Genomic DNA, 41,485 nt, shown 5'->3' with positions numbered 1-41,485 from the left:
AACTATGGCACTGCCATAGGAATGCTTTTGCGTTGGGTGATTGTTCACAGGAACTAAGCCGAACAGAAAGAGGGATGGCACCAAGTGAGGAACGAACCTGGTGCAAAGACCGATTTCGTTTTGAGGTTAGTTATCGTGGGAGGAGTGAAACGACGGAATGAACCGAGCGCAGCGAGAACGCTCAAGCTTATGAGTTCATGGGTAAAACTAGTCAAAGATCAAGAAAAATCTTTTTATATACGGTTATTTACGAACCGATCTGAAAAACGCAATTTTCTCTCGTACGGTATCATCTTTATCCATCAGTTAGTGTCCACTTACTGATTTTTTTTATTTTGTTAGTTATCCACAAGGCACCCCAAACCTGTGCCTTGTATTATCAAATCATTCACACTATCTTATATTCCGCGACGCTAGGCACAGCAAGGTTGTTGTATCAAAGCAGTCTACAGTGTGAGTATTTTTTACACTGACTCGTTTCTGGTTATAGAAACGAAAAACCCCACCAAAAGGTGGGGCTTAAAATCGAAGCCAATCTAGAGTAGCGCCAACTACTCGAAAGTGACTACTTGTATCTTGTCGATACCTAACAAGAGAGACTATAGAACAGCAGTCACCCGATTGGCAAACACATTATTGAACCTCAAAGGTGACTATTATGCTTTTTGAAAGCTCCAAATCCTTATGTAGCAAGGTATTAAAGTCTGTCATTACGACATTGAAATTAAATCCAAATTTATGTGTCAAGGGATTGATCTACATAATAGATTTATTCAAAGACTGAACCTAACCAGAAAGGCAGCCAAGCTGCCTTTAATTTATTCAATCAATCTTATGCCGCTGTAGCCTTGTTGAAGTTTGATCGGATAGTTCGCAACACTGTAGATGGTTTGCGAATGCTGTTAACCATTACTTGAACGCTTGGTTTCGCCTCTTCTAACGTTAAACCCAAACCACTCACAACAACCTCATACTGATCACAAAGGTTTTCGATTTGCGGCTCTGTCAGCTCAGTCCATTTGGTGCGAACCATATCAGCATAAGTATGTACACAACGCGCTTCCTCGGAACTTTCAAAGACTTCATTCAGTGGAGTATCTTCACTTGATGCACTCTCAGATACCAAAGGGAACTCAGTATCAGGGAAGTATTGGCGCTCTAATGACTGCAACTCTGGATCAACAGGACAACCCACATGACAAAGTATCCTGATGGCCGTCAGTTTAATCGCGGTGGCATTAGTCAGCATATTGCCGGTGACTTCATCGATGCAGCGCCCAACAAATTCATCGCTGTCACGGCGAATATTCAATGTTGATAAATCGGCCAGCTTATCCACGTTGCCATATTGCGCTAGCAAACATTGACCAACTACGCCAAGAGCATTCAAGAACACACCATGCGAAGAGATATAACCGGCACGAAACTCATCGGCAGAATCTTCCCAATTGCGGAATGCGTGCCACAGTAACGGCTTGGCACACGCTTGCCAAAACTCTCGGGCGATGTCGCGCTGTTCATCGGTTAACTTGGCATTGGCTTTAACACCAATCAATCGAGCAGTAGCATCTTTAAGGATTTTGACAGGAAATAGGTAATCACTGTTTTTACCAATAACGTTACGCTCAAAGTCCACCAAGTCTACAAACACGGCAAGTTCCTTTGCCATTTCAACCACAAGCTTTGGTAAGTCGTCTCGCTGGTTGTACGTGTCGCTAATACTGGTACTTGGCTTCACTGTGTGGCCGTTAATGTCGGAGAAGGCTTGTTGACGCTCTTCTAAAGTCATATCTACAAACAGCATCAAGGGGATATTGTCGGCTCTAAAATTAACATCGTGATTAATGGCATCGATGATCGCCGTCGTTCGGTGTTGTCCATCAAAAAGTAAGATTTCGCTATCCATATTCACTTTGAGCAAGCCAACATTGGCGTGCTCGGACTCGATGAACTCTGGACGTTCGTTGATTACACCACTGAGTGACGTCAACACATAACTATCGTAGTTATCTCGAATGTACTGCGAAATTTTCTTAGCGCGTATTGGGTTAACGTCACGTTGAGAGCGAGCCAATACGTTGCCCGTATCGAATGCCACAAGGCGCTTCAACACACCAAACGGTGCATTGATGGTAAAAAACTCACGTCCAGCTTGGATGCCACGTACAGCAGGGATTTCAAAACAGTATTCAGACATAACAAATTTCCTTTTCGATAATAAAATGAGGGGATTAATTAAAGTTGGCCACGTTCACTTTGTTTGACCGTCGTAAGCGCTTGTTCTGCCGCACTATCGAGTGAAATATCACCATATCGATACGCTTTGATAACGCGGTTAAGCTTCTGGTTATCGCAGATACAAAAAGCTAAGTTCACGTTACTCTTGGCTTTGAGTACGCTGTTTATCTCTGCAATTGCTTGAGAGCTATGCATTTTGGGTTCAATCATGGTGCTCACCTTTAAAGCTGGCCGTGCCAAGCTTCTTTCTTGGCTTTAATGGTTCGATACGACTCATTGCACAGCCAATCTCCCCACATGGAATAGGTTTCAACGAAGTACAAAGGCTTACCGTCCACATTGGAGTAGTTCAAACAATAGTAGATATGCACTTGATGCTTACTTGACCAATTGTGAACGTTGCATTTCTTGCCATTATCATCGTCATAGAAATCAAAACGACGCTTAGGTGTGATAACCGCTTGCTTCTTAAAGTCACGACCTGTTAGCTCTGACAGCGCTACAAAATAAATCGGTGCTTTCATGGTTATTCTCCTTTTGAGCGCTGAATGCGACGGTGGTGTTTTAATTTGACTGGCCTAGGCATTAAGCCAAGCTTTCGCAGTTCGCAGGCTTTTTCCATAATCGTGTGAATGGTTCTGCCTAATGCGAAACTCACTTGTTCCGGTCCATCCAGTTCGTAACGTTCAATCAGGTAACTTTGATCTATCGTCTTCCAAGGCAACCCATGATTGGGGTGATAGTCTGGGTGATACTGCATTCGGCCATAAGCGTCGTAAGTCACTGGAATAATTTTGTTTTTCATATCATTCCCTTACGACGCTAGACGAATATCGAAGTTGAAGCCTGTGCAGTAAAAAGCCTCACCACGCTTTTGAAAGCGCAAACCAGGGAACACTGAACCGTAAGAGGCATACACAATCACTTCCTCCGCGTTTTCACGTAGACGCCACTCACCTAGCTCAATGTGACCATCTAGCTCTAACAAAAACTCGTAAATGTCGTGACGCTGAAAGACTCGCTGACCAATATCAGGGCACTGAGCTTTAATCGCCTCTTGTAGTCCTTGATCTTTCAACTCTGCTACATCACTCAACTGCTCTGGACTCTTACCACGACTGAACATCTTCAAGTGGTTTAAACGCTCCGTCATTTCTAGGCGTTGTGGTGAGACGATTGGCGCATTCGATGCAACTGCACCTTTTACTGACTGACGCATTGCCTTCACTTGCTTGTGAAGCACCACTGAACCTGCGGTGTTGTTTGATAGATGTGTCATGCTTAATCCCTCGCTTCTAAGTTGAAGTTGATGGTGGTATCAATCAAAGTGGCACTGAGCGCTTTAGCAATCTCGCCACACTCTTGTTTGATTGCAGAAACAGAAAGTTGCGATGGCAGGAAGTTCTTAACGTGTTTTTCATTGCCAGACACATCTATGGCCATCAACATAAAACCGGCTTCACGTTGCTCAATCGGCGTCTCCCATGAGCCAAAATGTTCACCACGTAACACCACACTGACCACCTTTGACGGGTCAAGATGATTCGATAAACGCTCCAGTAAACACCAAGAGCTATCATTTTTTGGTGAGCTTTCGTGCTCCAACGTCGAAACGTTGGTCGCTGAGTGAGATTTAGAGAGAGTTAGGGTTGAGTTTTGTCGCGTCATAAGATTTTCCTTGCTGTTTGAGTATCACTTTTATGGAGCCGCTTGGCTGTCCGGCCTCTCTCCATCGCTGCGCTTTGACAAGGGGCGAGTAGCCCTTAGCAACTTGTTGCTCTAGGGATATCGCGTGCACTTCCCTTGCAAACAAGGCGTGGTGAGAGACGGTTAAACAGCTTGCGAGCCCATCAAATGATGCGAGTCGAAAAGGATTATCGACGCCGACAAAGTCACCCTTACTCGAACTTAATTGAAGGCAGTGAAATGCTTTTGCGTTGGGTGATTGTTCACAGGAACTAAGCCGAACAGAAAGAGGGATGGCACCAAGTGAGGAACGAATCTGGTGCAAAGACCATTTTCGTTTTGAGGCTAGTTATCGTGGGAGGAACGCAGTGACGGAATGAACCGAGCGACAGCGAGAACGCCCAATGTTTTGTGTAAATAGACTTTGTCTGTAAGAATACAAAATAGAGAAAACTAGAAATGAAAAAGTGATGAGTAAGACTTCAGAAAAACGCCACTACCATGAAGTAAACGGCATAGAACGGGTAGAATATCCCTGTAAATGTGGTCAAGGTTTCTATCGATACGATCCAGACGGAGAACGCTCAACTCATAACCAATTGCCACATCGATGCACCAAATGTAATGAGCTAGTATTCTTTAGCATCCCCTACCCTGCACTGAGGTATAAGGGACGCATATTTGTAGATTGGGAAACAGTGAGAGGGCTTAGCTAAACCTATTCACGAAACTTCAACTGCTCGCCAACAGTACCTAAGTTAAAGAGCCCTACTTGCTCAGAAAGTTTGTTTACTTGTTCGATATCGATACCGTCTAAAGCGCTTTCATCAGGCCAATCGAACGCTCCTAGTACAGTAAAATGCTTTTCTAATTCTTTATATCCAGCATTGTTTAGTGAGCGCTCAAGCTCTAATGATTCTTTTTCAGTACATGCCTGATGCTTCAAGTTATAGATATACAGCACAACATCAATCTTCTGCTGTTTAGTGAGCGAATCGAACCACTCATTGCGAGGAAATAAAGCTTGGGTTTGTTCCTCCTGCTCTATGCACTGCTCTTTTTGGGCAATCCAATCATTAGCCGCTTTTCCGGTCGTATCGGACGCGCAGCCGGATAAGGCCAACCCCATAATCAATAGAAAACTATAACGATGCATTTGCTACACACTTCCAAAATTTCTGTTCTTCACCAACCGTAACCCATGTCATTTGGTCAGCGATTTCATATATTTTCTTTCGCGTAATCTTAATTGCTGGCAAATAATAGTCGTTAAGCAAAAAACGCCCGAAGGACGTCTTTGGTTAAAAGATACAGCTATCTTCTAGATTAAAACTCAATGCTTCAAAAAAGGTAGCGAAACTATAAAGCTCATCCCACGACACACTATCAACAATAACAAACGTCTTGTTATCAAGGTTGAACGCTATCCTAGTCGTTGATTCTTCACTATACGCGAAGTACTTCCTTAACGACTCTTCTTCCCAAAATTCCAAATTCGCATCGATAATGCCATCCAAAAAATATGGTTCATTTTTTTGTTCACTCCCATATAAGTTAAAGCCATTACATGAGAAGCCGTTTGTTTCCTTTAGGATCGAAAGGTAATCACTATCTAGCTTCAGATTGAACAGCTTTTCAACTTTTCTTTTGCATTGTTCAACATCTGCGTCATTTGCAGAGGGAACGAAAAAACCAACACCGAACATCTGATGTTCTTTTTCATTTTGGAGCTTCAGCACCTCCAACATATTTCTATTTACCATTGTGATCACTACTGGGGAGCGTGGGCGCGAAGCCACAAAATACAACATCCACACAATTCATTTAGCTTAATTTTTGACGTTCAAAAAGGATCTGTACGTAAAGCTCAGTTTCGGATGCCATCAGATGTCGCAAATTGCATGCTCGCACCTATTAGGTTAAGTCGTAGGGCTATGCTCAGTATATTGAGCTCAATCTAGCTCAAAGAACCACAGTATAAATTGATTAAAGTCATTCCATTTATGCAGAAAATGTCCCTCTTTAAATGCAGAAAAAACATCACCAGCTTCAAGAAAAATAACACTTTGGTCTTTTTTATTATAAAAGTAGGTGCCATTTGAAAGATCATTCAACGGAATGTAGTCTTCTGACAATTCGTAAGTATTTCTAACTGAAGAAAGAAGATCAAGATAGTCAGAATTAATGACAAACCAGCAAATTTGATATATTTCTTGCTTCTTACTATAAAAAGTAGCCCCATCCTCTGCATGTAAATAAAACTGAGCGATATCACTATCCAAATCCAAGCCAACTGAACTCAAAGCTTGCTCATAAGACGCAGTGACATCTTCAAACCATTGTTCTTTATCTTTTAAGTAATTGATTACTTTTGAATCTAACATAGCCTATCTCTTTTTCATCTCGTTGTTTGCTCGTTCTATCCAGTAAGCTTCTCTGTCTAAGTCAAAGCTACCTCTATCTACGGGATTTATTGGGTGTTTGTTCGGAAGGTACGGATGCAAACTGTTAGTACCATAATACTGTTGGTGTGTTTTAGCTGACAGTTCAAAAAGGGAGCCTTTCGAGTTTTGTTTAGAATGGTGCAAGTTTATCTGAGAATATTTACCATCTTTGATTACAAATGGTGAACGCCCCTCAGATGCTAATTCTAAATTGGTTTTTACTCCATTCCTAGTGTTAACACCCAACCCCCAATCTATCTCTTGCTGATAAACATTTTGTTTAATCCCTGACGGAGCATTAAATTCGTAACTCTTAAAAAAGTCACTTTTTTCAAATAACTTATCTGCATACTTACCCGGAATAGCAACAACAGCCATTGATGCAGCTCCAGCCAACGTAGGGTTAGTAATAAATGCTTTCCCCTCTTTAGCTAAAGACTCAATATCATTAGCAAGCATCGATGCAGGATCGATATTGGTCGGTTTTATAGCATCGAGTTCAGGGTTCGCTAGCACCTCATCAAGATCAAACGTTGGTACTTCCGTTTTGCGCTCTGCGAGCATACGCTCTCGATTTCGCTCCCAACGAGCATAATCTTCTTTTGTGTAAGTCAGTTCTGCCTTGCGTGCTAAGTGCTGTCGTTCAGCTATCTCCTTTATTGTGTCTCCAAGCGTTCGTGTTTTGGGGCTAACCTCATCATCGAGAAGAGGCTTATAACCTCCACCGCTACTCGTTGTTATCTTCTTCTTTTCAATATCATCGTCATCCATAGATGAGCACTTCTCCTATAAGGTCAAGTGCTTATCATATAACCGCATTTTTATACTGGTTACTCCTTGAAGCGCAAACCATCACTTTCACTATAAAAAAGAACGTATTAACGCAAATAACAAACAAAAAGACGCCCCCACACAAGGACGTATTTCTACTCACCAAGCCTATGGATACATTCACTCAATACCATCCTCAATAAAACAATTTGCTATCGGTCGAACTGTTATTTCAGATAATTTTCCAGTTTTAATATACGCCAAAAGCAAGACCAGACCTCACCGCTCACCATTAGAGTATAGAGATATCGATATCCCTATACTCTAATGCGAAACAGTTATCTTGCGAGATAAACGCTTCTCGCAAAGTTACTTTGGGCACATGGCTTTCTCTATTGGAATTTATAGTATTAGTTATATTTGCGATAAGTTTTTTCTTATCGTCAGGGAAATCGCACCCTAGCGTAATACTACAGATTCGAGCGTTAATTTTGGTACGGTCGGCATTCGGGTACTCAAAGCTCTCGAAGTTGATTTTTTCTTTAACATTAGTGAATATTCTAACTTCATCTTCGTAAGCCCAGTCATTGTTTTTAGTTAGAAGGTACTGATTAAAAGGAACTAAATCTTTTTCTAAGTTTCTTTTAGATTCATCTACATAGCTCACTTTTTCTATGCCAACGCCGCAAGGAAATTCCCCGCCAAACCAATATTCGACCATTATGCCTTGATGCTCTTGGGCGTAATGAGACCACATCAACATAGAATTATTGTTGCTTGAGAGCGAGCAGATGCGATAGTTGGTATCTATGAGGCTATTCGAATCAAGCTTACTTAGTGTTGGTAGTTCAATAGGGTCATTTAACTGTTTTTTTGACGCTAAATAGAAGTATTGGTTTGTAAGTGCATCAATGCTATTGATGTTAAAAGGAGAATACTTAAAAAGTCGGCCTGATTTTGCTGTAAAGGTGTGCCATTTGAACTGGTTGACTAAGTCAGCATTAAACCAGTGTCGCAATTCGATATACTCTTCTTCTGCTATTTCTACGTCAGGCAATCTTTCCGCACAGCTAATGTAATTACCAATGATAATGTGATTGTAGTCTTTTGATGAGCGCATCAGCTCTATCGCAAGCTTGTAGTATCCGAAAGCATGACGAAGTTCTTTTTTGCGTTCATGACAGACGCCAATACAATTATACGATGACATGGTTGGTTGACTAGCAGCATGAAACTTAGTGACATTTTCTATGACGAAATCAAATTCATTGCACTCTATGCCTAAGTGATATAGACGTAGGAAGTCGTCACTACTCATATCTCCATTAGATAACTTGACTTTCATCTCTGCTAGCTGTGTATCGTAGTATGCATCGTTCCACTTGGTTGTTAATGACTCTAACTCACTACTCAAATGCTCATAGGTTTGGTGTTTGATTAGGTTGGGGGAGTCAAACGCTTCAATCACTTCTTGATGTATTCCCCATCTCTCAATCGTATCATTGAAGTGTGTTTCTTTTTGGAATAGTCGCTCTAACTCATCTATTTTATGTTTACATCTAACAGCTTGATATAGAATTTTAGATTCATCACGCAAGGTATCTGCCTTGTTATTAATAAACTCCAAAATTTGCTTGTTCACTGGTTGCTTTAGGTATGACAACGCTAGCAAGTAATACAGGCATACGTTTATATCGAGTCGGTTATGTAGATCGTCAGTAGGGGCTTCTTCATAATAAGTAACGACGTCTTTATATTCACCCGCCAGAAAGGCTTTTTGTATTAGAACCCTTCTAGTTGGGTTAGCTTCGCCTTTCTCTGATTCTTTAACATAAGCTTGGTAAATTGCTTTGTGGTCGTCACCCAAGAACTGATCGACCTGCCAGTAACTAAGCTTGCTTAGCGCAAACTCTTTACTGATTAAGTTGCGATTGAAACACGCCTCAATGATTTCAACGCTTACTCTCTCCATTGATTCTATTAGGGCTAAGCAATCCTCAACTTCATCAAGATAGAAAAGTGCAAAAACAAGCATATCTCTCCTGCAAGTAACTTTGCTGTCTTGAGTTAAAGATTTGATAAACTGCCAGTCTTGAAGATTAAAGTTTGAGAAGTGTTTTGTGCGGTAGAACAGGTTATCGATTGTGCGGCCCAGTTTCTCAAACTCATTGTTTTCATAATCGAGTTTTAAAGATGTGATGCATGAATTCGTATCACCATCCGTGATAAAAAGCCCCCAATGAGCGTGAGCGTTATTTGGATTTAGTTTTATAGCATATCGATAGAAGCATGCAGGAATGTGCTGTTCATTGAATGAGCTGTAAATCTTATTGGCGGTATCCCCAAGGTAGCAGTAGACGGACGACTCATCACTGTGTCGTGAAGTTACTTCGGCAATAACATCATCTAAGCATTCTTGCTTTAGATATTGGATAAAGTAATAAAAACCTAGATACCATTCATTCTCATCGGACTGCCAGCAGTTATCGAGAAAAGTTAGCTTCGAAAATTCTTGGTTTTTAATCCAACTGATTATCTTTTTATCATCAATGTTACTCATGTCATCTATTCTTTAAATCGCTTGTAATATCAAGATTATGAAGAACTAACGGGGTCAGGTCTTGCCTTTTGTTAAATTTACAAAGTCACTCACACGTTTCTGTCCAAATTCGAACTAGCAATGTCTGCACTTGCTCATAAACTCAAATCCTTAGCTTTGAGAACGTCATAGACCTTTCGAATAGTATTAACCGCACGACCAGTTTCCGCGCTCGCTTTCCGAAGCGATAGCCCGTTCTCATGAGCCCTGACCACATCGGGGTAATCTTCCAGTAAAGTATCTGCTTTTTTGCTTGGCCGACCCAAGTGCTGATCATTGAGTAACTGAGAACGACGCTGACCGCCTCGAACCTTTCTCTGGTGATGGCGGTACGTAACAGAGCATTCGTGACCATTCACCTTGCGTTTACCAAGGTTGCGAATATCTTCGTTTAGTAAGTGTGGAGGAATACTTAATTGGTCACTGTATTCAGTTAGAGAGCCTAGTTTATGTTGTTGTGGTTGCATCAACTTCAACAAACGCTTTTCTAGGCTTCCGAAGTGATGAAAGAACCCAAGCGCTTCAATATTCTGTATGCGACCAAACTTCTCTAAATCACGGCAGATCTCCGGCGTTCGCTCTTCTATGCTTCGAGTTGTCATTCCGACTTTGATCAGCGGGTAACAAACCCCATCTTGCTCCAATCTGATCCGCAATACATACAGATGTTGTTGCAGAATAGTCGCTAGGCGAAGTCGGAAAAATTTAGCGGTTTGAGTGTCATGAGCTACATCATGTGCGATCAACTGCTTTTCCTTCGCTACAAATAGCGCCTCTTGGAGCTCTGAATAATCAGGCATGGACAAGTATCGCCCCGCGCTAGAATTGAGAGTAAGCAACTGTTTAGCACTCTTTGAGAGTCTTGGTCTGTCGTCCCCTTCTTGAAACTCAACGAGTCCTGAAACGACCAGTTCATCGAACACAGCTCTTTGCTTCGACGATAACCAAGTTCGACTAAAAGAACGCCATCGAGATAGCTTTTCAAGCAAAGTAATCTCGGTCTTTGAAAGACCCATATCCACATCAAACAAAGGTAAGGCTGTCATCTGCAATATTGCTTTAGCATCAGCGCAAGTTTGGCCGTCATGAGCAAAATGATGTTCCTTTTGTGACCCTTTCTTGGCAATCAAGCCTTGTCCACAGAACGGACAACTTAACGGGACGCGGCCAGCACTCACTTCGTGAATACTCACTAGATCGCCTTGTTCATTTACACCGTGACTTAAAAACATAGTTCACCCGTATCACGAAAGTATCTTTAATACATACTAGCCTCACCTCCCACTAATAACAACATACTTTCTTGATACAGCCTCAAAAGTATAAATCACTCTTTGAGCTTTTAAATATTGAGTCAATATTGACTCAACCATCTTTCTTGAGTTAGTATTAACTTAAACCAAGGAGCTAACTATGAAGATTTCATATTTACACCCGCAAACACAAAAGCGCACATCCATCACTATCAACGATAGAATCCTTCGCCTTTGGGCGATTACAGAAGATATCGACGTTACCACTGATGACTTTCTTTACAGTGACAATGTCATTGCTTATCTAAAGGGCTACATCTCAGACACTCACAACGATTACCTTGAGGGCAGCAATAACTTCCCAACCTTTGTTAGCTATTTTGAAAATACCGTTTTTATAGACGTTGAGCTTCTTTTGCTTAATAAAAAGTCCTAAGGGATTGGAGAGTAGAAAAGCGATCATTTTGAGAATTACCGCTAGAGTTGAAGTCTAGTGTCCTAGAAACAACAAAGTACAACAATCTAAATTTAGGCCAAATTTGACCTATAGCTAATTTGCACGTATATTGACCATTAAGTGAGGTATCCTCACTAATACCTGCAATGACAGAGAGCCTCGAAAGAGGTGTAAGGAAAAACCTAACATGCGTACAGAGACAGTAAGCTTTTTGAAAAAACACGCTGCTGATCTTCCTTTAGATGATGCAATGACCATCACACAAAACGGCAAGCCGATTTATGTTGTGGAGTCATATGAAGAGCGCCAAAGACGCGATCAGGCTATTGCTTTGATGAAGCTGGTCAGTTTTGGACGTGAAGATATGACTGCTGGACGAACAACCAGTTCAGACAAATTTAAGGAGAGATTGGCGGCTCGAAAATCCAAATAAGAGGGACTTAATGAGCACCAATATTGTATACACCGAAGCATTTGAAAATATGACAGACGACCAAATCAACTACCTATCACTCTGGAGTGAAGAGGATGTAGTGGTCGAGAGGATTGAAACCCTTGTAGAGAAGTTTGAGAGTAACATTACTAACAATCCAGAAATGTACCCTCCTTGCCACGAGTTAACGACTCTTGGCGTATACAATATTCGCCAATTCAGCTTTGATGGTTTCAAGTTGCTCTATGAATATCATGAGCATATTGACACCGCCGCAGCTCTCGCGTTGGTACGAGATAGGCAAGACCTACAATCTATGTTGGTTGATTATTGCTTAATCCACAAATAACATTCAGAAAACAAAAGGCCGCTCGATAGCGGCTTTTTTATCAACTAGCCGGAAAAACGCCCTTTAGAGTGGCTTATCGCTCATTCTTGGTGAAAATTCAGATTGTGACGTTTTTGGACAGAAATCAGCTTCGGAAAATCAGCACATTACAAAAGTCCAATCACTCCAACACTTTATAAACAGTCGTCCGACTGCACCCAAGCTCCTTGCTGATCGCATGCTTGTTCATTCCCAGCTCCCAGAGCTTTTGTATTTGCGTATGTAAGGTCTTATTAGGAAATCGGCCGAGGTGCCTCCCTTCTGCTTTAGCTCTTTCCCTGCCTTCATTACAGCGCTGTAAGATGCGTTTTCTTTCCATTTCTGCGAATGCGGAAATGGTGGTATAAACCACTCGACCGACATCGCTATTGATATCGACATTCCCGAGATCGTGGAAGACCAACCCTGCCCCTTTTTTCGCTAATGCATCCGCAATTTGCAGAGCATCAATGGTATTACGCGCCAAACGGTCCACTTTCATAACGTGAATGGTGTCGCCCTCACGAGAAAATTCGAGCATAGCGTTCAGCTGATCCCGCTCCGCATCTTTTCCGCTAGCATTCTCTTGAAAAATTTTTTCACAACCGATCTGTTTGAGTTGTTCGATCTGGATATCAAGTGACTGATCGCTTGAGCTGACCCTTGCATAACCAATGAGCATGGTTTAGCGCCTTAAATTGTCCATTTAGTTACCATAATTATAATGTACATGCACAGTTTATTTCAACAGGACATAATGAACGGTAATTAAGATCCTTTCTATGGGTGTCCCGAAAGTACACCTTTCTGAACAGTGTTCCATTTCATTCGCTTCAAATGATTCGTATGAATCGAACGATTCGTATATAATAAACAAAAAAGGAGCACACAATGCAATCATTAACCGCAAACACTGCAAAAACTAAATTTGGTGACTTATTGATGAAAGTACAGCGAGAACCTGTACAAATCAGTAAAAATGGTTCACCTGTGGCAGTTGTCATGTCATGTGAAGAATACGAGCAACTTGAAGCCTTGAAGATGGCGATGGTGAAATCACGTTTTGAACAAGCGGAACGAGACATCGTGAATGGAGATTTGGTGGATGGCGAAAGCTTCTTGAGCGAATTAGATTCAGGCAAGTTTGACTAATGACACAATACAAACTTTCTCCCGCAGCACAAACGGACCTAATCGACATTCGCCGTTACACGCTTGAAAACTGGGGAGGCGCACAGTGGAGCAATTATTTTGGAGAGCTAAAACAATCAATGGCGTTGTTAGCGAGCAATGAGTTGATTGGCATTGACATGCCGGAACTAGGAACCGGTTACTGCCGCTTTCCGTTAAAGCATCATGTGATTTATTACATCAGAAAACCTGACCACATTGTTATTGCTGCAGTCTTAGGGCGTAACATGTCACCGGCTAAGCACTTTCAGCGACAGTTATAGCTCTTAAGCCTCTGTGCTTGATGTAATCTCGTAATGTACCTGGGGCTTCATCAATAAGCTTTGCAGTAGGGCGAATCCCAAGTCCCATACCTAGATATTTATCAATTTGATCCCTTTTGGGGTCGAGCTTAAGCTTTTCTGCTTCACCTTTAGGTCTACCAAGAGTAACACCGGCTTTTTTTCTTGCAGCTAAAGCCTCTTTTGCCCTTGGCCATGCATACTTCAAGAACCTGGAGTGTAGAACGTGTAAATGTCAGATGACAAAATAGTTTGATCGATTCTAATAAAGATTGTCCAGATACAATAAAGTTTGATCACTATTGGGCTTTAAAGCCGTAATTAGCTAGACACGAGTTATCTCATTTCTGCCCCATTATCACTTTCGGTTATAACATGCACGTTCGTAGACAACCGGAATTTACCCAAATCATGCTCATGTACCGACAACAAGACTTATGCAGCAAAAATGATTTTCTATATCGGTAAGGTCGCTTCGGGAAAAAGCGAATTACTCCAACTATTTTAAACATTTGTGCTCCGAGATGTGTTACTGCGTAGTTGGAGCAATTTTTAAACTTCAACTTTTCGCTGTACCTCTTTTAGGTTTTTTACCCTTTTTTAAACTAAGTATCTCATATATAGCATTTTATCTCCGGTGACTTATGTCATGAAACTTGAGTAGCCACTAAAGCTATCCTCTTCTAAACTTTATGCATATGAGAAAAAGAGGTGCTGGAAGGTGAATAAAACAAACGTATTGGTATGGGTAACATTAATTGTTTGGTTATTGATGGTTGCTTGCTTTTTTTATTATATTGAAAAAGAAAGCTTTATACCTGTTATCCATGAATTTCATCTGGAGGACTCAAGTGAATTATAAATACTCACAAAAGTTCAATGTTATGGAAGCTTTAATTGCGCTAGCAATAGGCATAACTCTCAGTTTTTTCTTTTCATTTAAAACTCAAAACTCCCTTCTAGAGGCCACAGAAAGCTCAATCGTTGCCCATTCCGCAAGCCTTGTCCACATGAGAAGCTATATACATTTAACTCAGAGAGAAGATGGTGACCACAAGATTAATAAACTACTTTCTGAAATACAAAAGCTAACCTCTGAGTTAAACACTTTAAAAGAAGCTAGCAACGACATTAACGTTAGATTTCCTCAAATGATTTGGGTAGGCCCCCCCCTCCCTTCTGTAGTTGAGGAGTACGTAAAAACTGCGGATAAACAGTTGGTATTGCTTGATAAAATGCTTAAAGCAAAACAACAGATAGTACCAGAGGTTTCATTAATCGAATTAGAGAGGCAGGTGTTTTCAGAAGAGATGGATGAAGCAGCGGAACATGTTCATGAACGTTTGATGGATAACATCTTCTTAACCAGTAAAGCAGCCGTCTATACTTTAATACTATTCATTATTTTAATATTCTCTGCCGTTTTTCTTTATCTCAATCATTACATTATAGAGTTGAAGAAGACCAAGCTAGCATTACAGGTAGCTGTAAATAAGGCCGAGGAAGCCAACTTAGCTAAGTCTATGTTTTTAGCAACAATGAGTCATGAGATAAGAACTCCAATGAATGGTGTTATAGGAATGACACAGTTACTCATATCGGATAATAAAGATCCAAGTATTCAGACGCACTTAGATACGCTATTGGAGTCAGGTGAACACCTAATGGTGGTCATAAACGAAATTCTTGATTTTTCAAATCTAGAACAAGGAAGTTTAGTTTTTGTTCAGGAAGAATTTGAACTAAGCAAACTATTGGTCCCTATAAAAAATTCTTTTCAACCACAGGCTTCTGAAAAAAAACTTCAGCTTATATTCGACACCAATAGCTTGCCTGAAGATCTAATTTTAGTCGGTGATAAAACTCGTATACGTCAAGTTATTTACAATTTAGTGGGTAATGCCATCAAGTTCACCTCTGATGGACAGGTTAAGGTTGTTTTAAAATATGAAAGTGATAAAAATGAGCTTTGTATTCAGGTATCTGATACCGGAATTGGCATACCATCCCATCGTTTAAAAGGCATTTTTAATGCGTTCGAACAAGCAGATGTTAGAACGATGCACGATTTTGGAGGTACAGGGTTAGGTTTATCCATCGTGAAAAAAATATGCTTATCAATGGGGGGGGATATTACTGTTACAAGTGAGTTAGGTTCAGGAAGCTGCTTTGTGGCAAAGGTGATAAGCCCAAGAGTAACCACCCTCCGAGATCAAAGAACGCTCTCAGGCGAAAAAGACTTTTCCGGTAAGTCAGTCCTTATCGTTGAGGATAACCGTGTTAATCAGCTTGTTGCTCAACGATTGTGTCAAAAGTTAGGGTTTACTACCTATATTGCATCTAATGGTATAGAAGCTGTTAAAAGGGTGCGCGAATGTTCTTTTGACGTAATCTTGATGGATCATCAAATGCCACAAATGGGGGGCATAGAAGCGACAAAATTAATACGAAATGAGCATGCTTTTCAGGGTATTATTCTTGGATGTACCGCTGATGTTACCAAAGATACAGCCATAGCATTCGTGGACGCTGGTGCCAATGGAGTAATAACAAAGCCCTTACAATTAGACTCTTTAGGGGAGTTAATAGCACGCAGCGTAACGCTGGCTTGTAATGCGAGTCGTGATCATCATGTCGTGTTGGAATAGATGTCAGTCCGACTCATATTGAATCAAAGAGTTGATTCTTTGAGTAAAAGAGATAGCCTCAATGCTAGAATGCGCTATTTTTTACGTCGTCTGTAGAGGGGAAATATCGGAACTGTTGTCTGAAGGGGGGATGCAGCTTAAATAGAATAAGGCAAAACATAGAACCTTGCCTATTAGTATTTATTCATTACTGATTTTCACATGTAGTGTGGGCTTGGCTGGTTCAGAATACATAAAGTAATGAATTGAGGGTTATTTAGACCATCGACCCTAAATGATTTCTGTCCAAAAATGAGCTTAAAAGTGATCAAACTTTAGCTTCAAAAATGGCCAGTTCTACCAGTTTTAAGTGCAAAACCGATCAAACATTATTGTGTCCCGACAGTAATTCAACTAACCTCCGCGAAGATCAGTCATCAACCTCCATTCCATCAATGAGTTCACCTAGTTTACGTTCATGTCATTTCTTTCTACTTGTGACGACATCTTTGATAAAGCACAAGTTAACTATCCCGACACGATTGCAATACTCGTAGACACCATGTTTCTGGTTTGCTACATCTTGGCTATCTGAAGAAACTTGAAGGTAAGCGTATTGTGGCATTGATCAAATCCTCATCTAAATGATGAAGTACTTATAACAAGCCTTGACCTTATTTTTGATATCCATCACCTAGATTGTGATAGTTAGAAAAGAACAAAAAGAAAGAAATGAAACTGTTTCTAATGAGGGTAACTGTGTAAATCTTTGATTTTCCAGTTATCCACATTAGCTATAAAGATCTATATCTTCTATTTAAAACTATAAACACTATGAAAACTATAAGATCTATAGGTGTTGTAAGTCACTGAATAAACAGAACTTAAATGCTCGTCCCGATCACTTTTTAGGTGTATAGATAACACTATTCAGGTGTTAATGATCTTTTTTTAGGTTTTGATGATCATCTACTAGGTAGAAGCCTGACACAATTTAGGTGTTGATGATCGTATTTAAGGTTTATAGATGACATATTTTAGGTAAGTTACAGGCTAAAATAACGAATATCAGGTATCCCCTCCCTTTATTCACTGTAATCTTGATTAGGTATCTTCTAATGCGACACATTTTAGGTCTCACATCATCTAAAACACCTAAAATGTGTCACTTATTACAGCCGGAGACCTGATTTTTGTCAGTAATGGAGTTGTATCACCTAATATGTGTCATCTAGTAATCAGGGTTATCACTAATCTCCGATAAGGTATCGATTTTATCTAGGAGCGAGTCAATCTCGCTTTGATGGCCATTATCAACTTCTGGCTCTCGGTTTAAGTGCCGTTTAGAGAGACTTTCTTCTACCTTCAGAGCATGCTGCTCTTTGCCGACATAGCGGTAAGCAATGGCCAACGCTTCAAGTTCGGCCTCTGTCAGTTTTACCTTGTCTTGTAGGCGTTTTAGCTCTAGCTCTCGAATTGTTTTTAACGCATCGTGTTGGTTCATCTCTTCAATCGTGCCAAGCTTTATCCAGCGGAACAGGAACTTGATACCGGTGATGGTTCGGCCTTTTTTGATTACCTCAAAACCCTTCTCCCCATTTTCTCCTTCCAAGAACAGCAGCTCTTTTCGGATTTGAGGGTGTTCAGTAAGCTCTTTGATGCTCTCACGAATGCAACGTTTCATGAACACACTATTATTTTTGAATGAGCTTTTATCTTTCTTGAGTTTACCGGCCTCATCGAGTAGTCCAAAGACCCCTTTTAACTCGTCAAGCTTCTGTTGATGCATTTCAAAGCCTTTGTCTTTAAATCGGCTGAGCAATTCGTAGAGGCGTTTTGAATATTCTTTTTTTACATCAAAGAAATTGCGAGTGTTAATGAGAGCAAAGCCCTGGTTGTACTCGATGTACTCAGATTTGAGCATATCATTGGGCACCATGGTCAAGGTGCCATTTTTGTATGCTATGTGTTTGAAAAGCGGGCGGTAATCGAATTCAATATCCCTTTTACCGGTCTCTATTTTTATACCGATTTTTCGGCTCGCAAGACGGTTGGCTACTGGGCTTAAATTACTCCCGATATGCTTAGATTCTACACCTAACCACTCAGATAGCTGATGTGACGTGAACTCATAATGAGGGGTACTGCGCTCCCAATCGTTCGCTTTCATATGTGCGATCATCAATGCAAACATATCTGCTTCTCGAGCAGAGAGATCCTGGCGGCTAAATACCAGTTGATGACCTTTCTTTATATGTTTCGGTAAGTTATCACTTACGACTGGGTAAAAGTACTCTTCATCACTCATACCACGATTCCTTCAAATAACACAATCTAGGTAATTATGACATATTTTAGGTGTAGTGGAAGTCTGATTACCTAAATGATGTCATTTATTCGATATGTAATTGATATGAACATCATGATCAAAGATCAAAACCTTGATCGGATACTCTTTTCTGAACCTGTAGCACGTTCAAATCTCGTTATACCTTCTTGCGTTTGAATTTTTTGGGAGGATTGCTAACAAGAAGTTTTAAAGCAGAGGAACTTACTCTCTTTGTCGTTGCTGATGAAAAACGCTAGCGGCATGAAATAAGTGGGAGGGAACCAAGCTTGCTTGGTTGCAAAAAGAGTAAGTGACAACGTGATGTCGTCTGCGGGGGACGTGATTGGTCAATGGTATGAACAATCAATAAACAGGTTTTATGGTGATATGCCTGTCTGTTAGGTTGGTTAAGTCGTTACACAAACCAGAACAGGAAGCGGGTGATAGTAACACCTCGACCTGCAGCCGTGTGACTAGGCCCTGGCCTAACTAATCTGTCACAGAAAGTGCGCACCTGATAAAACATCACGAAGAAGAACCAACATACTCTTTATCTTTGATGGAAAGCAGGGTTGATGTTAACGCTTTAACATGACATCACCCAGCCCCGTCATAGACCCTTTGTGCGCGAAAAATACGGTCGTTATTCTCGCCCCCCTACCCCGATCGTTTTTCATCAACCCCATCAAATTATTTACCCCTTACCTTCGGCTAAAAATTTTTCGTGCTGCGCGGATTTAACCAATGTTACTTGCCCACTTTATTACTCCATGCAGGTGATACAATTTTGAGATGACAAACAACGCAGTTACATTTTTATTATGGGTCGTACGCAAGCTATTTGCTTACTCTTTCATTGCTTTGATGAGTTCGTATCCTGTCGGAGTAGGGATGGAGTTTTGGTCAAAGAACTCGGGCGCAACATTAAACATCGCAGACCGACCCACATCTTTACCCACTGGTTGATAGTGGTCTTGGTTTTTACTTTGGTTTGGGATTATCAAGGTATTGGGATGGCCTTTGTCTGGGGAGGCGTTAGCCACATACTCACCGACGCAATGACTGTATCGGGGTGCCTTTTCCCCATATAGTGACAGACGATTTCATCTATTTGGAGGCCGGTTTAGAACTAGCGATCCTGTTGAATATGCCATCTCTGCTGGCGTAGTGATTATTTGCATGGCTCCTTCTCATATCACGAGCGGGCAGGGATTTGTGCCCTTCTTTTACTATTGGGCTGGCATGTATGAGCAAGGCTTGAACGATGCTTTAGAGTGGAATACCAACCGATTTAGATTGATTTAAATGACCTGCAGAATGTCATTATTCAGGCTGAATACTGACAACGATAGTTGGAAAAAAGGAAAGAATTTTGAATAAAGTGTTGAACAAAGGCTTTACCCTGATTGAGTTACTCATAACAATTTGTGTTCTGAGTGTCTTATTAATATTTGCGGCGCCAAGCTTTTCTAGCTTGTTTGAAAGTAGTCGAATGAATACTGCTCAAGACGAACTGATGGGGTTTGTTATCATGGGAAAAAGTGAAGCGGTGTTTAGGAACGCTCCTATCTACATTCACTTTAGAGAGTTGGCCAATTTAAACTCCGACGAACGCTGCATCGCACTGTCGTTGTCAGATGTTATCACCGACTGCACAACAAACGTAATCTATACGTTGCATGGCCGAGTCTTCGATGGCTTAACGTTAGAGCAAACGTATCCACAAAATGTTATTGAAATTGATCCTGTAAGTGGATGGCCTTCACTTGATCATTCGACATTTGATGGTGAAAGCAATAGTGAACTTCTTAAATTTTTTGCAAAAGGTGACCAAAAGGTTTCTCTAAAAATGCACATTACCGGAAGAGTGAGCTTTTGTGGAATTGATGGAGATTGGTATCGAACTGAGGCTTGCTAAGCTGTCAATATTCAGGCCGAATATTGACAAGTGTAGGGGAACACCGTTTCCTTTTTAACAAGAAAGAGCCTTATTACTTTTCGCCCAAAAGCTATATATTTCTTATTTTTTATTTAAACGAATTCCGTCATATTCTCCATGATTTACGGTTCCTAGAATATCTTTCCACTTCTTTTCTGCTGCAAGAACATCACCATCACCTGTGAACTCAAGAACGGTAAATATAAAATTACCATAACCTTGATCCATCACGTACTCATTTAAATGTTTTGCATCACCTAGCTTTCGAACATGGGTGAGCCAACGACTTAAAATACCACCGTCACTATAAGCAGCACCAACATAGCGAACGGTTCCATCTTGAGAGCGTTGCAAGTATATACCTGGCTGAGATAACTCCGCGTATAACGGTGTATCAGAACGATTAGCAATGGCTTTTACTTCTTTCCATGCATACACCTTACCTGATGTACTTTGTTTGCACATGTCATCCCATACGAACTCTAGATCGCCGCTAGTTCGTTTAGCATTCACTTTATCCTGATTCTTTTTCAATTGGTAGCGACCTAATTGATTCGCAAGTTCTGTGAGTATTTCCGATGTGTCTCCTTTGTAGTTTGACCAGTACTTCATTGCTTTCGTCATGCCGTTCAAACTATTAACGATATCTTTGTTAACGCTAGCGCTATGTAGAATTCGAAATGTAACATCATCGTTTTTTTTCGAAATGTAAAATCCCCAGATATTGTGGACATTGGGTTTCTTTACGAGAATACCCGCCTGTTTCTCATCTGGTTCTATCTTGGATTCCACGAACTCAAACATACTTGAGATTGGATGAGTATTGTACGTTTCGAGCAGGTTGTTTAACAAATGTTCTAGTTTCATTTGGTAGGCTTAATAATGAAGGGGGAGCTTCAATTAGATAAATAATGGATTTATAACTTTCTGATTAAATGAGATATTATCGCAAACTTTGTGAGTCGGTCCTAAAAAAATCTGTGATGGTCTCGATAGCAAATCTAAATGATTTTTTACTTAAAGCGTCCATATCAGTTGGATAACGGACCCGCTAACCAACTTACTAGTGCTACTACAAAAGACTATTTCTCTTCTAGAACCTTAGCGATTGCTGCATCTAACTTATCTTGCATTTCTTTCGACAAGCGCCCGAACTCGTAAGAGAAGTTTTGGCCCTTCACGCGTTTGCGTGCAACCATGCCTTTGCTATCGAATTGGGCGAGGGGAGTGACAGACGATTTCATTTATTTGGTGGTCGGTTTAGAGCCAGTGGCCCAGTGGAATATGCCATTTCTGCTGGCGTAGTGATTGTTTGCATATATCACCGGCGGAAAAGGCTTTGTACCGCTTTTCTGCGATTGGACTGGCATGTGAGCAAGGTTTAATTGACACCTTGGAGCGGAAGCAAAACGATTTGGGTTGATTTATATGGCCTGCAGAATGTCATTATTCAGGCTGAATATTGACAAGTTTAGGAGGAGCAGTTTCCTTCTTTGGATGTGGTCGCTATAACAAGGTTCTGCCCCAAAGCTTGCCAGAGTAGCTGATTTCACAGTTATAGATGTTACATTTTGACTTAATAATCCTAATGCAATTAGTATGAGTCAATATACTTATGTGCAAGTAGGAAAGTAAAGCATGAATAGCGATAAAACTTTTACAATCAGTAAGTTTATAGAATTTAAAAACAGCGAACTGTCCAAAGCTAAATATTACAATGAAAGATTAGACCGATTTATGGAAGCTCTAGAAGGGGTTTCTCATTGGGAAAATGGAGAGTATGACCTACCCGATCTAGAAAAAGCTTGGAATGATACTGCATCTGACAATCCTTACGATGATCATGGAATACAGTCAGTTTAGAGTTGATTTTACTCCACAGATGTTAGTTGGGCTTAGATTTGAAGAGTGTCTATCAAGTAAAATGACTATACGACCTGTGGTGGTCAACAAACTGTGAGAAAACTATAGCTCATATAATTTAGGGTTCACTATTTTTGAAAAATATCAAAGGTTTAAAGGAATGACGAGATTTCTAGTGTTGCTATGCTTATTTTCCTTACCAGTAAGTGCCATAGAGTTTGAACCTCTTGGTAATGGCTTCACTGCATTTTACAAGCAAGATGACCCGTTTGATCAATCCAAGAAACAATATATGTTTTTTACTAAGCGCAGCTTTGTGTTCACTTGTGATGAAATTAGCTTTGGCATAAAAGACTCCCACCATTTTGACTCCTTTTCTTTTAATGCAGAAGTTGCATTAAAAGTGGATAATAACGATGTTTTAAAACAATCAGGTCGGTATTCAACATATCAGTTTGGATCTGACCTCGTTAATGATGACCGCATGTATTCATCGCGCCTAACTACTAGTGTAATTAGGCAGATGAAAGCAGGTAATACTCTAAATGCTTCAGGTAAAGCTCTTAGCGGTTGGGACGCTTACAAAGTGAGTTTGAAAGGGTTTACCAAAGCATACAATGCCGTATGTAAAAATCCTAAAAACACCTCCCCAAATCCAAAGAGGACTATTGAATGTAACGCGATAGACTCGGCACTAATACATCATGGAGTAGATGTCCCACCCGAAAAGAGAGAGCAGGAAATAAAACGGTTAAAGGAAAAGCTAAGACCTTATTTTTATAATGAATTGCTAATGATGAACGAAAGGTGTATGGATTCACTTAAATGATCGCAAGCATTTGCCCGATTGCTAAGCAAAGAAGTTGATTCTCCATTCTATAATTTTTGACAATAAGTTAATTTGCATTACTTGAAGTTATTCGTGCTTGGCTAATTTAAGTAAATAATCTAAACCATTTTTGTCCAAAGACGTGCTGACGACAATCTCGGCAAACACGTCTTTGCCCCTTTTCTTCTTAGAGTAAATAAACATTTATACACTGTTAATATTAGTTTGGCATATCAGAACTAATGACACGATACAGAGCTACGAGACTGACTATTTCCGTGATTCATCCCTGAAACACATACAAAAATCACATAGCTTGTCGATATGGCTTGAGTTGCTTATAAGGAGAGAGCAAGATAAACGCCCCCTGTCTATCTTGCTAGGAGATAAATAATGACGATGGTGGCTGATGTTAGGATTTTCTGCCCTGAGTGCGAAGAGACTATAGAGCAAACTATTACTGTTCCCGAGCCAAACTTTATGGCTGATCGCATGAAGAATAGTGCGGTCGAATTTGATGACAGTTTAGATTGTGAGCATTGTGGAAAGCATATTGAGTACTGGGGTTCGAATAGCTATTACGAACTATACCTAGCTTCAGATGATATTCCTGAAGATAACTTTCACTACGGTCAACCTTCCTACGACTTTGATGAATATGATCAAGATGATTCCATCGAAAGTGATGGTATCAGTGGTATCGTAGCTAGCCGGAAAATCGAACAGTTATTTCATTTCTCAAAAATCGAAAACCTTGAGGCTATTACAAACCAAGGACTTATTCCTAGATCGCAGCTTGAAGAAGGTGATTTTGAGTTCACTGATGTCAACCGAGCTGATGGTTTCTTAGATGCAAACTGTATATCTGTGAGCTTTCCTCAATATCGTATGTTTTTCATTAAGAGAGTCAAAGATCCAGCCCAAAACTGGGTTGTACTTGAATTGTCACCAGAACTACTTTTAGCAAAGGAATCTGCATATTTCGAGCGAAATGCAGCTTCAAGACAAGTCAAAGCAGAGATCATTGAAAACCGAAAGTCAGCAACAGCGTTCGAAAGAATGTTTGATAACATTGAAGAACTTCCATCACGTGAAGAACGTGGAATACCTGAGAGCTATCCGACAGACCCCCAAGCTGAAATTTTAGTGTTCGACAAGATTGGTCTCGAATATATAGTTGCAGCACACTTTGCTAATGAAGATATTTTGTCCATGTACAAAGCCAAACTCAATGGTATTGAGGCTGAAGTTACTCCTCGGTTGTTTGAAAACAGAGAAGATCACGATTGGCTTTAGAAAAAGTTAATAATTGCTGACACAAAACATGTGTCCAGAGGCAAAACTAGTAGAAAAAACAAAAGCGTTAAGAACTCGCTTCAGCATATACTTAGGATCTAACAATGAATGATAGCTTGCCATACAGTTTGCCCATAATTGATGCTATTCGACACGATTATGAGCGTTTTTTATTTGATACTCATAAGTACTCTCATAAAGGCCTGTTTACTGATGGTAAAGAGCTATTTGCAGTTGTTCTTGAGGTAAAAAACAACGAAGTACTGCTAAAGACGCTAAAAGAACAATACCATCGTTTTCATACAGCAGGCATACCTCCTGCCACCATAGTTGGTGAGGTACTTGAAAGCTACCGTCCTATTGAGTCTCGCAGCCAGCTTGAAAAAACCCACATTCATGGCAAACCAATGACAATGGATGAGACGATAAATCAATTTGTTTTACATATTCCACATAAGTACCACCCTTTTCATTTAGATTTCTTGTTTCGTACCAATGAATTTAAACTAACTTTTAAAACAGCGATAACTGAGAGTGAACAGCAAGAAATTCAATTAATTTGCGAGTCTTTAGGGTATCAAGGGTATGACTACATTTTTGAAGTTGACCCTGCAATCCCCGATTTTTCTGGGGAAGTTGAGCACAAGTCGAATACTTACAACAATATGCAGCTTACAGCTAGTGGTTTGATACAAAAGCAATTTCCACGAAGACTATTGGATCGTTACGAAGAAGACGAAGATTTTTGGATTCAAAATCGACATTCTGTTTTTAGTGGCGATGAAACCGAACAGAGGGATCGTTTTTTGCTGCCAAACTTCGAGACAAAGCAAACAAGATGCTTCGTCGATGCATCTGTGTTCCCTAGGCAGAATTTAAGAGTGTATTTAACGTTATATGAACAGGTTGTTATAGCGCTACCGTTAAAAATCGAAGCAGAATACTTCTATCGAATGTTCAAAATTAGCCGATATGAGCTCCAAGAGTTGGTGGCTCGTGGTCGCTTACTCTTTGCTGCCCCTCAAAATCTTGTTAGGTATTCACAAGAGCTACTGCTAGACATTATTGCCGTAAACCCAAATGCTATCGTTTTTTCAAGACGACTTGCTGCCGCTACTATTCAAGGGATTCAGAAGAAATCGGGCATAGTAGGGACTACGTTCTCAAGTGATGAACAATACCATTTCTTACATCAGTGCACACGTATTGATAACCCCGATGTTCAAAGGTTGGCATTAGTGCTATCTGAACAGTGGCAATTTGGTGAGTTCTTGGTAAACAAGGAAGGTGCAACTTCAGCTCATAGGTTAGGAATTTCAAATTTAGCGGTGAAAGGCCTTCAGGATAGGGGGCGAAATCGACTAATCGAACTGACGACAGCAGGCTCTAGCTATGAATATGCTCAAGGGCTTGGAGCACACCATTTCCCATTCGATGACGGCAATTACTCTGAAGTAGTGGCTTGCCAGATCGTTAGCGGACTCTATAACGGTGTAACGGCTAACTCACAACAAGTTCGGGAGTCTGAGCTTAGTATGTTGCTAAGTGAAATATTTGCCATTAATAACGATATGGACGTACTTGAACTTGACTCAGCTTTATCTTCTAGTTTGATTCGTTCTTTACCAAATATTATCAAAGAATATGCAAACATGGATGATAGTGAGTATTTCAACAAATTAAGAGTGCTCAAACAAGAACTCAAAACGATAGAGAGTAACAAGGCTCGCCTTTCAAAGTTAAATATTTCTGGGTTTGCTCCTACGTTGGTTGGTGCGGGTATGGAGGTCGCAAACATAAAAGGCGGAGGTTTAGTTGCACTAGGAGGTTGGCTGTTGAATGCGATAAAGGTCTATGCGGGCGAGTCAGAGTTAAAAAACAATCCTATATTTACTCGCCTTTCGAGCTTTAATCATTTCACAAGCCATGACGCTATCATCGTGCAGCGAGTGAGAGATTCCGTTTCAAAATAAGGCATTTTAGGGTTGGTCATGTCCTATTGGCTTACTTTTACTAATCTTATATTGATTATATGAGGTGAATACTCTAACGCATTTCTGTCCAACTTCGAGCTAGCTGGTGAAGCCAGCTCATGTGGGACGAATGATTGGAAGTTTAAATGAGCGGTAGCCAGCTTTTTTAAGCAGGGTGTACTAAGATGTGGGCTTGATGTATCTCGGTGTTCCACTCTTTCATTTCAGCAAGAAATAGGCCGTGAGCATTAATCGAATTGATAAGCTCTGGTGCACGCTCTAGTTGGATAAGCATCGATAGTGGGGAGACTTGATTGTGTTCTTGGTCAAAACCGTATTCGACTTGTTCCTCTAGCATATAAAGAATCCCAGGCTCCGCTTCACTACCCTCCTCAAACAGTCTTGATTCGATACCCTCTACGTCATAAAGGTGTACGAGTAGGTTATAAAGCTTTTCAGCACCGACGAGTTTAGTATGCTTCGACTGTGAATTAAGTTGATGCAGTTTCATTTCTAGGTTCCCACCTTTTTTTCTTGCTACGCTGAGCATCAGTTTGATGTCTTTTTTGATATTCGATAACGACTTATCGTTGAGCTTTGGCTTAAGGTACTTTATTAGTATGTCATTGCGTGATGTTACTGGAACAAAACGGGAAGATGCGGATACCTGACACAGCAAATGAAGCAGGGCGTGGGTAATAACGTTGTGAAGATTGTGGTAGTAGTCAAAGTCTCGTTTGATTTGCATAGCCAAGGTAGCGTTGTGGGTGGATTTTAAGAATATGGGGGCTCGGTGTTTTAAATCAACCGTAATACTGAGTTCGGAAGTGGTTTCCCATACATATAGTTATTCATAAATTGCTAATATTCGATTTTCCGAAAATGATAATTGTCCAAAAACTTCCCAAATAAGTTGGATATCGGATCCCCACTATCCAACTTACTAGTGATGCTACAAAAGACTATTTCTCTTCTAGAATCTTAGCAATCGCTGCATCCAACTTCTCTTGCATTTCTTTCGACAAGCGCCCGAACTCATAAGAGAAATTACGGCTCTTCACGCGCCTGCGAGCAAACACGCCTTTGCTATCGAATTGGGCGAGAGGAGTGACGGACGATTTCATTTATTTGGTGGTCGGCTTAGGCAGTGGCCCAGTGGAATATGCCATTTCTGCTGGCGTAGTTATTGTTTGCATCGCTCTTTCTTATATCACCGGAGGAAAAGGCTTTCTACCGCTTTTCTACGATTGGACTGGCATTTTAGCAAGGTTTAATTGACACCTTGGCGCGGAAGACAAAACGATTTGGGTTGATTTATATGGCCTGAAGAATGTCAATATTCAGCCTGAATATTAAGAAATATATCCTTCAATTTCTTGCTAGATTTTAGTTTGATTATTTCTTCTGGGATGCTAATCCCGGCACAATTTATATTGTAGAATCGGTTTAACATCGAATAATTTACTGTAAGCGAAAGCAAGATGCGATTTTTCCAAAATGGTCCTGATATTCCTGACTCGTTACTCGAAAAGCGAGACCAAGGACAAGTGGTTTTTCTATGTGGGGCTGGGATTTCAATACCTGCCAATATGCCAGACTTTCCAAAGCTAACAAGGAATGTTATAGATTTTTTTGACCCGCCAGAGCATTCACCGATAGCTCAAGAATTTAAGCCTTGGAGAGATTGGATAGATAACTACTCAAATGCACCGAGAGTATCTTTAGACCAAATATTTCTTATGTTGAATAAGGAGTATGGTCGAAACGAAGTTAATTCTCAGGTAGCTAGGCACTTACAAGTTAATTTTGATAAGAACTTCCATAGCAAGTGGCATGAAATAATCATGCAGCTTTCAGCTGATCAGGAAGGAAACCCTCAAGTAGTTACAACTAACTTTGATTTGCTTCTTGAGCATACTTCTAAAGGGGGTGACTGTCCTATTCATATCCCACCGGCATTTCCTAGTATTGAACATGGAGTACCTATTAAAGGGATTACTTATTTACATGGAAGACTACAAGAACCTGAATCATCTCATCATGCCTACGTTTTAAGTAGCGCAGACTTCGGACGAGCTTATCTTTCTGAAGGTTGGGCTACGAGTTTTATTCAATCACTTTTAACTTCATATACAGTAGTGCTGTTGGGCTATTCTGCTGAAGATCCACCTGTTAAATACCTCCTACAGGGACTGAATCGAGAATCAGGGTATGACAGTTCAGGCCTATATGCCTTTGATCGAGGAACTCAAAGTGAAGTTGATTCAAAATGGGATGACAGAGGTGTCACAGCTATAGCGTTTTCTGAATTTGAACATTTGTGGGAGAGTTTAGAGGCTTGGCGAGATAGGGCTGTTTCTCCTAGAAAGTGGATGAAACAAATACTACAACTCGCGCAAAAACATCCTCAAAACTTGCGTGCCTATGAGCGAGGACAGGTCACGCATCTCGTAAAAACTACTTCTGGAGCGAAATTATTTGCTAATGCTGAAATATTACCTCCTGCGGATTGGTTGTGTGTCTTTGATAGAGGGTGTCGAGTTACTAAGCCGAGCAAAGACTATGGCACTAAAGGAGAAGTATTTAATCCAATAGAAGTATTTGGATTGGATGATGAAAAAACGCAGAGTGATCTAGATAGTACTAGAGACAGTGCGTATGAGCACCTTTTAGAGTGGAGGCGGGGGGACTCAAATCCTCCTTATTCACATAAGTTGGGAAGCAGAGGATACTTATCCGAAAGACTTCCTAACAGGTTAGAGTACATTACTTTCTGGATGGCAAAGTTGCTTAATGAGCCTCTTCTAGCTTGGTGGGCGACGCGGCAAAGTGACCTGCATCCAAGAGTGTTGAATGAACTATCTAATGGTTTGCGAAGAAATACTAACTTACATCCGAAAGCCCGAGAAATATGGGCGCTTATTTTAGAGAGTCACTATCAGCAAGGTAACAAAGAAAGTGATTTCAACTGGTTCTACTTTCGAGACAAACTCAAGATAGAAGGGTGGACAAAGGGCGTTATTCGACAGTTTGAAGAAGTAACCAAACCCTACATATGTATTGAAACTATGTTGGGTTTAAGTGCTTCAAAACCACCTCTTAACGATTGGGATAAGTTAAAGATTTCTGATCTTGCTCGGTTTGAAATCAAGTTTTCCCCGCGCCATGGTGAAAGTGTTTCTATTCCAGATGATGTGCTTTTAGAAGTTATTCATATTCTTAGCAACAACCTCGTAAAGGCTGCGGGTCTTCGCTTAGAGGTTGGCAGTTACGATTTTGAATCTCCTACTTGCTATCCCAAGAGAGAAGTACAAGGAAATGTGAATAGTAAACATGATTTTTTTGTCTGGTTTATTTCTCTTTTTACTCGTTTAAAAGACATAAACCCAAGTGCCGCACGCGCATTAGCAACTCTCTGGCCAAAAGATGAAGAGTATTACTTTTTGAAGCTCAAATTATTTGCGTACAACATGGACTTGTTCAAAGCGGATGAAGCGATCCAATTTATATTTGAGCTTTCGCAAAAGCAGTTATGGCATCCCAATATAAAGAGAGAGCTATTGTTCTTGATACATGATCGATGGCGCGAATTTTCTTCCATTGACAAAGATAAATTATTAACAAGATTGCTAAACGGACCTGATAAAGAAGAGTATTGGGAAGAAAGTGAGTATGAAATTAGAAAGAATGAGCAAGCTTGTCTCTATACAAAGTGGCTGGTTTTGCAAGGTTGTAAACTCTCCCAAGATTTCAATGATAAGTTGGAAGATACAATAAGAACATTACCTGAATGGCGTGAAACATGGGCAATGAATGTTACATCAAAACAATTCATGCAGGTGCGAAGTGTTAGAACAGACGAATCTCCGGAATACTTGAAAGGCATCCCGTTAAACAAAGTTGCTCAAGTTGCTGAAGCATGTTGTAAGAGAGACTTCGACGATCCGGTTAGAAAGAGACCCTTTTCTGGTTTAGTTTACTCTGAGCCTCGTAGGGCTCTTGCATCTCTTTCTTTTGAGGCGAAAAGGCAAAATTATCCTATATCTCTTTGGGAGGAGTTAATTGGTAATTGGCCTAATGATGTACCTAAGAGGCTTCATCATACATTTCTTAATCGATTGTTAAGACTGCCAAAACACGTAGTTTATGAACTAAGAAATACTATAGGGCGTTGGTTTCTAGAGCACTTTCACTCCAGTTTTATTAACAATGAATCGCTCTCATGGAAGTTGTTCGATCACGGGTTAGATGGATTTATATCCGAGGCAGGAGATAATGAACATGAACACAAGGCACAACGCGAGATTGTTAACACTTCTTGCGGACCTATTGCTGATTTGACTAAAGGCCTGTTGACTGTCGTATTCGATAAAGAGCTGAACAAGGATGTGGAAATATCTGATGAATTCAAGGCAAAGTTTGAAACCCTTATCAATATTGACGGTTGTTATAGGGAGCAGGTCATAGCCACCTTATGTTGTAGAATACAGTGGTTTTACGATTATGCCCCTGAGTGGACAAAAGAACATTTATTGCCGAAATTTGATTTTGTAAATAAGGATGCGGAGGCTGCGTGGTACGGGTACGCATTATCTGGCGGTCATCTTGGTGCTTCAGTTACAGTATGTTTAAAGCCGCTTATCCTAGAAGTATTTTATTTTCTCTATGAATGGGGTTGGAATCAAAGAACAACAAACTTTTTTGCTGTCGGTAGACATTAAAGTTTGAAACTGTGACATTAAAGTTTGAAACTGTAACACTAAAGTTGAAAACTTTTTAAACCCGGTTAAACTGATTAAAAGTTAACCGGGTTTTTGTTATGGCAAAATCAAAGTACGTTTTAACTGAAAAACAAATCATCAAGCGGATAAATGAAGGCCGAGGTGCAGGAAGGCTTTCCAACTATAAGCCGTGGCTGTATGTTACTGAGGTTCCTTCAGAAGGCCGATCTCAGAGAGTCTACTCTCACCTAACTGGCCGAATTCATCATGTACTATCGGATCTTGAGTTCGCAGTCTTTCTACTTCTAGACCATAACCCTGCCGTAACAGACATTCGTGAGCAGTTTCCACTCAACAGGGATGACACTCTTAATATTTCCAAGGAAGGTCAGCTTTGGCACCCTTCGCAAGGAGGGATAAACCTTGTCATGTCCTCAGATTTTTTGATTAACACAGCTTCTAAAACCCAGCCTAAGTTTGCTATTCAAGCAAAGTACTCCAAAGATTTAAAAGACCCAAGAACCATTGAAAAGCTTGAAATAGAACGCCGTTATTGGCAGCTCAAAAAAATCCCCTGGTTCCTAGTGACAGATAAAGAGATAGACAAAACAGTCGTATCGAATATTGAGTGGCTATACGGGGTTAAGGGATACTTTGATGAAGTAATAACGGATGAGCTATCGCTTACTTTTGGGCATATCGGTGCTTATTTTGTTCAACACCCAGAAAGAAAAGTCGTTGAACTGTGTAAAGAGTATGACATGGCATACCAGCAAGATCTTGGTCAGTCACTTTATGATATTCGTTTAATGTGTGCAGCAAGGCTTATTACGTTCGATATTCGTTTACCATTTTATAGTTTGAAAGCTAAAGAAATTGCGTTTAGAAGCGGATCTTTGTTCGGGGGGCATCGTAATGTGGCCAGTTAACGAAACTCTAGCGTTTAACGGTAAGGCGTACCGCGTGCTTTTTACTGAGACAAGTTACTTCTATTGGATCGCTATTGATGAGGATAAAGGTTTACCTGAAAGAGTCTATTTTGATGAATGCCGCAACTGGGTCGATGAAGGGCGTATAGAAAAAATTCCTGACCCTTATTCATATCTTCAAGGAGAATCTTGGAGCAAAGAGTCAAATGTATATCAGGAAAGGCACAACGACTTTGATTTGATTAAGCCTATCGTAGATGGCGAAGGAGCGTTTGACAAAAGAGTTCGAGCAAAAAGGTTTAGTCATGCGGTTGCCAGTTCAAATAAAACAAAATCGACCATCTATCGTTTAGTTCGGAGATATTGGCAGCGTGGACAAATAAAAAATGCTCTAATACCAGATTACAAAAACTCAGGCGCTGCCGGAAAGAGAAGAAACTTCACAACAAATAAAGCTGGTAAGTCTAGGGTTTACGGCGTCGGTGATGGCAAACAAGTCACTGAAGAAATCAGAAAACAGTTCCGAATTATTTGTGATAAATATTTGATGAATGATAAAGGGAACTCCGTTGCTTATGCACATAGGAAGTTTTCAAAAGCATATAAATTAAAGAACCCAGATGCTGAAGAGCATGAAATTCCAACACTCCGCCAATTTAGATATTTCTACAAAACCGAGTATAGCAAGGTCACAAAGCTTACCGTTCAAACACCTCAAGGCAATTACAATAAAGATGTTAGGCCACTACATGGAACTGCAACCGAGCAAGCTTTAGGCCCAGGTAGTCGATATGAGATTGATGCCACCATTGCAGATATTTACTTAGTAGATGATGACGATGCAGACAAGGTTATCGGTCGGCCGACGATTTATATGGTCATTGATGTTTTTAGTCGAATGGTTGCTGGTTTTTATATTGGTTTCGATAATCCATCTTTCCCCGTTGCAATGAAAGCCCTGATATGCAGCTTTAGCAGCAAAGTAGAAACCTGCGCAAAATATGGTATCGATATTTCAGAAGAACAGTGGCCATGCATAGGTATTCCTGATGTATTGCTAGCTGATCGCGGTGAATTGATGAGCCACCAAGCAAATTATTTGGTTGATGCTATTGGTGTTCGACTTGAAAGTGCTCCACCTCGAAGAGGCGATGCTAAAGGCATTGTCGAGAGATCATTTGGCACATTACAGGCTAAGTTCAAGCCCTATATGCCAGGTGTCGTAACTGGTAACAAGGTTAAGAAGCACGGTGAAAAAGATTATAGAGTTGAAGCTGCTGTGGCGAGATCTGACTTTGTTGAGATATTGCTCTATTCAATACTTGCTCACAACTTAAATAAACCTTTAGAAAAGTACGATCGTGCTCCTGATATGCCAGAAAACCTTCCCTCGATCCCAATTGAACTTTGGAAGTGGGGGCTTCAACATCGTACTGGACGTATACGAGCCATTGATACGGATCTTGCAAAGGTACTGCTGTTACCGCGTCAAAAAGTCACTGTATCCGAGTTAGGCATAAAGTTATGGGGATTAACCTACACAGGAAAAGAAATTATTCAGATAGGATGGATGCACCGCTCTTCGGAAGTATCTAGACCTAAAAAACTATTTGCAGCTTATGAGCTTGGTTCTGCTAATCACATATATCTTTTTCCTGAAGAAGGAAAAAATACATTTTGGGTTTGTGATCTTTCTAGTCGAAGTAGAGAGTTCCGTGATCTAACTTGGTATCAAGTATGGGAACGTCAAGCGGCTCAAAAACAGAGTTTGGCTGAGGCTAACTATCAATTTGCACCAGTAGAACGGGATTTTGATGATCTTCTTGAAAAGAAACTGAAGAAGGCTAAAAAGAATCGTAAAACCAGTACATTGAGCAACGCGCAAAAGATAAATGAAATTAAAGACAATAAACGGAATGCGCGAGAGAAAGAGAGAAAGGAATTAGCAATACAGCCCGCTAGGGCAAAACAAGAAGAAGTCGCGCTGGTGATACCTATAAAGGGAGAGGAGGAAAGTTATCAACTGCCTGACTTCATACCGGAGCTATTTGATGATGAGGATGATAACTGATGAAAAAATGCCAAGATCATCGTGTAGTTGCCGTCTATCAAAGTGCAACACTCTCAGCTTATCGAGATAACCCGCTGATAGAAGCACTACCACCGATAAATAGTTTCCTGGTCGATTCGATTGCTCTAAAGGGCTCGTTAAGGTGCACCGCAGAAGATATTCATCGAAATGGCATTGAAAGAGCGCATAGTATCTGTCGTGTTATTGATGATTTTTTCCAGCCCCTCAGTCAGCACATACAGTTACATGAACGACTTTCATTGATGATACGGCGTGGCTATGTTGGAAGAAATCCCGAAACAGGTGATTGGGCAAGACATATACAAAATGGTTACGAGCGTGTTTTATCTGGTGATTTGAAGGCGATAAAGTTCACGGAAGTTTGTTCTACAGCCCAAAGCATGACATTGATTGGATGTAGCGGCAATGGCAAAACAACAGCGATCAAGCAGCTTTTGTCGTTATATCCTCAAGTTATTTACCACCCTGACAGAAATCTTGAGCAAGTCGTTTATCTAAAAATTGACTGCTCCCATGATGGATCACTTAAAGAGCTGTGCTTGAACTTTTTTCGTGCGATGGATAGAGCATTAGGAACATCCAACTACGAAAGACAATACTCGATGAGCAAAAGGCCCAGTATTGAAACACTTTTGGCTGCAATGGCCCAAGTTGCAAATACTCACGCAGTAGGTGTTCTTATTATTGATGAAATACAGCATCTTAGCCGTTCTCGCTCTGGTGGATCTGAGAAAATGCTCAATTTTTTTGTGACATTAGTAAATACCATTGGTCTTCCTGTTATTTTGGTCGGAACACCACGAGCTCGCGAGATATTTGAAGCTGATATGAGATCTGCAAGGCGAGGCTCTGGTCTTGGTGCGATTTTTTGGGATCCAATGGAAGAAGGAAGAGAGTGGAAAGCGCTCACGGATAAGTTATGGACTCTTCAATGGCTACAAAAACGTGATGAGGTGCTGTCGGATGACATTCGTTCTCTATGGTATGACCTGAGCCAAGGTGTTCTAGATATTGTGGTTAAGCTATATGTCTTGTGTCAGTTGAGAGCAATCGCGACAAAAGTAGAAAGGATTACGCCTAAATTAATGCAACAGGTTTACGAGGATGAATTAAAACCTGTCCATCCAATGCTAGCAGCCCTGCGTTCTGGTGACGTTGAAGAAATGATTAAATTTTCAGATCTTAAACTAAGCAACACTGATAAAAGGTTGCTTGAGCTGCAAAAACAGGTAGCCACAACTGCTCAGCAGACACCAGAGGAGTTTGCATATCAACAGCTTAGAACCGATGAAGAGCGGCGAGTGTATATGGCCCTAAAAGATGAGTTTGACTCAACGCTTTTAGCTCCTGTAATACGACAGCTATTTGATCAATATCCTGATTTGACATGGATAAGCTTACTGCCACTGGTACATGAACATCTCACTAATCCTGAACAGTTACAATCTAAAAAAGAGGCTAAGCCAAGTAAGGGCAAGAGGGCATCATCAATCAAACAGACTCAGTGGCATACGCTTGATAGTGAGGACTTGGGATTTGTTCACTCTCAATCTGGTTCTGATAAAGAAGTGTACACAGCAATGTCAAAGTCTGGTTTGATTTTAGACATTCAGTCATTGCTAGAAAAGGCGGTTTAATATTGCGCTGCTTCCCTGTCCCATACCCAGATGAATTAATCTATAGCTTGGTGGCTAGAGCTGGAATTCGCAGTGCGATAACAAGTTCTAAACAGCTACTAGATGAAGTGTTTGGTGACAGAAGAGTGATTGCGACAATTGACCTGCCTAGTCATTTGTCATCGATATCAGAGCTGCTAATCAACACGGGACGATTTGATATTCAAGAGCTTATTTATGAGCATACAATGTTCCCGATTTACGCTCCTTTTGTTGATGAAAGCATTAGGATTAGAGCGATGGAGCGAATGGAACATTGCGCTAAGGGCTCTGTTCATCTAATGCTGGGAGCCCCAGCTTCTATTGTAAAAACATCGGATAACTTTCGTGTTTGCCCAGCTTGTGTCGCGGAGCAAAAGCAAAAATATGGAGAAAGTTATTGGTCTAGGTTGTGGTTTTTACCATCCTTACCTTATTGCCCTGAGCACGGCCTTCTGAATAAATCGACAACCTCTTACCATGATAGTCGGCACACGTACCATGCATGTGGCCGAATACAATGTCAGCCCTTTTTATGTAACCACCAGAATATAACAGCGCAGCGGTTTGCTTACTTAGCGAGCAAAGCTAAAGAGGTAATGTGTTTACCAGCCCAAGGCTCCCCGACTCAGCATCAATGGAGCCTTTTCTACAATCATCTAGCACACGACTTTGGGTGTGGAAAAGGCCCTAAACAGATTGCTCACGATAAGATTGCGGACTTAGTTGTAAGCAAGATCGTTACCCCTGAGCTAACCATCAACTCTGATAGAGATACTAACTGGCTTCGCACGTTATTTCGCCGTCATCGTAAAGCTTTTAGCTATCTACAGCACTTAACGGTTTGGTGTGCTTTTATTCCTGAAATGTCGGCTAGTGAGATCATAAAAGAAGTAAAATCAAAAGATAAAGTGACGGTATCGATCCCGAAGGACAATGCTCAGCTTGTGCCAAATCCAAGTGAAGAAAAACGTGAGCTGTGGCGTCATTTAATAGGTAACGCCCCGGTTAAGAGAGCACGCAAACTTCCTGGTGGTGGTGCACTGTATGCTTGGCTATACCGAAATGATAGAGATTGGCTATTAGCTTTCAATCGAGTCCATCAATCCCAATCGCATGTAAGGCAGAAAAAAGTAGATTGGAGAGCAAGAGACCGATCACTAACTAAGCAGTTTATTAGGATTGTAGAACGATTAGATACTGTTGTTGATGGTCCTCGAAGAAGCAAAAATTTCTTACTTAAGCAGCTAGATGATTACGGTTCGGTGAGCAAAAAACTGAACTTATTACCCTTGCTATCTTTTGCTTTGAATCGGTATCAAGAAAGCGTCTTTGAGTTTCAAGCTCGTCGGCTAGTCATAGCTGTAATCGCAAAATCAAAAACAGGTTTAGGAATGAGTTGCTGGCAATTGATGCGTTCAGCAAGCCTTCCTAAAGAAAGAATAGTGCCAATCGTCGACGACTTACTTGGCTGGGTAGCCACGGGATCAAATCTAAAATAAGGATGGACTGATGGGAGCGAGGTTTTACAAGTGTGATGATGATGTGCGTGTAGTTCATACTGGTAAGATATTGGTGCGGGAAAGTGATAAGTCTTACCGGCCTTTAATTGAGGTTTGGTGCTATCCCCCACAGCAGAAAAATAATTTTCATGCGACTGCATTTTCTAACGTTCCTGCTTTGTATCGAGGAAAAATAATTAATCAAAGAGGGTTATCAGAAAGTTACGCTAAACGAGGGCGTCATAAATTTAGAAGTAATGAGCTCCTTCGACACAGTAACTTGAGTGAGTTCCCCGACTCAGAGTCAGCAGAGTCTTTGAGAAAGAAAGAGTCAGCGCAACATGCATTTGTATTAGACCGAGGCGCTGCCCCTAAACTGATTATTCCTCAGCTAGAGTTGGCAAGGGTCCTATTTTATGCCAGCTCTTACTTATCGCGAGCGTCATTAATGTCTTCTCGTTTGCTCACCGACTTCAAAGTCGAAGTCAACACCAAGGAGGATTATACCAATATCGAAGTGTTGCAAACATCAAACTTCCCTCCTTCCGCATTCAATGATTCTGCAACAAGAGCAATGTTGAGCTGGTTACTTATTGATAGCAATGCAAAGCGTTCATTTGAATCGATTTTTAGATACTTTAACGTCGAGAAGGACCGAGATGTATCTATGGGGTATAAGCGCTGGCTATTTCACTTCGACCCCCCTCAAATGTCTGGGTGGTCTTTCTCGTATGAAGGCCGGCTTGATGCAAGTGGCCGCTACTTTCTGGTTGAAAAGATCACGGATATTGGAATTAATGCTCAAATGCCGTCTAGGGTCTATTTCCATAATCCTTCTTTTACGCATCCAGATGAAGGCCAAGAGTCAACCACTGGTGGAAAATGCCCTGAACCATACGAGCGGCCAGAAGAGCATATTATCGATGATGAGCGTGAGGCTTCCGATGCTAACCATGCATTCTTACTAGGTGAAAATACTTGCTCAGTAAGGTTTAAAAATCGTTTTTCAACGTCGAAAGCAACAACGCCTAAAAGAAGTCATCGGCCAGATAGAAGCAAAGATGCAGCTAAGAAAGCTGGTGATATGGTCAGTACCAATGAACCTGGCAGTAATGGTGAGATACCTTCGGCAGACATGGGTGGAGGTATGCAAGATTGCACTGATAGATCAGAGGAGTATGCCTCTCGTTTTACGGCCTTTAACATGATGGTGCAAATGCTAGAGGAAAAATACGCCTGCACAATCATTGACTCGTACACTCATGAGCTAGATCAGGTTGGACGTAGTAAATGCCACTTGATTGACTCTGATGCAAAGAGAACGATTCGTTGCGTTGTCGTGGAGCGAAATAGTCATGTGAATTACTTGCTCGAAGTTGATGTAACGGGCCTGAATAAATGGCTCTCAACCAAATGCGTTAGGCAGAACGATACTCGTAACTGGAAAAATCAGTTTTCTAGAATCAAAAAAGGCGTGGTGACAAAATCTCTTGGATGGCCAACACAAGAAATGGATGCCATGTTTGGCTTCAAAAAGCACATTGGCATTTCTCACCCTAAATCAGTAGAGGGGCACCCTACAGGTATTCCAACTGAATCTATCTTAGACTGGGCCGGGAGGGTTGCTGAGAAACTCTAGTGTTTTTAGCTATGTGGCAAGCGATTCGTGGCACTATCTGAATTCGAAGTGCCTCCAAATGATTTAGAGTTAATGTCCATTACATTGTTTTTAATTAGCTTCCAATTTATCCCTCACCAATAATATTCCTCTTAAATTTTTTCTCAATATGCTTGACCTATGTCTAACACATAGGTTTTAAGCTACAACTAATACACATTGGTAACGAATTGGAGATAGTTATGAGTTGTTGTAACAAAGCCCCAAACGGTGGGAGCAGTGACCCTAAGTTGTTACTTAAACTGTTTATTGGGTTGTTTGTGATTATATTTTTAGTCGCATTTATTTTTGGCTAGCAACATAAAACGAATAAAGTTTCATGTGCGTTAAACCTTCAGAGGCATGGATTATGTTGACAACTGAAATTGCGAGAGCAGCAGGTGTGACTGCTGAAACAGTCAGGTTTTACACTAGAAAAGGCCTTCTTTATGCAGAGCGAGATCCCAACAATGGCTACAAGATGTACCAGCAAAGTGCCGTTAATCGCCTGAAGTTCATTTCTCATGCGCGATCTATTGGTTTTAGCCTTAGCCAGATTCAAGAAATCATTGATTACTCCGAGCAAGAGCTGACTCCTTGCCCAGCTGTGAGGCAAATGCTGACTGATAAAATCGTAGAAACCAAGCAAAAGATCGAAGAGCAACAACGCCATTTAGCCATGATGGAAGCAACTTACGCAGAGTGGAATGAAAAACCGGATATGGAGCCCAACGGCAACGCATTATGTTGCTTAATCGAGGACTGGTCTGAGAAGCACCATCAAGTATTACCCGAGGAAAACTAACATGAACACAACACAGTATTCTCTAGCACTTTCCGGCATTAACTGTGGCCGATGTGTCGCTAAAATTGTAGATGGGTTACGTGAAAGAGACCCTGATGTATCTTTCACTATTAATGATACGAAAAACAGAGCAGAGCTCATAACCACGTTGCTGCCAGAAAGCGCGATAGAAGTCCTTGCAAAGTTAGGTTATGCGGCTTCAATACCTACGCAACAAGAGTACCGTACATCAGTATCTAATGTTACTTGCCAACACTGTGTGGGTAAAATCACTCAAGCGATAGGTGCATTGGATGGTGCTGCTCAAGTGGTTGTTGATTTAGAAAATCAAACATTGGTTGTGAATAGCAGTTTGAACGGCAATGACATTGAAAGCGTATTAGTCGAACTGGGTTATAGCGATATGACTGATGACACGCAACCACAAACTACGGATGTAATTAAATCGAACAAAGTGAAAACAACACAGGCGTTGGATGTCAGTATCGAGCTGTCATTAATCGGTGTCACTTGCGCAAGTTGTGTTAACACGATTGAAGGTGCTCTTATATCGGTGTCAGGTGTCGACTCTGTTGACGTGAACTTTGCGAATCGAACGGCGACCGTGGTTTCAAGTCAGCCTGCCAGCGTACTAATTGAGGCGATACAAGGCGCAGGATATGACGCAGAAGAAATTGTCGATCAGGCGTTAGCAAATGACCTCAAAGAAGAGCGTGAATCTGAGGAGTATCGCTTTAAAGTAAAACAAAGCGTTATTGGTCTTGGTCTCGGAGTACCGTTGATGGTGTACGGTCTGTTCGGCGGACCAATGAATGTCAATACGCAATCTGAGCAGTTACTATGGTTGGCCTTAGGTTTAGTGACATTTTTCATTTTAGTCCGTGCGGGCAAGCACTTTTTTACTGGAGCTTGGAAGGCCTTTCTGAACCGTAATGCGAACATGGACACATTAATAGCGCTGGGAACGGGTACCGCTTGGCTCTATTCAATGGTGGTCGTTGTCGGGCCGCAGTGGCTTCCGGAAAGTGCAAGGCACCTCTACTTTGAAGCTACAGCCATGATCATTGGTTTAATCAATTTAGGACAGGCGCTTGAGTTAAAGGCTCGAGGCAGAACTTCGCAGGCTATCAAGCGTTTGCTTGATTTGAGAGTCAAAACTGCCATGGTGATTCGTGACGGCAAGGAGATGTCTTTATCGATTGAACAAGTTATCACAGGCGACTTGATTCGGGTTAGAGCCGGTGAAAAAGTCCCGGTTGATGGTGTGATTACAGAGGGCGAGACAACGATTGATGAGTCTATGCTCACTGGAGAGCCAATTCCTGTTGTTAAACAAGTGGGCAGCTCAGTGTCTGCCGGGACGATTAATGACCACGGAAGTTTCGTTTTTGAGGCGCAGAAAGTGGGCAGTGATACCGTTCTTGCTCAGATCATCAGCATGGTGTCGAACGCGCAAAACTCAAAGCCACCAATCAGCCATCTAGCCGATAAAGTGTCTTCAGTGTTTGTACCAACCGTGATGATTCTATCGATTCTGACAGCGCTGGT

At 41.0% G+C, this 41,485-nt stretch carries 37 protein-coding genes and 3 pseudogenes (1 of these 40 running past the window's edge); 21 read left to right on the top strand and 19 right to left on the bottom strand.

Annotated elements, in window-relative coordinates; genetic code table 11:
• Positions 1-832: 832 nt before the first annotated feature.
• The 12 genes from L1076_RS23705 to L1076_RS23650 all read right to left on the bottom strand — a co-directional run bounded on the left by L1076_RS23705 (position 833) and on the right by L1076_RS23650 (position 10,970).
• On the bottom strand, positions 833-2,197 hold the full coding sequence (locus tag L1076_RS23705; RefSeq protein ID WP_237304613.1) for a DNA sulfur modification protein DndB: 1,365 nt from the start codon (positions 2,195-2,197) through the stop codon (positions 833-835).
• A gap of 38 nt (positions 2,198-2,235) precedes the next feature.
• Positions 2,236-2,448, bottom strand: coding sequence for a hypothetical protein (locus L1076_RS23700; RefSeq protein WP_237304612.1), 213 nt, complete (start codon positions 2,446-2,448; stop codon positions 2,236-2,238).
• 11 nt (positions 2,449-2,459) lie between these two features.
• A complete protein-coding gene (locus tag L1076_RS23695; protein WP_237304611.1) occupies positions 2,460-2,762 on the bottom strand; it encodes a hypothetical protein in 303 nt (100 codons plus the stop codon).
• A gap of 2 nt (positions 2,763-2,764) precedes the next feature.
• A complete protein-coding gene (locus L1076_RS23690; RefSeq protein ID WP_237304610.1) occupies positions 2,765-3,043 on the bottom strand; it encodes a hypothetical protein in 279 nt (92 codons plus the stop codon).
• A 9-nt stretch (positions 3,044-3,052) separates the two neighbouring features.
• The gene (locus L1076_RS23685) at positions 3,053-3,517 is read right to left on the bottom strand and encodes a hypothetical protein (RefSeq protein ID WP_237304609.1); all 465 of its coding nucleotides are present in this window, start codon (positions 3,515-3,517) and stop codon (positions 3,053-3,055) included.
• A gap of 2 nt (positions 3,518-3,519) precedes the next feature.
• Positions 3,520-3,906 carry a hypothetical protein gene (locus tag L1076_RS23680; RefSeq protein ID WP_061010244.1) on the bottom strand — a complete coding sequence of 129 codons (387 nt, stop codon included), beginning with the start codon at positions 3,904-3,906 and terminating at the stop codon, positions 3,520-3,522.
• 736 nt (positions 3,907-4,642) lie between these two features.
• The gene (locus tag L1076_RS23675; RefSeq protein ID WP_237304608.1) at positions 4,643-5,080 is read right to left on the bottom strand and encodes a hypothetical protein; all 438 of its coding nucleotides are present in this window, start codon (positions 5,078-5,080) and stop codon (positions 4,643-4,645) included.
• Between the two features lie 145 nt (positions 5,081-5,225).
• On the bottom strand, positions 5,226-5,735 hold the full coding sequence (locus tag L1076_RS23670) for a YrhA family protein (RefSeq protein ID WP_237304607.1): 510 nt from the start codon (positions 5,733-5,735) through the stop codon (positions 5,226-5,228).
• Between the two features lie 141 nt (positions 5,736-5,876).
• Positions 5,877-6,308: a hypothetical protein gene (locus L1076_RS23665; protein WP_104029868.1), complete on the bottom strand. Its 432-nt coding sequence runs from the start codon at positions 6,306-6,308 to the stop codon at positions 5,877-5,879.
• Between the two features lie 3 nt (positions 6,309-6,311).
• Entirely contained in the window at positions 6,312-7,139 is an 828-nt protein-coding gene (locus tag L1076_RS23660; protein WP_237304606.1) for an HNH/ENDO VII family nuclease, read from the bottom strand.
• Between the two features lie 292 nt (positions 7,140-7,431).
• Entirely contained in the window at positions 7,432-9,699 is a 2,268-nt protein-coding gene (locus L1076_RS23655; RefSeq protein WP_237304605.1) for a DUF2971 domain-containing protein, read from the bottom strand.
• 134 nt (positions 9,700-9,833) lie between these two features.
• On the bottom strand, positions 9,834-10,970 hold the full coding sequence (locus tag L1076_RS23650) for a hypothetical protein (protein ID WP_237304604.1): 1,137 nt from the start codon (positions 10,968-10,970) through the stop codon (positions 9,834-9,836).
• Between the two features lie 181 nt (positions 10,971-11,151).
• Between L1076_RS23650 and L1076_RS23645 the strand changes: the two genes are divergently transcribed.
• From L1076_RS23645 to L1076_RS23635, 3 genes are all read left to right on the top strand, one after another.
• Positions 11,152-11,427, top strand: a complete 276-nt coding sequence (locus L1076_RS23645) for a hypothetical protein (RefSeq protein ID WP_237304603.1) — start codon at positions 11,152-11,154, stop codon at positions 11,425-11,427.
• A gap of 208 nt (positions 11,428-11,635) precedes the next feature.
• Positions 11,636-11,881 (top strand): prevent-host-death protein, encoded by a 246-nt coding sequence (locus L1076_RS23640; protein ID WP_021018379.1) that lies wholly within the window; start codon positions 11,636-11,638, stop codon positions 11,879-11,881.
• A 10-nt stretch (positions 11,882-11,891) separates the two neighbouring features.
• Positions 11,892-12,230, top strand: coding sequence for a type II toxin-antitoxin system RelE/ParE family toxin (locus L1076_RS23635; protein WP_102387042.1), 339 nt, complete (start codon positions 11,892-11,894; stop codon positions 12,228-12,230).
• A 160-nt stretch (positions 12,231-12,390) separates the two neighbouring features.
• Here L1076_RS23635 and L1076_RS23630 read toward each other — a convergent pair whose 3' ends face one another.
• Positions 12,391-12,930, bottom strand: coding sequence for a recombinase family protein (locus L1076_RS23630; RefSeq protein ID WP_237304602.1), 540 nt, complete (start codon positions 12,928-12,930; stop codon positions 12,391-12,393).
• A 209-nt stretch (positions 12,931-13,139) separates the two neighbouring features.
• On the opposite strand from L1076_RS23630, the gene L1076_RS23625 reads away from it, so the two are divergent.
• Both L1076_RS23625 and L1076_RS23620 read left to right on the top strand, forming a co-directional pair.
• Positions 13,140-13,400, top strand: coding sequence for a type II toxin-antitoxin system Phd/YefM family antitoxin (locus tag L1076_RS23625; RefSeq protein ID WP_102387045.1), 261 nt, complete (start codon positions 13,140-13,142; stop codon positions 13,398-13,400).
• Positions 13,400-13,702 carry a type II toxin-antitoxin system RelE/ParE family toxin gene (locus tag L1076_RS23620; RefSeq protein ID WP_102387046.1) on the top strand — a complete coding sequence of 101 codons (303 nt, stop codon included), beginning with the start codon at positions 13,400-13,402 and terminating at the stop codon, positions 13,700-13,702. Before L1076_RS23625 ends, L1076_RS23620 begins: the two co-directional genes overlap by 1 nt.
• On the opposite strand, the pseudogene L1076_RS23615 reads toward L1076_RS23620, so the two are convergent.
• Positions 13,677-13,904 (bottom strand): annotated as a pseudogene (locus L1076_RS23615) (resolvase); the annotation flags it as partial. The gene L1076_RS23620 and the pseudogene L1076_RS23615 overlap by 26 nt on opposite strands.
• Positions 13,905-14,547: 643 nt before the next feature.
• Here L1076_RS23615 and L1076_RS23610 point away from each other — a divergent pair.
• Positions 14,548-16,368, top strand: a complete 1,821-nt coding sequence (locus tag L1076_RS23610; RefSeq protein ID WP_239032807.1) for an ATP-binding protein — start codon at positions 14,548-14,550, stop codon at positions 16,366-16,368.
• Positions 16,369-17,578: 1,210 nt separating this feature from the next.
• On the opposite strand, the gene L1076_RS23605 is transcribed toward L1076_RS23610, so the two are convergent.
• Positions 17,579-18,655: a replication initiation protein gene (locus L1076_RS23605; protein WP_237304600.1), complete on the bottom strand. Its 1,077-nt coding sequence runs from the start codon at positions 18,653-18,655 to the stop codon at positions 17,579-17,581.
• Positions 18,656-19,497: 842 nt separating this feature from the next.
• Between L1076_RS23605 and L1076_RS23600 the strand changes: the two genes are divergently transcribed.
• Positions 19,498-19,767 (top strand): metal-dependent hydrolase, encoded by a 270-nt coding sequence (locus L1076_RS23600; protein ID WP_237304599.1) that lies wholly within the window; start codon positions 19,498-19,500, stop codon positions 19,765-19,767.
• Between the two features lie 290 nt (positions 19,768-20,057).
• On the top strand, positions 20,058-20,594 hold the full coding sequence (locus tag L1076_RS23595; RefSeq protein WP_237304616.1) for a prepilin-type N-terminal cleavage/methylation domain-containing protein: 537 nt from the start codon (positions 20,058-20,060) through the stop codon (positions 20,592-20,594).
• A gap of 102 nt (positions 20,595-20,696) precedes the next feature.
• On the opposite strand, the gene L1076_RS23590 is transcribed toward L1076_RS23595, so the two are convergent.
• Positions 20,697-21,482, bottom strand: a complete 786-nt coding sequence (locus tag L1076_RS23590) for a hypothetical protein (RefSeq protein WP_237304598.1) — start codon at positions 21,480-21,482, stop codon at positions 20,697-20,699.
• A gap of 215 nt (positions 21,483-21,697) precedes the next feature.
• A pseudogene (locus tag L1076_RS23585) lies at positions 21,698-21,856 on the bottom strand (ParB family protein); the annotation flags it as partial.
• A gap of 397 nt (positions 21,857-22,253) precedes the next feature.
• Between L1076_RS23585 and L1076_RS23580 the strand changes: the two are divergent.
• The 4 genes from L1076_RS23580 (at position 22,254) to L1076_RS23565 (ending at position 26,576) form a co-directional block, all read left to right on the top strand.
• Complete coding sequence (locus tag L1076_RS23580; protein ID WP_049874914.1) at positions 22,254-22,478, top strand: hypothetical protein; 225 nt, start codon at positions 22,254-22,256, stop codon at positions 22,476-22,478.
• A 160-nt stretch (positions 22,479-22,638) separates the two neighbouring features.
• Positions 22,639-23,307, top strand: a complete 669-nt coding sequence (locus L1076_RS23575; RefSeq protein WP_101905933.1) for a hypothetical protein — start codon at positions 22,639-22,641, stop codon at positions 23,305-23,307.
• A 393-nt stretch (positions 23,308-23,700) separates the two neighbouring features.
• Positions 23,701-24,603, top strand: a complete 903-nt coding sequence (locus L1076_RS23570) for a DarT ssDNA thymidine ADP-ribosyltransferase family protein (RefSeq protein ID WP_237304597.1) — start codon at positions 23,701-23,703, stop codon at positions 24,601-24,603.
• Between the two features lie 104 nt (positions 24,604-24,707).
• Positions 24,708-26,576 (top strand): hypothetical protein, encoded by a 1,869-nt coding sequence (locus tag L1076_RS23565; RefSeq protein ID WP_237304596.1) that lies wholly within the window; start codon positions 24,708-24,710, stop codon positions 26,574-26,576.
• 166 nt (positions 26,577-26,742) lie between these two features.
• Here the strand turns inward: L1076_RS23565 and L1076_RS23560 are convergent, their stop codons facing one another.
• Together L1076_RS23560 and L1076_RS23555 are read right to left on the bottom strand one after the other, a co-directional pair.
• A complete protein-coding gene (locus L1076_RS23560; RefSeq protein WP_095661301.1) occupies positions 26,743-27,324 on the bottom strand; it encodes a DUF2913 family protein in 582 nt (193 codons plus the stop codon).
• Between the two features lie 214 nt (positions 27,325-27,538).
• A pseudogene (locus L1076_RS23555) lies at positions 27,539-27,697 on the bottom strand (ParB family protein); the annotation flags it as partial.
• Between L1076_RS23555 and L1076_RS23550 the strand changes: the two are divergent.
• The 9 genes from L1076_RS23550 to L1076_RS23510 form a co-directional block, all read left to right on the top strand.
• On the top strand, positions 27,684-27,854 hold the full coding sequence (locus L1076_RS23550) for a hypothetical protein (protein ID WP_237304595.1): 171 nt from the start codon (positions 27,684-27,686) through the stop codon (positions 27,852-27,854). The pseudogene L1076_RS23555 and the gene L1076_RS23550 overlap by 14 nt on opposite strands.
• Before the next feature lie 203 nt (positions 27,855-28,057).
• Complete coding sequence (locus L1076_RS23545; RefSeq protein ID WP_237304594.1) at positions 28,058-31,297, top strand: SIR2 family protein; 3,240 nt, start codon at positions 28,058-28,060, stop codon at positions 31,295-31,297.
• Positions 31,298-31,395: 98 nt separating this feature from the next.
• Complete coding sequence (locus tag L1076_RS23540; RefSeq protein WP_237304593.1) at positions 31,396-32,226, top strand: TnsA endonuclease N-terminal domain-containing protein; 831 nt, start codon at positions 31,396-31,398, stop codon at positions 32,224-32,226.
• Complete coding sequence (locus tag L1076_RS23535) at positions 32,213-34,297, top strand: transposase (RefSeq protein WP_237304592.1); 2,085 nt, start codon at positions 32,213-32,215, stop codon at positions 34,295-34,297. The genes L1076_RS23540 and L1076_RS23535 overlap by 14 nt, the downstream gene beginning before the upstream one ends.
• Positions 34,297-35,955 (top strand): ATP-binding protein, encoded by a 1,659-nt coding sequence (locus L1076_RS23530; RefSeq protein WP_237304591.1) that lies wholly within the window; start codon positions 34,297-34,299, stop codon positions 35,953-35,955. Before L1076_RS23535 ends, L1076_RS23530 begins: the two co-directional genes overlap by 1 nt.
• A gap of 2 nt (positions 35,956-35,957) precedes the next feature.
• A complete protein-coding gene (locus tag L1076_RS23525; RefSeq protein WP_239032805.1) occupies positions 35,958-37,475 on the top strand; it encodes a TnsD family Tn7-like transposition protein in 1,518 nt (505 codons plus the stop codon).
• A 10-nt stretch (positions 37,476-37,485) separates the two neighbouring features.
• A complete protein-coding gene (locus tag L1076_RS23520; RefSeq protein ID WP_237304590.1) occupies positions 37,486-39,114 on the top strand; it encodes a Tn7-like element transposition protein TnsE in 1,629 nt (542 codons plus the stop codon).
• Positions 39,115-39,502: 388 nt separating this feature from the next.
• Positions 39,503-39,937: a MerR family transcriptional regulator gene (locus L1076_RS23515; RefSeq protein ID WP_237304589.1), complete on the top strand. Its 435-nt coding sequence runs from the start codon at positions 39,503-39,505 to the stop codon at positions 39,935-39,937.
• A 1-nt stretch (position 39,938) separates the two neighbouring features.
• Positions 39,939-41,485 carry the 5' portion of a heavy metal translocating P-type ATPase gene (locus tag L1076_RS23510; RefSeq protein ID WP_077461582.1) on the top strand. It continues 1,174 nt past the right edge of the window, so 1,547 of the gene's 2,721 nt are visible here — the first part of the coding sequence; the start codon lies at positions 39,939-39,941; its stop codon lies off the right edge, out of view.

Source organism: Vibrio sp. MMG023 (assembly GCF_021654215.1).
Classification (GTDB): Bacteria; Pseudomonadota; Gammaproteobacteria; order Enterobacterales; family Vibrionaceae; genus Vibrio; species Vibrio jasicida.
The sequence above is the reverse complement of the archived record's forward strand: the minus strand, read 5'-3'. Positions and strand labels throughout refer to the sequence as shown.

Coding starts and splice junctions, on each gene's coding strand:
- L1076_RS23580 (WP_049874914.1), top strand. CDS start 22,254: ATGAATAGCGATAAAACTTTTACAATCAGTAAGTTTATAGAATTTAAA.
- L1076_RS23625 (WP_102387045.1), top strand. CDS start 13,140: ATGCAATCATTAACCGCAAACACTGCAAAAACTAAATTTGGTGACTTA.
- L1076_RS23690 (WP_237304610.1), bottom strand. CDS start 3,043: ATGAAAAACAAAATTATTCCAGTGACTTACGACGCTTATGGCCGAATG.
- L1076_RS23700 (WP_237304612.1), bottom strand. CDS start 2,448: ATGATTGAACCCAAAATGCATAGCTCTCAAGCAATTGCAGAGATAAAC.
- L1076_RS23650 (WP_237304604.1), bottom strand. CDS start 10,970: ATGTTTTTAAGTCACGGTGTAAATGAACAAGGCGATCTAGTGAGTATT.
- L1076_RS23600 (WP_237304599.1), top strand. CDS start 19,498: ATGGGTCGTACGCAAGCTATTTGCTTACTCTTTCATTGCTTTGATGAG.
- L1076_RS23520 (WP_237304590.1), top strand. CDS start 37,486: ATGGGAGCGAGGTTTTACAAGTGTGATGATGATGTGCGTGTAGTTCAT.
- L1076_RS23560 (WP_095661301.1), bottom strand. CDS start 27,324: ATGCAAATCAAACGAGACTTTGACTACTACCACAATCTTCACAACGTT.
- L1076_RS23610 (WP_239032807.1), top strand. CDS start 14,548: ATGAATTTCATCTGGAGGACTCAAGTGAATTATAAATACTCACAAAAG.
- L1076_RS23590 (WP_237304598.1), bottom strand. CDS start 21,482: ATGAAACTAGAACATTTGTTAAACAACCTGCTCGAAACGTACAATACT.
- L1076_RS23630 (WP_237304602.1), bottom strand. CDS start 12,930: ATGCTCATTGGTTATGCAAGGGTCAGCTCAAGCGATCAGTCACTTGAT.
- L1076_RS23540 (WP_237304593.1), top strand. CDS start 31,396: ATGGCAAAATCAAAGTACGTTTTAACTGAAAAACAAATCATCAAGCGG.
- L1076_RS23535 (WP_237304592.1), top strand. CDS start 32,213: ATGTGGCCAGTTAACGAAACTCTAGCGTTTAACGGTAAGGCGTACCGC.
- L1076_RS23685 (WP_237304609.1), bottom strand. CDS start 3,517: ATGACACATCTATCAAACAACACCGCAGGTTCAGTGGTGCTTCACAAG.
- L1076_RS23530 (WP_237304591.1), top strand. CDS start 34,297: ATGAAAAAATGCCAAGATCATCGTGTAGTTGCCGTCTATCAAAGTGCA.
- L1076_RS23665 (WP_104029868.1), bottom strand. CDS start 6,308: ATGTTAGATTCAAAAGTAATCAATTACTTAAAAGATAAAGAACAATGG.
- L1076_RS23675 (WP_237304608.1), bottom strand. CDS start 5,080: ATGCATCGTTATAGTTTTCTATTGATTATGGGGTTGGCCTTATCCGGC.
- L1076_RS23670 (WP_237304607.1), bottom strand. CDS start 5,735: ATGTTGTATTTTGTGGCTTCGCGCCCACGCTCCCCAGTAGTGATCACA.
- L1076_RS23605 (WP_237304600.1), bottom strand. CDS start 18,655: ATGAGTGATGAAGAGTACTTTTACCCAGTCGTAAGTGATAACTTACCG.
- L1076_RS23565 (WP_237304596.1), top strand. CDS start 24,708: ATGAATGATAGCTTGCCATACAGTTTGCCCATAATTGATGCTATTCGA.
- L1076_RS23705 (WP_237304613.1), bottom strand. CDS start 2,197: ATGTCTGAATACTGTTTTGAAATCCCTGCTGTACGTGGCATCCAAGCT.
- L1076_RS23645 (WP_237304603.1), top strand. CDS start 11,152: ATGAAGATTTCATATTTACACCCGCAAACACAAAAGCGCACATCCATC.
- L1076_RS23620 (WP_102387046.1), top strand. CDS start 13,400: ATGACACAATACAAACTTTCTCCCGCAGCACAAACGGACCTAATCGAC.
- L1076_RS23660 (WP_237304606.1), bottom strand. CDS start 7,139: ATGGATGACGATGATATTGAAAAGAAGAAGATAACAACGAGTAGCGGT.
- L1076_RS23695 (WP_237304611.1), bottom strand. CDS start 2,762: ATGAAAGCACCGATTTATTTTGTAGCGCTGTCAGAGCTAACAGGTCGT.
- L1076_RS23655 (WP_237304605.1), bottom strand. CDS start 9,699: ATGAGTAACATTGATGATAAAAAGATAATCAGTTGGATTAAAAACCAA.
- L1076_RS23640 (WP_021018379.1), top strand. CDS start 11,636: ATGCGTACAGAGACAGTAAGCTTTTTGAAAAAACACGCTGCTGATCTT.
- L1076_RS23575 (WP_101905933.1), top strand. CDS start 22,639: ATGACGAGATTTCTAGTGTTGCTATGCTTATTTTCCTTACCAGTAAGT.
- L1076_RS23635 (WP_102387042.1), top strand. CDS start 11,892: ATGAGCACCAATATTGTATACACCGAAGCATTTGAAAATATGACAGAC.
- L1076_RS23515 (WP_237304589.1), top strand. CDS start 39,503: ATGTTGACAACTGAAATTGCGAGAGCAGCAGGTGTGACTGCTGAAACA.
- L1076_RS23570 (WP_237304597.1), top strand. CDS start 23,701: ATGACGATGGTGGCTGATGTTAGGATTTTCTGCCCTGAGTGCGAAGAG.
- L1076_RS23680 (WP_061010244.1), bottom strand. CDS start 3,906: ATGACGCGACAAAACTCAACCCTAACTCTCTCTAAATCTCACTCAGCG.
- L1076_RS23545 (WP_237304594.1), top strand. CDS start 28,058: ATGCGATTTTTCCAAAATGGTCCTGATATTCCTGACTCGTTACTCGAA.